We start from the raw sequence: 57,671 nt of genomic DNA on the forward strand, positions 1-57,671 counted from the left end.
CGATATAGACCTTACGGTCGGCCGGGCAGTAGAACGGCCCCATGGCCGCCTCGCCCAGCCCACAGCCGGTATTGCTGCGGCCACGGAACAGCACCAGCGCCGGCGGCGGGTATTTCTGCTGCTGTTCGGCGAAGTACGCCGCCCAGACATCCTCGGTATCGGCCAGCACGGCGCTGACAAATCGCCCCCCCTCGTCCTGCAGCTTGGCTCCCGTGTGCGACCGGGCCGCCGGCGCAGGCTCGGGCGCAGCGCCGCCGCCCATCAAGCCCAACACCGTCATCGGATTGATCCCAAAGGCCCAGGAGGCCAGCAAGGCAATCACGATGCCGCCCAGGCTCAGGCCGCGACCGCCGCCGATGCCGCGCCCCCCGCCGAAACCACCTCCGCCGCCGCCATCACGCCGGTCTTCGACGTTATCACTCTGGCGCTGATCTTCCCATTTCATTGCTGACTCCTGTTGCGGCCCGGGCCTGAAAACACAGTCCGCATGGTAACGACACAAAGGCCCGCGGGGACACAAACAAATACAGCAAAATAGGCCACCACGCAGGAGTGACAAGCCAATGACAGATGCATCAGAGCCCTTGCCCCCGGCGCCGGCCGACATCTTGCTGCAGATGCATGAGCAAAGCCCGCTGATGGTGGCCTTGTTCGATGCCCAGGACGTTTTGGTTCACGCCAACAAGGCCTTCCGCCAAGCCTATGCCGTCGAGCCTGACGGTCAGCTCACATGGGCCGACATGATGCGCGACAACCATGCCCATGGGCGCGGTGCGTCGATACAGACCGATGACATCGAGGCCTGGTTGGCGGCAATCTCGTCGCGGCGCGGCAAGACCCCTTTTCGTGCTTTTGAGGCCGATCTGTGCGATGGACGCTGGATCTGGATGACCGAGACGACTCAGTTGCATGGCCCTATGTTGTGCGTCGCCAGCGACATCACCAGCCTGCGCCAAGGCGATCGCTCGCTGCGCCAAGCGCATACGCAAGCGCTAGCCGCCGCTCACACCGATGCGCTGACCGGCCTGAGCAATCGCCGCCATGGGCTGCAATTGCTGCGCGCCGCCCTATCGCAGAGCGAGCCTTGGCCGCTGTGTATCGCGGTGCTTGATCTGGACCTCTTCAAACAGATCAACGACTGCCTCGGCCATGGCGCGGGTGACTTGGTGATCTGCGACTTTGCCCGCCTCTTGCAGGCCGGCAGCCGCCGCGAAGATGGCTGCGCCCGCTTAGGCGGCGAGGAATTCTTGCTGGTTCTGCCGGCGGCCGGACTGCCGCAAGCGCAGTCGATTGTTGAGCGTTTGCTGGCCCGCGTGCGCCAATCGCGCCCGCTGCCCGAGCATCCCGAGCGCGGCTATTCCTGCTCCGCCGGCTTGGCTCAAGCGAGCTGGGGTGAAACGCCCGAAGCCTTGCTCAAGCGTGCCGACACCGCGCTCTACCAAGCCAAGGCTGCGGGCCGCGACTGCATGGTCACCGCCGAGCCCAGCAGTTAGCCGAGCTCAAACAACACTTAAACCGCGTACCAGAGTGCGGCCACAAAGTGGCAGCCGCTACCGGCCAGCACGAACAAATGCCAGGCAAAATGAGCGTAGCGCACCCGGTGATCCAGCATGAACACCACCGCGCCGAGCGTGTAGGCGACGCCGCCGGCCACCAGCCAGATCAGGCCGGCCGAGGCCATGCGGGCCATCAAGGGCCCGAGCGCAAAAATAACCAGCCAGCCCATCGCGATATACAAGCCGGTTGACCACAGCGGGTGACGCAAGCGGTTGAATAATTTGGCGGTGATGCCGACCAAGGCGCTGGTCCAGACCAGGCCGAACAGCACCCAGCCCCAAGCGCCATGCAGAACGCCCAGCGCAAACGGCGTGTAGCTGCCCGCAATGAACAGGTAGATGGCGGCATGGTCCAGCCGGTTCATCCACAGCTTGCCACGCCCCTCGGGCAGCGCGTGATACAGCGTCGAGACCAGATACAAAATCATCATCGTGACCGAGAACACCGCCGCCGCGACTACATTGCGCGCCGAGCCCTGCTGAGCCGCCGAATAGGTCAGGATGGGCAGCGAGGCCACGGCCAAGAGGAAGCCCAGTCCATGGCTGATGGCATTGGCGATTTCTTCACCGAAGGATTGCGTTCGATCACTCATGCCGGCATTGTGCACAGGGCCTGTGACCAAAAAACCTGTCATATTCTTGGCCTTATGCCATTCAGATCAAGCTTTGCTGATTCATCGCTGCCCGCCAAGCGTCGCGTGATGCGCCGCGACTGCCTGCGCGTGCTGCTGCTTGGCGCGGGATGCTTGGGCTTATGGGCTAGGGCGCTGAGCCAAACGGCGGGCATCAAGGTCTTGATGGAGGAGTTGCCGCCCTATAGCTACACCGACGCCGAGGGCCGGCCCGCCGGCTACGCGCTGGAGCTGGCGCAGGAACTGCTGGCACGCGCAAAAATGCCGGCCAGCTTTGAGTTCAATTCCTGGGCGCGGGTGCTGCTGCGCAGCAGCAGCGAGGCACAGGTACTGGTGCCGGCCATTGTTCGGCTGGCCGAGCGCGAGGCCCAATTCCATTGGCTGGGTCAGATTGCGACCCGCCGCGGCACGCTGTTCAAGCTCAAATCCCGCAGCGACATCAAGCTCGACAGGCTCGACAAGTTCAAGGCCGCAGGCGGCCTGCGCATTGGTGTGGTCAAGAATGATGTCTCGGAACGCGAATTGATCGCGCTGGGCTTGGACACCGGGCAGTCGCTGGACCGCAGCGCCGACCACATCAGTCTGTTGCGGCGCTTTTTCGCCGGCCGCACCGATCTGCTGGCTTTGAACGCCTCGCTCGCGCCGGCGCTGCTGAAACAATTTGGTTTCGACCCCGGCCAGATTGAGCCGGTGCTGCAATTCTCCGAGTCACGCCCTTCGATGGCCCTGAGCTTGGCCACCGATGAAGCCACCCGTCAGCGTCTGCAGCAAAGCTGGGACGCGATGCGACGCGACGGCACGGTGGCCGCCATCGCTGCACGCTACCCGTCAATTACGCTGGAATAGTCTGCGCTCACTTGGCCGCAGCCTGCGGCCAGGGCAAGACCTGACCCTGCGACTGACTGGGCACGCGCAGGCGCAGAATTTTTGCCAGGCTCGGGGCGATATCGACCACCTCGACCTTTTGCGCCACCTCGCCACGCCCGACCCATTGTGGCCCCCAGGCCAGGATGGGCACATGGGTGTCATAGGCATAGGGCGTGCCGTGCGAGCTGCCGCTGGGCCGCGATCCAAACAACCAGCCCGGTTTGACGACGATTTGCAGCGGTGCCGCGACTTCCGGGTGCCAGGCCTTGCGCATGGACTCCAGATAAGGTGTGACGGTGTCACCGCTTTGCAGCTGCGCCAGCGTGAACACATCGGCAATGCCCGTCATGGGCAGCAGCAAGCGTTTGGCTTCGGCATACATCTCTTCAGGCTTGATGCCTTGGGCGGCCATCTGCTTCTCGTTGAACAAGATACCGGCGGCAGAAAAATGCGTGGCCCAAGCCCCGGCTCCGGCGCCGAACTTCTTGACCAAGCCCGCATTCAAGGCCGTCATCACCTGGGTCGGGTTGATGCGTCCGACATCAAGTCCTTGCGACTTGGCCCATTCGGGCGTGTCGGCAAAACCGTGGTCGGCCGTCAGCACCGCCACATAGTTGCCGGCGCCGACTGTTTTGTCCAGGTATTTGAAGAAGTCCTGCAATTGCAGATCCAGCTGCAGCATATGGTCATGCGAGAGCCGCGACTCGGGGCCGAAGGCATGGTTGATGTAGTCATGGCTGGACAGGCTGACCGAGAGGATGTCGGGCTTGGCGTCAAGACCCAACCGCTCCCCCTCGATGGCCGCGCGCGCGAAGGCCAGGGTCAGCTGGTCGCCAAACGGCGAAGGCAAGATATTGGCGTAGAACAAGGGGCCGGGCTTGTCATGCTTGTCGCCCAGTACCGCCGGCAGCTTGTTGCCGTTGCCCCCGTTGAACTGCCAGGGCTGGCCGTCCGGCACCGAACGTGCATAGGCAGCCTCGGGCAGCAGTGGCGCCCAGGCCTTGCCAAAGAAGGCATCGGCCGGCTTGGCCGCATTGAAGTCGACAACCCATTGCGGATGGCTGGCCATGTAGTAGGTGCTGGACGCAAATTCGCCGCTTTCACTCATATACATATAGGCCACGCCCTTGTGGCCGCCGGGCAGAATCGCGCCCCGGTCCTTGCCCGAAATGGCAATCACCTTGGAGGCGCCATCTTGCTCGCGCAGCACATCGCCGACCGTCTCGGCGCGCAGATTGCGCGGGCTGGTGCCGGCCAGCGGGTCGGTCTTGTGGCCGATGTATTGATAAGCGGTGTCGCCGGTGTTGTAGACCGGCTCACCAGTCTTGGCATCGCGCCACTCATTGCTGATGATGGCCGTGCGCTGCGGGTAGGCTCCCGTCAACATCGTCGCGTGGCCGGCCGCCGTGACGGTATGGCCATGGCCGTAATGCGCGTTGGCAAACCAGGCCCCCTGATCCAGAAAGCGCCTGAAACCATCCGGTTGCAACTGATCCCGATAAGCCAGCACCTGGCGCATCGGCAGGCCGTCCACCACCATGAACACCACCAGCTTGGGCGGCGGGCTCAGCGCCGGAGGCGCGGTCGGCGCCGACGAACAGGCCACCAAGGCGGCGCTGCACATGGCAGCAATCAGGACGAGTCTGGGCATGGTGGTCTGCATGGGCTGTGTCTGAGCAAAAGGGGCTACAGCTTAGTCGATCTGGCCGGGCGCCAGGCAGCTGGCGCGCGCGCCATCGCGCATCAGGGCGCTAGGCAAGGGATGATGATGGTGAAGCTGGCACCTTCGCCGGCTACGCTGCTGGCGCTGATGCTGCCGCCCAAGACGCCGCTGACGATGTTGTAGCAGATGTGCAGACCCAGGCCACTGCCGCCCTGCCCCAGTTTGGTGGTGAAGAAGGGCTCGAAAATGCGCCCCAGATGTTCGGCGCTGATGCCGCAGCCGTTGTCCTTGAAGTAAATCGTTACCTGACCCTCTGCTTGCGTCTGCGCGGCCAGCGTCAGCAGCCCGTTGCGGCGCCCCTCAAAGCCATGCACCAGCGCATTGATGACCAGATTGCTCAAGACTTGGCCCAAGGGACCGGGGTAGCTGTCCATTTCGATGCCGCCGGGAACCTCCAGGCGCAGCTCATGCCCGCCTTGATGCAGGCGATTGGCCAGGGTCAAGGCCACTTCATCACACAAGGTGTGCAAGTCGAACCGACGCCTTTGCTCGGAGGTCTGATCTACCGCCAACTGCTTGAAGCCATTAACCAGGCTCGCCGCCGCCCCCAGGCTGCGCACCAGCAGCCCGGCCGAATCGGCATTGCTCTGGCAGAACTGCTCCAGCTCCGAGCGACGCAGGCCTCCCGCCTGCATGCGCCGCAAAAACTCGCCACTGACATCCCGCATGGTGCTGGCCACCAGCAGGCTATTGCCCAGCGGCGTGTTCAATTCATGTGCCACGCCCGCCACCAGCGAACCCAGCGCAGCCAATTTTTCCTGCTCCACCAGCTTGGCCTGGGTCAGTTGCAATTGGCGGTACGCCTCCGCATTGTCAAGCGCCACCGCCGCATAAGCGCCCAGCGTGCGCAAGATATCCAGCTCCGCCGTGCCAAACGCATCCGGCCGATCGCTGAGCAGGCTGATGATGCCAATCACCTCGCCCTTGAGCAACATCGGCACATAGATGCCGGAGCGCGCGGCCTGCGGCTCGCTGCCATCTTGCAGCTGCACCCGCCCAGCCCCGCCGTCAGTGCTGCTGAGCTCGCGGTTATCTTGGCTGAATGACTTGATGCACAGCTCCTTGGCCTCCAGCGCGCAACGCACGGCGGGTTGCTCGCGCGCGTCCAGGCTGCGGCGGTAGGGTTTGAACGCCTGACCGCGCTGCATCACGAAATCGAAGTTCAGCACCCGCTGGCGCCGGTCGAGCAAGCCAACACCAAACACCGAGGCATCGACCAGGTCCTGCACATGCTTGTACAGCGTTTGCTGGATCGCGGCGACGTCCAGCGAGGCGGTGATCTGCCGCCCGATCTCGCTCAGCAGCCCGATGTCGCGCCGCGCCTTCTCGGCCACCTCACGCTGACCCAAGGCCACTTGCTTTTCTTCGGCCAATTGCTGCGTGCGCGTCGCCACCTCTTGCTCCAGGACTTGCTTGGCTTGTTGCAAGGCCCGCGTGCGCAGCGTGTAGGCGCCAAGCAAGGCCAGTACCGCCAGCAGGGCCAGCCCCGCCCTCCACCACCAGGTGCGCCAGAACGGCGGCAAGACCGTCACCTCCAGCAGCGTGGCCGGCTCGCTCCAGACCCCATCGGGGTTGGCCGCTTTGACACGCAGCCGGTAGTGGCCGGCATCCAGATTCGTATAGGTTGCCAGCCCCAAGGCGCCTTGACCAAAGATCCAGTCACCGTCAAAACCCTCCAGCATCCAGGCATAACGATTCAAATTGACGCGGTCGAAATGCAAGGCGGCAAGCTCGAAGCTGACCATGCTTTCGCGCGGACTCAAGGTCATGGACTTGGCCAAGTGCAGCGGCCCCGTGATGCCGAGATCGGCCAGACTGAGGCCCGGCGAGCTGGCCGCCACAGGCATGGCGGCACCGGCCTTGTTCAGCAATGAGCGGTTGAGAATCAGCAAATCGCTCAACACGACCTTGGGCGCGGCCGGGTTGTCCCGCAACTGCGCGGGCCAGAATCGCAACAAGCCGGGCCCGCCAAAAAAGAGGCTGCCGTCGGGGCCGCGCGTCGCCGCCGCAAAATTGAAGCCGCGGTCAAACAGGCCGCGTCCTCCGAAGAAGCGCGCCTCCCGCTGCGCCGGCCGCACCCGCGTCAAGCCTTGCTCGCTGCCCAGCCAGATTTCGCCATTCAAGGCATCTTGAATGGAATCAAAGCCGCCGGCCGGCATACCCGGCGTGTCGCGCCAAGACTTCAGCGCCCAGGTCTTGTCGGCGGCGGCGAGCAACTCGAACAGGCCTTGGTCGGTGGCCAGCCAAATGCGCCCCTGCTGGTCTTGGCGCATCCCGTGGATCGCCGGATTGACCTGGCCGGGGGAGGCGCCAAGCACCGGGACTGTCGCTGAAAAACCATCGGCGCGCTCGTCCCGCACTTGCAGGCCGCCCTTGCTGCCGATCCAGAGCCTACCCTCGCGGTCCCGCAGCAGACTGTCGATGATGGAGTGAACCAGCGCGCCCGGCCGCTTGGCTTCGGCGCGATAGGCTCGCACCGTCAAGTCGGGCTCTATCCTATACAGGCCCGAAGAACTGCTGGCCCAAACAGCGTCCCCATCGGGGAGCAGGGCGCTGATCGAGACGCTAGTGCCGCCACGCTCATCAAATGTGACGCGCTGGCTGCGCCCTAGGCTGGGGTTAAACAAGACCAGGCCGCGATCCCCGCCGACCCAAAGCCGACCCGCGGCCGCCTGCCCCAAGGCCTTGACATGGCTGATGGGCATATCTTTGAGGGCGATTTGGCGGGCCTTGCCGCTGGGCAGGTGCAGGTGATTGAGCCCGCCGCCATAACTGCCTACCCACGCATGCTCGGTGCCGTCCAACAAGGTGGCCATCACGATCGGCGAAGACAGGGTTTGCGTATTGCCGGGAATGCTCAGGTAATTGCTGAAGCCCCGGCTGCTCAGGTCCACAAGGTTGACGCCGGTCTCGGTGGAGCCTACCCACAGGCCGCCCGAGCGGTCCTGCATCAAGGAGGCCATGCTGTCACTCGACAAGCTGCCGCTGACACCGGGCAGATGCCTGAAGGTCTCAAGCGCGGCCGCGCCGGCGCGCCAGCGGTGCAAGACGGCCAACTCGCCGATGCCTATCCACATCGCCTTGTCGCGGTCCAACAGCAGCGCGTGCACCATTTGCCGAGGCAATTGCAGCGACGCCCCGAGGGAGTCGGGGCGCACGCCGTCGGGATCGACCCGCCAGGTCTGCACGCCCCCAAGCATGCCGAGCCAGAGGCGACCCTCTGCATCCAACGCCATCCGGTTCACCGGCAGTTCAGCCGGATTCAAGCGCGCCGAACTCGTGCCCTGGGCGGTACTGAAGCTGCGGCCCTCGGTGTAGCCATCTGCCCCGGCGCCGATGTGGGAGACCTTATCGGCCAGGGCCACCCAGACACCGCCGGCGCCGTCGGAGATCATTGCCGTGATGCGGCCGGGCACTCCGGTTCGGCCCGCCGGCCAAGGCGAAAACAGTTCCCGGTCGGGGTCAAGCAGGTACAGGCCACCCCTGAACGCCACCCACAAGCGCCCCGCATCGGCCGGCGCCAAGGCCAGCACAAGCCGATCGCGGTGGCTCAACTCCACCGGCGGGCGCAGCCGCGCGACCCGCTCGGTCAGCAGGTCAAGCCTGTCCAAACCGCCATTGCTGCCAACCCAAAGCACGGACCGCTGACTATCCTCCAGCAGCACCTGCACCACCCCGTTGCTCAGCGTCGTTGCTTGCAGCGGGTCATGCACAAAGCTTCTGACATGGCGGCCGTCATAGCGTGCCAAGCCGCCGGTTGTGCCCAGCCAGATCAGACCATGCCGGTCCTGCAAGCTGCTCAGCACATAAGGGCTGGGCAGGCCGTCTTCCAGGCCCAGCTGGGTGAAGCGCAGGCTGTTCAGCGCCTGCGCGGCCGCAGGTGGCGCAAACAGGCACAAGAGCCACGCAAGGCCAAGCGCCAGCACCCCGCCGAAACAACTTGCCCACAAGCGAAACCAAACCCGCATCTGCCGCGCCCCTGTTCCCGCCAAAGCTTGCGAGCTTGGCAAGCCGGAAGTATGCACGCTGAGCGTGTGTATGACGGCAATAAGAATGCGTGACAAAACAGCTCAAGTCGCAGGCTTTCGCAGGCGCAAAGGAAAGAGCCGCTCAAAGGCGGTGATACTTGCCCCCCAGCGTCCGAAGACAGGTCAATTTCCCATTCCTGAAACGTTTTCAAGCCCACGCGCCGGCCGCCATAGCAATAAAGAAGATTCATGATCAAGCTGGAAGGCTATCTGCTCGCAGAGCCACTGTTCGAGAACACGCCGATTTCCATCCTCAAGGGCATGCGCCAAGCCGACGGGGCGCCCGTGATCGTCAAGATCCTGGCCATCGAGTTCCCCTCGCCGCTGCAGCTGGCGCGCATCCGGCATGAGTACGAACTCGTCAGCAGCCTGAACCACCCCGGCATCATCAAGGCGCATGGGATTGAAAAATTCCAGCATTCGCTGGCCATCGTGATGGAAGATTTCGGTGGCCAGCCTTTGCGAGCCCTGGCGGCCACGGCTGCCTTCTCCCTTCAAGACAAGCTGCTCATAGGCCGACGCATTGGCGCCATCCTCGGCGAGGTCCATCGCCAGGGCATCGTCCACAAAGACGTCAATCCCAACAACATCCTCATCAACCCGCAGACGGGCGAGATCAAGCTGATCGACTTTGGCAACGCCACCCGCATGGCTCATGACAATGGCCAAACGAACAGCCCCGAGCATCTGGAGGGCACGCTGGCCTATATCGCGCCGGAGCAGACCGGCCGCATGAACCGGCCGGTGGACTACCGCAGCGACTACTACTCGCTGGGCATCACGCTGTATGAGCTGCTGCTGGGTCGGCGGCCCTTCGAAGCCCAGGACGGCATGGAGCTGGTGCATCAGCACATCGCCGTCATGCCGCCCCAGTTGCACCTGCAAGACGCCACCATCCCGGTCGCGCTAGCACGGGTGATAGACAAGCTGATGGCCAAGAATGCGGAGCAGCGCTATCAAAGCAGCGCCGGCCTCTGCGGCGACCTGGACGAATGCATCGCAGCGCTCGCCGCCGGCAGCCCGCTCGAAGGCTTCGAGCCCGGCCGCCACGAACTGCCCGAGCGCTTCAGCTTGGCCGGCCGGCTTTACGGCCGGGACGCCCAGGTCCAAAGCCTGCTGGATGCCTACGCGCGCGCCTGCGCCGGCTCGCCCGGCTTCGTGCTGGTAAGGGGTTACTCCGGCATCGGCAAATCCTCGCTGATCAACGAGATCCACAAACCGATTGCGCATAGCAGCGGCTATTTTGTCTCCGGCAAGTTCGACCAATTTCGACGCAACATCCCCTATGCGGCGCTGATACAGGCCTTCCAGAGCCTGCTGCACCAGATCCTGACGGAGAGCGATGCACGCATCGCGCATTGGCGCAAGCGTCTGCTCGCCGCCATGGACGGCAATGCGCGCGTCGTGATGGACGTCATTCCGGAGCTGGCGCACATCCTCGGCCCCCAGGCCGAAGTGCCTCCGCTCGCACCGCATGAAGCGCAAAACCGCTTCAACTTCTACTTGCTCAGTTTCGTGCGCGCCTTCGCGCAGGCCGAGCATCCGCTGGCGCTGTTCCTGGACGACCTGCAATGGGCCGACCAGGCCTCGCTGAACCTGCTTGAATTGCTGGGCGCCGACGAGGGCTGCCGGCACCTGCTGATCATCGGCGCCTATCGGCAGACGGACCTGGACGGCGCGCACCCATTGCATTTGGCGCTGGCACGAATCAGAAGCGCGGGCTTGGCGCTGCAGGAGATCGCGCTCGAGCAGCTGCCGCCCGAGGTCGTCCAGGAACTGGTTGCCGACACCATGTGCTGCACGTTCGAGCGGGCGCAGCCGCTGGCCGCCTTGGTCTCTCGCAAAACCGGCGGCAACCCCTTCTTCATCAACCAGCTGCTGAAGAATCTGCACGACAACGGCCTGCTGAGCTTTGATTCCGCCGCCCGCTGCTGGAGCTGGAATATCGCTCAGATCGACCGCGTCGGCATCACCGACAACGTCGTCGAGCTGATGTCGGGCATGATCCGCAAGCTGCCCGCCGCCACGCAGCGCCTGCTGCAGATGGCCGCCTGCATAGGCAACCAGTTCACGCTGCAAGAACTGGCCGTGGTCAGCGAGGCCACACCCGCCGCCTTGGCTGAAGCCTTTCGCGCGGCCCAGCAGGCCGAGCTGGTCATCCCCATCGGTGACGAATACAAGCTGCTGGATAGTGGCGTTAGCGCTTCCAGCGACAACAGCGGCATCACTGGCATTGGCGCCCAGACCATGCCCGATTGCCTCGTACGCTTTCGCTTCTTGCATGACCGCGTGCAGCAGGCCGCCTATGACCTGCTGAGCGAGGCCGAGAAAATGCAGGCCCACCACAGGGCAGGCACCCTGCTGCTGCAAAGCACCCCGCAAGACCAAGTCGACGACAGGTTGTTCGACATCGTCAACCACCTCAACCAAGGCCTGCCCCTGGTCAGCGATGGCGCGCTGCGCCTGCAACTCGCCGAACTCAATCTCAGGGCCGCCGGCAAGGCCAAGCAAGCGATCGCCTACCAGCCCGCGCTGCAGTACCTGGCGGTAGCCCAGTCCCTGCACACAGGCTTGCCGCAGCGCAGCCCGCAGCTGCGCTGGCGCATCCTGTTCGAGCGCGCCGAGTGTGAACACCTGAGCGGGCAAAACGAAGCCGCGCTGCACGCCTATCGCCAAGCGCTGGAAGATGCACCGGACGAGGCGGCCCTCTCCTCGGTCTACGAGGCCCTGATTCATTTCCACACCAACACCGGCAATTTCCAGCTGGCCTACCAGACCGGGCGGGAGGCGCTCAAGCGCTTCGGCGTGTCCTTGCCTGCGGGCTTCGCCCCGCCGCTGTTCGCGCTGGACCTGGCCGAGCTGAAATGGCGCATGCGCGGCAAACAAGTCGCCGAGCTGATCGATCTGCCCCTATGCCGGGACGAACAAATGTGCAGCGCGATGCGCCTGATCGGCGCGCTGCTCAAGGCCGCCTATCAGATCCGACCCGAGCTGTGCGTCGCCAATGCCGTCAAGGCGGTCAATCTCAGCCTCAAGCACGGCACGATGGAAGACAACGCCGTCGCCTACCTCGTGTTCGGCGGCATCTTCCTCGGAGGCGTGCTCGGACGCCATCAGGCCGGCTATGAATTCGGCCAGCTCGCCCTGGCGATGAACGCGCGCTTTGACCAAGCAAAGCAGCGCAGCGAGATCAATTTCGTGGCCGGCTACTTCACCCATTTCTGGCTAAAACCTGCCCGCGACACCGAGGCCTATTACCGCACCGCCTTTGACAGCGGCCTGCAGACCGGCGACTTCTTTCACCTGTCCTGCGCGGCCTGCACGCTGCTGGAGAGCCAGTACATCCGCGGCGTCGCGCTGCCCGAACTGCACAAGCTCGGGCGCGACTATCTGGCCTTGATGGAGCGGATCGGCAGCCATGAGCCGGCCGACGCGATCAGGTCTGTCTTGCGCGCTGTCCAGAATCTCGAAGGCATGACCGAGGGGCCGGCCTCGTTTGGCGACCATCACTTCAGCGAGGCCGAGTTGGTCGGCCGGCTGGAGAAGTTCTCCTCCAAGCACTTCGCGCATTTCTATTTCGTCAACAAGATGCAGACGCTGTATCTGTGGCGCCGGCCCGCCGAGGCGCTGGAGATGGCACGTCAATCGGCGCGCTATCTCAAGCATTCGCTCGCCATGTTGCACACGGTCGAGCACCATTTCTACCATGCACTGATCCTCTGCGCGGCCTTTGAGGCCAAGCCGGACGCGGCGCACCTGCGCCGGGCGCGCAAGATCCTGGCCAAGTTTGAACAATGGGCGCGGCTCAACCCCGCCAACTTCGAGCACAAGGCGCTGTTGATCCGGGCCGAGATCCAGCGCCTGAGCAAACCCGGCTATGAGGTTGCCGATCTGTACGCACGCGCGATCCGCTCGGCCGACGAACATGGCTACCTGCAAAACAAGGCGCTGGGCAACGAATTAGCCGGTCGCTTCTTCGCATCAACCAGCCTGGTGATGTCGGCCCGCGGCCACTTGCAAGAAGCCTATTACGGCTATCAGCTCTGGGGTGCCAGCGGCATCGCCGACAGGCTGCTGAACGACTTCCCGCAATTCCTCGGTCGACGCTCAACGCACGGCCTCTCGGAATTGCCCTTGCCGAGCGACGAGGACCTGCCCTACTCCGGCGCCCTGCAGAGCAAGGGGCAGCTGCGCTCGAATGCCAGCTTGTCGAGCGCCGGCTCGCGCCGCAAGGCCAGCCTGGACATCGAAACCATCATCAAAGCCACGCAGGCCATCTCGGGGGAAATCCGGCTGTCGACTCTGTTGCAAAAGCTGATGCTCATCATGCTGGAGAACGCCGGCGCCGAAAAAGGCTGCTTCATCCGGGTCGAACGGGGTGAGCTGACGGTCGAAGCGACGGGCTCGGTGAGCGCCGGGGTGAGCATACTCGGCGGCACGCCGCTGAACGGCGCCGACTTGCCGGTCTCGCTGGTCCAATATGTCGCCCGCCTGGGCGTGTCCGTCGTGCTCCATGATGCGCAAGCCGACGCGCGCTTCTGGGACGATGCTTATGTGGTGCAGGCCCGGCCGCAATCGCTGCTTTGCGTGCCCGTCATCCACCAGGGTGAGTTGATTGGCGTCATCTGCCTGGAGAACAGCCAGACCAGCGGCGCCTTCACCGCCGGGCGGGTCGAACTGCTGGGCATCTTGGCCGCACAGGCCGGCATCTCTATCGAGAACTCGCTGCTCTATGCGAACCTGGAGCAGCGCGTACAAGAGCGCACCCAAGAGCTGTCACTGGCGACCGAGAAACTCAAGGCCGCCAATGAGGCCTTGGAAAAGCTCACCCTGATAGACACGCTCACGCAAGTCTCCAACAAGCGCCATTTCCAGCAGGTTTTTGAGGAGGAATGGAAGCGCGCCTTGCGCAACGCCAGCACGCTCACGCTGATGGTGATCGACATCGACTGCTTCAAGCCCTACAACGACAGCTACGGCCACCTTGAAGGCGACCGCTGCTTGAAGGCGGTGGCGAGCGCGCTCGCAAGCGTCGTCAACCGCGCCAGCGATCTCTTGGCGCGCTTCGGCGGGGAGGAATTCGTCATCCTGCTGGCCGACGCCAGCCCCGAGGAAGCCCAGCTGATTGCGGCGCGCCTGCTCGAGGCCGTGCGCCAGCTGCAAATACCGCACAAGAGCTCGGTGGCGAGCGATATGGTCACTATCAGCCTGGGCCTGGCGCAGGCCGTGCCCCAGCAAGCCGACGGCGCCAACCAGCTCTTCGAAGCGGCCGACCAAGCGCTCTACCGCGCCAAGACCACGGGGCGCGACCGCTATTGCCTGTGAGTGCAGGCTGGTTTTCGACCCTGTAAAACCTGACAGCTCGGGTTTGCCCCAGAGACAGGCGCCAAGGCGCTGCTACACACCGAAATAAGCGTTAGTTTCAAAGCTGGCTCCGCGCCCTTGCGCCGGCCCAATTTCAGGCGCCCGGACCAGCTCGCCGAGTCGTCAAAATGCCCAACCTCGGCACCCATTGGCTAACGCCTTATTCAGTCGCCATAGCGACAGACCGAGCAGCTGCACCGGAGCCCACGAGGCCAGCGGCCTGACAAGGCAGAAGGCCCGCCATGCCTGGCTTGCGGGCCGTTTTTGCGTTTGTCCGCAAATATCAAACCGGTGGCCGAAACGGACATGGCGGCAAGGCCCGGGCCTGCCTAGTATTTGCGCCAACTCAGGTCTTTTCAAGCACCGCTGACCGTTGGCTTGCAGGCGCAAAGCCGGCTGCCCACCAGGCTTCAAAACCTGTCCAAACTACGCCCCGCCGGGAAATAGCAATGCCCCCAACAGGACTTGAACTGGTATCACTCCTTACAGATGGTTACCGCATCTATAGGGGTTTACAACCATACCTGTTGATCAATTGGTATCTACATTTAGGCCGCACAAGTGGTCGATTGTGAATTAATGCCACTTTCAGACCGACCCTGGTCGCAATCGCCAGGGCGGATGAATGAATGGATGAATGGACAAAGCCCTAGGCGCCCGCATGAGGCGCTCGGAGGCCTTGCTTAGTCACGAGACATGGAGTTCTGAACATGATGCATAAAAAAGCCAATGCGTTTTTGTCCTCGCCTCGCCGGGCGACCCTGCTGCTGGCGCTTGCGGCGGCCGCCGGGCCGGCCTTGGCCGTCGACTGCGCCGCGCTGCCGCCCTGGGCGGCCAGCACCGTTTACACCGGCGGCAAGCAGGTGCAAGACGCAGGCCAGGCATACGCCGCCAATTGGTGGACGCAGGCGCAGCCGCCGGCCACCAACTCCGCATCTGGTGGAGTCTGGAAGCCGCTCGGCGCCTGCGATGCGGGGGGCGGCGGCGGGACAAGCGGCAACAAGGCGCCGATTGCCAATTTCAGCAGCACGACCGATCGCCTCAGCGTCGCTTTCGACGCTTCCGCCTCCAGCGATGCCGATGGCCAGGTCAGTAGCTGGCGCTGGGACTTTGGCGACGCCAGCAGCGCCGGCAGCGGCGCCAAGATCAGCCACGCTTACGCCAAGCCCGGTACCTATGCCGTTACTTTGACGATCACCGACAACAAGGGCGCCACCGGCACCAAGGCGCAAAGCGTCAGTCTGGTCGCCGTGGTCAAGGACCCCATCACCGGCAAATACCTCTTGCGCCAGGCCGATGTGCTGGCGACCGAAGCCAGTCTGACCAATACGCCCTTGTTCGCCTCGGTCAAGGCCTCGATTGCCACCCGGCCTAATAGCGTCGTCACGGCCGTGGCACCGGGTGCCCCCTCCAACCCGCCCAATGTCAAACGGGTTGAGCGCATCTTGCCAGCCAGCCAGTGGGAGTATCTGTTCCCGCTGCGCAACCCGAGCTACACCTATACCGGCCTGCTGCAGGCGATCGCCAAGTTCTCCGGCGTTTGCGCCGACTACAGCGATGGCCGCGACGCGGAAGCGATATGCCGCAAGACCCTGGCCACGATGTTCGCGCACTTCACCCAGGAGACCGGCGCACATGATCGCAATAACGCCATCCCTGAGTGGCGCCAAGCGCTCTACTTCGTGCGCGAAGCCGGCTGCAGCGAAGACAGCTATGGCTGCCCTTACAACAATGAATGCCTGCCCACGACTTGGCAGGGCCAAGTCTGGCCCTGCGGCAAAGACGCGCAGGGCCGCTACAAGCAATACTTCGGGCGCGGTGCCAAGCAGCTGTCTTACAGCTTCAACTACGGGCCGTTTTCTGATGCGATGTTCGGCGATGTACGCGTCCTCCTGGACAAACCCGAGCAGGTGGCCGACACCTGGCTGAACCTCGCCTCCGCCGTGTTCTTCTACGCCTACCCGGCTTCGCCCAAGCCCAGCATGCTGCATGTGGTGGACGGTAGCTGGAAGCCCAATGCGGTCGACCAAGCCGCCGGCATCAAGCCCGGTTTCGGCGCCACCACCAACGTCATCAACGGCGGCATCGAATGCGGCCAGGGCGCCGAGAAGCCTCAGTCCGTCAACCGCATCGCCTACTACCGCCAGCATGCCGCCGCCTTGGGTGTGCCCATAGCCCCCACCGAAGAACTGGGCTGCGGCAACCAGAAGCAATTCGTCGTCGGCGGCGCCGGCGCACTCGATATCTACTGGGATCAAGACTGGGCCTATTACGCCGACATGCCCGAGGGCAAGTCCTTTGCCTGCAAATTGGTCGGCTACCAGACCGCCTACTCGGCCCTCAAGAGCGGCGACTACCAAAGCTGCGTGCTGAAGTACTTTGACGTCGTGATCAAGCCTTAGATCTCGGCACACCCCCACCAACCCCCTCCCCCGGCCCGCGCGCCAAGCGCTGGGTCTGGCTTTGTGCACCCTGCTCCTTCTCAGAATCAAGGATTTCAACCATGAGACTCTCCCTCTCAATCAGCCTGGCGCTTGGCGCCATGGCCGCCGGCAACCCCGCGCTGGCCTATAACTGCAGCGGCGTGGCCGAGTGGTCCAGCGCCACCGCCTACCTCAGCGGCGGCATCGTCCAGCAAAACAAACAAGCCTACCAAGCCAAATGGTGGACGCAGAACAATACGCCCGCGACCAACTCAGGCCAATGGGATGTCTGGAAGCCGCTCGGCGCCTGCGACGGCGTCGTCGTCAACCAGCCGCCGGTGGCGGCCTTCAGCAGCAGCGTCAGCGCGCTAACAGCCAGTGTCAACGGCGCAGGCTCCAGCGACCCGGACGGCAGCATCGCCAGCTATGCGTGGAACTTCGGCGACGGCTCTTCTGCCAGCGGCGTCAGCGCCAACCGCACTTACGCGGCGGCTGGCACCTACACGATTAGCTTGACGGTCACCGACAACAAGGGTGCCACCGCCAGCAAGACCGCCCAAGTCACCGTCAGCGCCACCTCCACCAACAAGCCGCCCACCGTCGCACTGACCGCGCCCGGCGCCAGCGCCACCCCGGCCGCCGGAGACGCAGTCACGCTCAGCGCCAATGCGTCCGATAGCGATGGCAGCGTCGCCAAGGTCGCCTTCTTCGTCAACGGCGCCTTGGTCGGCGAAGACAGCACGGCCCCCTATTCTTTAAGCTGGACGGCACGCGCCGGTGTCAACGACATCGTCGCCCGCGCCACCGATGACAAGGGCGCCAGCAGCGACAGCGCCGCCGTGCGCGTCACCGTCAGCGGCCTGCCGCCAGCCGGCGACGAGCGCTGCCGCCCCGAGGGCATGATCACCAGCCCCGGCACCGCACCCGCCTATTGCAAGGTCTATGACAGCCAAGGCCGCGAGATCATGGGCAGCGACAAACCGCGCCGCATCATCGGCTACTTCACCAGCTGGCGCACCGGCAAGAACGGCCAACCGGCCTATCTCGCCAGCCAGATCCCCTGGGCGCAGCTGACCCACATCAACTACGCCTTTGCCCATATCGATGGTGCCAACAAGGTCTCGATCGGCAACGCCGCCGACCCGAACAACCCGGCCACCGGCATCAGCTGGCCCGGCGTGGCCGGCGCCGAGCTGGACCCGGCCCTGCCCTATAAAGGCCATTTCAACCTGCTGAACAAGTACAAAAAGCTCTATCCACAGGTCAAGACCATGGTGTCTATCGGTGGCTGGGCTGAGACCGGCGGCTATTTTGACGACGCCGGCAAACGCGTCGCCAATGGCGGCTTCTACACCATGACGACCAATGCCGACGGCAGCGCCAACGTCGCCGGCATCAACACCTTTGCCGACTCGGCCGTCGCCTTCCTGCGCCAATACGGCTTCAACGGCGTGGACATCGACTACGAATACGCCACCAGCATGAAGGACGCCGGCAACCCGGACGACTTCGCGATCTCCAACGCCCGCCGCGCCACGCTGACCAAGAACTTTGCCGTGCTGATGCAAACGCTGCGCGCCAAGCTCGACGCCGCCGGCCAGGCCGACGCACGCCATTACCTGCTGACGGTGGCCGCGCCTTCTTCCGCCTACCTGCTGCGCGGCATGGAGAACTACCAGGTCACCCAGTACCTGGACTACGTCAACATCATGAGTTATGACCTGCACGGCGCCTGGAACCAGTTCGTCGGGCCGAACGCCGCGCTGTTTGATGACGGCAAGGACGCCGAGCTGGCCGCCTGGAGCTATTACACCAGCGCCCAGTACGCCAATATCGGCTACCTCAATACCGACTGGGCCTACCACTACTTCCGTGGCTCGATGCCGGCCGGCCGCATCAATATCGGCGTGCCTTATTACACCCGTGGCTTCAAGGACGTGGTGGGCGGAACCAACGGTCTCTGGGGCCAAGCCGCGCAAGCCGACCAGACCAAATGCCCGGTCGGTACCGGCGGCGGCACGGTGCAGAAATGCGGCGCAGGCGCGATCGGCATCGACAACCTCTGGCATGACCTAGATGTATCCAGCAAGGAAGTCCCGGCCGGCTCCAACCCGCTCTGGCACACGATGAATCTGGCCGCCGGCCGCCCAGGCAGCTACCTGGCCGCCTACGGCCTGAACCCGGCCACTAACCCGGCCGATCAGCTGACCGGCAGCTACGCCAGTTTCTTCGATGCCAAGCTGGTGGCGCCCTGGTTGTGGAACGCGCAAAAGCGCGTCTTCCTGTCGACCGAGACCGAGCAAAGCCTGGCGCTCAAGGCACAGTACGCGGCCGAGCGTGGCATTGGCGGCGTGATGTTCTGGGAGCTGGCCGGCGACTACGGCTGGGACGCCGCGCGCGGCGAGTACTTCATGGGCAACACGCTGACCACGCTGCTCTACAACAAGTTCAAGACCGCGCCGGCCTATGGCAACCGCTTGACCAGCGCAGCCATGCCGACAGAAAGCCTGGACATCGCCGTCAGCATCGCCGGCTTCGCGCTCGGTGACGCCAATTACCCGATCAACCCCAAGCTGACGCTGACCAACAACAGCACGCAAACCCTGCCCGGCGGCACGGACTTCAGCTTTGATATCCCGACCGCGATTCCGGCCACGCTGACCGACCAGACCGGCTTTGGCCTCAAGGTCATTCAAAGCGGCGCCAACACGGCCGGCAACAACATCGGCGGCCTCACGAACGACTTCCACCGCGCCGCTTTCAAGCTGCCGACCTGGCAAACGCTGGCACCGGGCCAGAGCGTCACCATCGCGCTGAACTACTACCTGCCTATGCCCATGCCGAGCAACTGGATCGTCAGCTTTGGCGGCAAGTCCTACAGCCTCAAGCAAGAAGCGCGGCGTGCCGACTTGGCGCCACTAACAGCGACGGCAACCACCACCTCAGCCAAGCTGGCGCCAACAGCGCTGCGCAAGAACTGAGCCCTCACCTCGTCATTGACCAGCAACACAGGAGAACCCAATGAAATCACCTCAACGCAGCCTGCTCAGCCTCGCAGCTGTCATCGCGGCCGGTTTGGCCAGCCCCGTCGCCTACGCTTTTGACTGCAGCGGTGTGCCGGAGTGGAGCGCCCAAGGCACGTACACCGCCGGCCAAAACGTGCAGCAATCCAAACAGGCCTTCCAGGCCAAATGGTGGACGCAGAACAACACGCCCGCGAGCAATTCCGGCCAATGGGATGTCTGGAAGCCGCTGGGCGCCTGCGATGGCGTGCAGGTCGACACCACGCCGCCCACGGTGCCCGCCGGCCTGAGCGCCAGCGGCGCCACGACCAGCAGCATCACGCTGAGCTGGAGCGCCTCGACCGACGCCGGCAGCGGCGTGGCCGGTTATGACGTGCTGCGCGGCGGCAGCGTGGTCGCTTCGCCCTCCACCACCAGCCTGGTGGACAGCGGCCTTACCGCCGGCACCGCCTACAGCTATGCAGTGCGGGCACGTGACAAGGCCGGCAATGTGTCGGCCGCCAGCAGCGCCTTGCTAACCAGCACCGCCAGCGGCGCCTGCGCCTCGGCGCCGGCCGCACCGAGCGGCCTCACCTCCCCCTCGCAGACCAGCGCCAGCGTCGCCCTGACTTGGACGGCATCCGCCGCTGCGCCCAACTGCACGGTGCAATACCGTGTACAGCAAGCGACCACACAAGTCGCCCAGACCAGCAGCACCAGCGCCACCGTCAACAGCCTCGCGGCCGACACCGCCTACAACTTCAGCGTTGTCGCTTTCAACCAGGCCGGTGCCTCGCCCGCTTCACAGGTGCTCAGCGTGCGCACCGCCAAGGCGGATGTGAGCGGCGCCAAGAACGTGCTGGGCTATTTCGCGCAATGGGGTATTTACGACCGTAACTTCAATGTCAAAGACATTGACGCCGGCGGCGCCGCGGCAAGGCTGACCCATATCAACTATGCCTTCGGCAATGTGCGCAATAACCGCTGCGAAGTGGGGCTGACGGTGCCCGTGAACGAGAGCACCGGCGTCGGCGGCGACGCTTTTGCCGACTACACCAAGTCGATTCAAGCGGCGCAAAGCGTCGACGGCGTGGCCGACCTGTGGGACCAAAAGCTGCGCGGCAGCTGGGGTCAGCTCAAGAAGCTCAAGGCCAAATACCCCAAGCTCAAGGTCTTGATCTCGCTGGGCGGCTGGACCTATTCGCGCGGCTTCTCCAGCGCGGCAAGGCCGGAGAACCGGGTCGCTTTCGTCAAGTCCTGCGTTGACGCCTATATCAAGGGTGACTTGCCGGTCACCGATTACGCCGGCGGCCCCGGTGCGGCGGCCGGTGTATTCGACGGTATCGACATCGACTGGGAATACCCGGTCGCCTGCGGCCTGAGCTGCGGCGCGCCCGAGGACAAGGCCAATTTCACCGCCTTGCTGGCCGAGTTCCGCAAGCAACTCGACGCCGCCAAGCCCGGCCTACTCTTGACGATTGCCGCACCCGCCGGCATCGACAAGATCCGCGTGATGGACCCCGCAGCGTTCCATCCCTCGCTGGATTTCATCAATGTGATGACCTATGACTTCCACGGTGCGTTCGAGCCCACGACCGGCTTCCACTCGGCGCTCTATGCCTCGCCAGCCGACCCCTCTACCGGCGATGTGCGCCTCTACAACAGCAATGACGCGATCCAGGCCTTCCTGGACCGCGGCGTGCCGGCCAAAAAGCTCAATCTCGGCATCGGTTTCTACGGTCGCGGCTGGACCAATGTGCCCAATGTCGGCAACGGCCTCTACCAGCCGGGCGTGGGCGCGCCGGGCAAGTACGAGAAAGGCATCGAGGACTACCGCATCCTCAAGACCCTGGGCTACCCGAGCTTTGTCGATGCGGCCTCGCGCGCGCAGTGGATTTACAACGGCACCACCTTCTGGAGCTTTGACACCCCGGTGCAAATCACCGAGAAGATGAACTACCTGAAGAGCAAGAACCTGGGCGGCGCCTTCTTCTGGGAGTTCAGCGGTGACGACGCCAACTCGACGCTGCTGAAGGCGATCAGCGACGGGCTGAAGTAAGCGCCTGGCCCGCAGCAGGGTGTGGCAGCAGATTTGCAGGCTGCCTACCTTGCTTGGCGGCCGCGATCGAACCTTGGCCGAGGGCCACTTCGGCGGCGCGCGTCAGATCAGACGCGCAGATGCGTGGGCATTCGCATTTGGCAATGCCGCTGACCAAGCTGGCATAGAGCGGCTGCGGCGCCAACTCATAGGCGCCGCTCAAGACCCGCTGCAGCCGCTCCTGAATCACATGCACATTGGCGCGTTCGACGTTTTGCAAGACCACGCCAAAACGTCGCTCGCCAATGCGGGCCACCACATCGGTGCCACGCACCCGGCTGCGCAGGCGCGCGCCCAGGACATCCAGCAAGCTCGCGGCCTGCGTCTGCTGCTGCACCGGCTGGCCCAGCGGCTCGCGCACCTCCACATCGATCAAAAGCACTGCCGGCCGGGTGCCGAAGCGCCGCGCATGGTTCAGTTCACGCCCGACCAGCTTGGCAAAGCCTTGGAGGCTGGGTAGTTGAATCATGGCGGGCAGGCCCGCCAGCTCTATAGCCTGACGCTCGTTGAACAACAAGGAAATATCGGCTGTCGCTTTGTTTTGCACGGGAATTTGGAGGTGTTGGCGCCAAAAATAACGGGCGGGGTGAGGATCACAAACGCTCGGCGACAGCCCATACATATGGCCTCCCTGTCATCAACAAGTGTTCATGTCCTCTCTCAATAAAACGGGATCCATCCGCCAAACCCGACATCGCTTTGAAAATATTTTGCAGCGCTCGGCGCAAGCTGAATCAGCCAGCCGCAAGGGACCCTCTGCAAAACCCCGGTGGGCCGCGGCGGTATCTTTGCGGGATGCTGGCCAAGGCGAGGCCCGCCGCCCAGACTCGTGTCTGGGTAAGGGTCGCAACGCCGGCCAGCGCCCGCAAAGACCCGCCCCAAAGGGTTTGCGAGAGAACAGGCCCTCTCGGTCCTTGCGGTGCTCGGCAGTCGGGCACAAAGCCCGACCTTCGCACCGCGCCTTCGAGCCGGCCTGTTCTCTCGCAAACGCGACCCACTGGGGATTTGCAGAGGGTCCCTAGAATGCGGGCTGCCGTATGGCTTGAAACCCGCCAATTCCCCAGAGCCAGATGAGCGACATCACCGTTTTGCTACGCGCCGCCGGCCTTGGCGACGCCGCCGCTGCTGAAGCCGTGGTGGCCCTGCTTTATGCCGACTTGCAAAAGATGGCGCACAGCCGCATGCGTCAGTCCGGCCACCTGACCCTGCTGGACGCGACCGGCCTGGTGCACGAATCGTATTTGCGCCTCTACAGCAAGCTGCACAAAGCCGACGGCGAGCAGCAGCAACAAGATTTTCCCGACCGCAAGCATTTCCTCGCCTATGCCTCGCGGGTGATGCACAGCATCGTCATCGACATGGTGCGGGCCCGCCAAGCCGCGCGCCATGGCGGCGAGTTCGAGCATGTGACACTGAACACAGCGGTGGCCGAGCTGCCGCCGCAGGGCGACGACGAGATTCTGCGTGTGCACGAGGCGCTGGCCGAGCTGGCGGAGATGGACCCGCGCCTGGCGCAGGTGGTGGAAATGCGTTACTTCGGCGGGCTGCTCGAGGCCGAGATCGCCCAGACCCTGGGCGTGACCGAGCGCACGGTGCAACGCGACTGGCAAAAGGCGCGGCTGTTTTTGTCCATGGCGCTTCGATCATAAAGAACCGGCATGAACGAAACGACGCGCCGCAGTATTGATAAGTCCCGCTGGCCGCTCTTGAGCCCGCTGCTGGACGAGTTGCTGGACCTGCCCCCCGAACAGCGCCCGGCCCGTTTGCAAACGCTGGAGGCCCAAGACCAAGAGCTGGCCGCCGACCTGCGCGAGCTGCTGTGGCGCCAGGACGCGATGGACGCGGCCAACTATCTGGCCACGCCCGCGCTGCAAACGATGGAGACGCAGCAACAACAAGCCAAGGCCAGCAACAGCGCCGGCCAGCAGCTCGGCGCCTACACGCTGGAGCGCGAGATCGGCCAGGGCGGCATGGGCACGGTCTGGCTGGCGCGCCGCACCGATGGGCGCTTTGACGGCCTGGCCGCGATCAAATTCCTCAAGGCCGGCTTGCTCGGCCGCGGCGATGCAGGCCGCTTTGCCCGCGAGGGCCAAATCCTCGCCCGCTTGGCGCATCCGCATATCGCTCGCCTGCTGGACGCAGGTATTACCGAAAGCGGTGAGCAGCCCTATCTGGTGCTGGAATATGTAGACGGCCTGCCGCTGGACCAATATTGCGACAGCCAGGCACTGACGGCCCGCGCGCGCGTGGCCTTGTTCCAGGACGTACTCGCGGCGGTAGCGCACGCGCACACGCGGCTGATCCTGCACAGGGACCTGAAGCCGTCCAACATCCTGGTGACGGCAGCCGGCGAAGTCAAATTGCTGGACTTCGGCATTGCCAAACTGCTGCATGAAGAAGGCGCCACTGAAGCCGCCGCGACCGAGCTGACCCGCCAGGCCGGCCGCGCCTACACCCCACGTTACGCCGCGCCCGAGCAGGTGCAGGGCTTTGATGTCAGCACCGCCACCGATGTCTACGCGCTGGGCGTGCTGCTGTACCTCTTGCTGTGCGGTCAGCACCCGACGACGCCGGGCGAGGAAGAACACACCACGCCGCTGGAGCGCATGCGCACGCTGGTCGAGGTAGCGCCCAGAAAACTGTCGGATCAGGTGCCTGATAAGGCCCAGGCCCGCGAGCTGCGCGGCGACTTGGACACCATCGTTGCCAAAGCGCTGAAAAAGCTGCCCGCCGAGCGCTACACCAATGCTGCCGAGCTGGCCGAGGACCTGCGCCGCTGGCTCAGCGATGAGCCAATTGCCTCCAGGCCGGACAGCCGCGCCTATGTCCTGAGCAAATTCATACGCCGGCACCGGGTGGCGGTCGCGGCAGGCACGGCGGGCGTGCTGGCCCTGGCCGCGCTGACGACGCTCAGCGTCGCCCAGGCCTGGCGCGCCGAGCGGGCCGAAAAACTGGCGCTGCAGCGCAGCGCCGAAGCCGATGATCTGCTCGGTTATATGCTCGGCGAGTTTGCCGACAAATTGCGGCCGCTCGGCCGCATGGAGCTGCTCAATGATGTCGGCGCGAAAGCGCTGGCGCATTTGAAGCTCGCGAACGCGGTCGAGGCCACCGAGGCGGCCGGCCTCACCATGACCCCGAACAGCATCTTGCAACGCGCCAAGGCGCTGACGGTGCTGGGCGAGGTCAGCGTCAACAAGCGTGAGCTGGACGCCGCCGTCGAGCCGCTGCTGGCTGCCCGCAAGCTGCTGGCCGGCGCCAGCCCCGAGCCCGGCTTGGCCAATGACTGGCGCAAAGCGCAGGGCACCGCCGCCTTTTGGCTCGGACATGTGTATTTCACCAAGCGGCAATTGGCGCCGGCCAAGCTGGCCTGGGAAGACTATCGCCTGGGCAGCGAGGCTTGGCTGCGGGACGCGCCTGGCCAGTTTGAGCCCTTGCGCGAGCTGGCTTATGCGCTGACCAATTTGGGCGTTCTGGCACTTGAGCGCGGTGACATCAGCAGCGCGGTTGAGCAGCTTCAGGCTTCGCAAGCGCTGAAGCAAAAGGCTGTAGTCCTTATGCCGCAAGACCAGTCTTTGCGAGCGGACTATGCCGAGGGCTTCAGTTGGTTGGGTTCGGCCTTGGTGACGCAGGGAGAGTTCCTGGCCGGCAAGCGCAGCTTTGAAGACGGCCTCGAACAGATCGCCAAAGCTCGAGCGTTGGCGCCGCATGACCTCGACTGGATCGAGCGCGAGGCCACGATGCGTTTTCATCTGGGTCGTGTTTTGCTTAGTCTGAAGGAAAGCAGGCTGGCTGTGGTGACATTGCAGCAAGCGCAAGTTCAATTTCAGGACCTGTTGCAAACAGACCCTGCACGACGCACATGGCGGCAAGCCTTGATCCGCACAAGGCTTGCGCTGGCCGAAGCCTCTCCCACGAACGTTGACGCTTCTCTGGCCAAGGCATCTGTCGAACAATTGGTGGCGATGGATCAGGGCACCGGCGCTTCGAGCAGTTTGCGGCGCCTGCCGCTGCGCACCCAGGCCAGCCTTGCCTTGGCCAAGGACTTACAAGCAAAACATGAGAACGATGCAGCTCGGGAACTACTGACGAGCCTGCTGCCAAGCCTGGCCCAGGCGCTGAGCAAGCAGCCCGAATATCTGCGCCTGCACATCGCCAATGCCCAACTGCGGCTAGGTCTGGCCGAACTGGCCCGGCAGCGCCGGGACGAAGCAGCGGCACATGCGCAATGCGTCACGCTAATTGACGAACTACAAGGACAGCGCCGGCTTTTGCAGCTTCATTACGAGATCACCGAGGTCTGGGTTCAAGCACATTCCTGCCTGGGTCGCAAGGAGGCCGTGCAGGCGGAGCAGGATTGGTTGCGCAGCAAGCTCGGCACCTGAAAAACCTGTCTTCTACCTATTGATTGAACAAAACACAGACCTCCACCGAGGAAGGGATAACGCACACCATGGCCAGCACCACTTACTACGTCAAAGCCTCACTCGACGCGGCGCAAAAATTCGCCGTCTGCCAATATTTCAAGAACGAGGAAGGCACCGACCCGGTGCCCGAGGGCGAGGCCTTGACCATTTCCAAGACTGCGCCCAGTTGCACCGTCAACCTGATCCAGTCGCCCGAGCTACTGCTGATCGGCGTGGTCTACAAGACCTTGGGCAATGAACCGGTTTTGACCGCCGGCAATTTTCAGCCCGCCAGCAATGACAACAGCGTCGAGATCCGGATGCCGACCGACAAGATCGTCACCAAGGGCGTGGTGCTGATGTTCTCCAATAGCGGCGGCTCGGTGGAATGCCTTTATCCCAGCGATGATCCCCAAGTCAAGAACGACGCCGAATAAGCCAGCTCAGGCGCTTTGCTCCGTCCGTTAGCGCACGGAGGCAATGTCATCAAGACCGCCTCTTCCCCCCCGGCACCACCAGAACCTCGCCGCTGAGCACCCGCTCAATGCTCTCGGACCAGGCGCGGGCGATCTTGAGGCAGCCGCTGTGGTTGAGGTGGATCTCGTTATGCCAGTCACCGCTGCTGCCGCTGCTGCCGGCCGTCGCCGGGGCCAAGGGCACGGCGGTCGAGTCGAACACATGTAGGCCGGGGAATTGCTCCTTGTCCGCCGCCATGCTTTTCAGCAGCAGCGCCAGGTGGAAGACCATCAAGCGGCTGACCGCCGCCCAGTCGGCGCTCGGCAAAGCGCAGGCCTTCAAGGCCGGGTACAGCCAGGGGCCGGACGCGCCTAACTCCGAGTTGGCATTGGCTTCAGCGCCAGCAGGACGGGGCATGGGCACCGCATAGCAATGCATGAAGACCGGCTTGCCGGCCGAGGGCCCCTGGTCACGCAGCGTCAGCAGATGGCGCACATTGGTGCGCAGGTACTCGCTGTAGGTGGCCCAGCCGGGCTCGGAGAAGTAACGCGCTACGCCGGCTGACGGCGGGCCCCACTCGGTCTGGCGGCGCAGCAGACGCAGATGCAGCGGCACGTCGGCGCCGTCGGGCGTGTGGGCCGGGGTTTGCGCGGCAGATATCAGGTCATTGCCGCCGACCGAGAGCAGCACGCCGTCCCAGACAGGGGCGTCCGGGCTGCTGAGCAGGCGCACAAAGTCGGGCGCCGATTCCAGGTCCACCATATGGCTGAGCGCCTCGCCGGAGCCGGCGCAGTTGACCGCGCAGGTGGGCTGCTTGAAGTACATCTCCTGCAGCAGATTGGCATGCGCATCGAGTTTGGCGGTGGCGGTGGAGAACCAGGAGTCGCCTTGTGCCAGCAAACGCCAGCGGTAAGCAGCCAGGTCGGGCGCCGAGGCGGAGGACGTGTTGAGGTCCTTCGGGGTAAAGCAGGCCAAATGATCCAAGAGAAGGCACTCCAGTGTTCAGCGTTGCGAAAAGAATTACAAGTTTTCGAACTGGTGCGCGCGCACCGCGCGGCGCAGGCGTAGCTTAGGCGATTCAATGGACATTTTTGGCAAATTTGCCATGCTATAAACCCTTGGTTTGCTCGCCAGCTTGGGCCGAGAATCGCCACCCCCTCCCGATCGGCCTATGCCCGCACTTGCCCTGATGTTCAACGCCCTGGTCTGGGGGCTGTCCTGGTGGCCGTTCCGGCAGTTTCAGGCTGCCGGCCTGCATCCGCTGTGGACCACGGTAACGCTTTACCTCATCTCATTGGGGGTGATCAGCCTGACTCACGGCCGCGCCTGGCGCGAGTTTGCCCGTTCGCCGGCGCTCTGGGTGGTGATGCTGGCGGCCGGCATGAGCAATACCGCCTTTAACTGGGGCGTGGCGCTGGGCGATGTGGTGCGCGTGGTGCTGCTGTTCTACCTGATGCCGCCGTGGGCGGTGTTGCTGGCGCGGCTGATCCTGGGTGAGCGGCTGAGCGCCTTGGCCGGCCTGCGCATGCTGCTGGCGCTGGGCGGCGCGGCGATTGTGCTGATGCCGGCCGGCGGCGGCCTGCCTTGGCCGTCCAGCCTGGCCGATTACCTGGGGCTGGCGGGCGGCTTTGGCTTCGCGCTCAACAACGTGATGCTGCGGCGCGAGGCCGGCCGCAGCGCCCAGGCGCGGGCGCTGGCCATGTTCAGCGGCGGCGTGCTGGTCGCCGGCACGGCGGCCAGCATGATGGCGGGCGTCGGCTTCATCACTTGGCCGAGTCTGGCCGGCCCAGGCTGGCTGCTGCCACTGGCCGGCATGGCGCTGCTGTTTTTTCTCTCCAATATCTCGTTGCAATATGGCGCCGCCCGTCTGCCCGCCAACATCACGGCCATCGTGATGCTGGTCGAGGTGCCGGTGGCGGCTGCGTCGGCGCTGTGGTGGGGCGGCGGACATCTGGACCTGAAGACCGCGCTCGGTGGTCTGTGCATCGTGGCCGCCGCGATGTTGGCGGCGCTGGAGCGGCGGCCCAAAGCGGCCGAGGGGCGCTAATATCCACGCCTGAACTTTTGGAGGGCCGCCATGTCTAACAGCAGCATCAAGGACCAAAGTATTTACGACTTCCATGCCGTGTCCATAGACGGCAAGCCGGCCGATTTGGCCAGCCAGCGCGGACGGGTCTTGTTGATCGTCAACACCGCCAGCGCCTGCGGCTTCACGCCGCAGTTCAAAGGTCTGGAAAAGCTCTGGGAAGACTATGCCGCGCGGGGCCTGGTGGTGGTGGGTTTCCCGAGCAATGAGTTCGGCGGGCAGGACCCGGGCGCGAATGAAGAGATCGCCTCGTTCTGCGAACTCAACTATGGCGTGTCCTTCCCGATGATGGCCAAGGTCAAGGTCAACGGCGCCGACGCGCACCCGCTGTGGCAATGGCTGCAGGCAGAGAAGCCCGGCATCCTCGGCTTGAAGGCCATCAAGTGGAACTTCACCAAATTCCTGGTCAGCCGACATGGCAAGGTACTCAAGCGTTATGCGCCGAATGACACGCCGGAGTCGATGCGCGCCGATATTGAGGCCGCGCTGCTGGAGGATTAAGAGCTTCTCGGCTTGACCCACAGGCTGCGATAGCCGCAGCGCAACTCGCCGCGCGCGACCGCCTGGGCCAGCAACTGGTTGACGGTCTGGCGCGATAGATTGGCCAGCGCCGCCAACTCGGCCTGGCTGGCTTTGACACTCACGCCGCCTTCGGCATCGAGCATCCCAAGGCCACGCTCGCGCGTCAGCTGCGCCAAAGCCAATTGAAAACGCTCGGCCGCCGTGCGGTGGCGCGAGGCCTCGAGCAAGCGCAAAGTGCCGTCATAGCGCTGCGCAAACTCGGCCAAGAGCGCACGCGCAAATCCCGGCACGCGGTCCATCAACAACTCGTAAGCAGCTGGGCCGAACACCAGCAGCGCTGTGGGCTGGCGAGCCACCGCCTCGTAGCTGCTGGGCTGGCCGGACGCAAAAGCAGCCAAGCCGAACAGGCGCGGCGGCTGCACATGCTCCAACACCGAGACCTCGCCGCCCAGGCCGCAAAAGCGCGCCTCGATTTCGCCACTCAAGACCGCGTAAAAGGCCGGCGCCGCCTGACCCTGCAAAAACAAGCTGCGACCGCGCGCCAGCCTAGCCGTGCCGACCAGCTTGGCCAGGGCCGCCAACTCCGGCGCAGGCAGGGCCACATGGGGGAAATTGCTGTGCAGCAGTTCGCTCAAGGATTCCAGCAACATGGGCGGTCACTTTTCTGCGAGTTTGTCGGGTACCCGACATTTTGTCGCAGACCTTGGCGCCACACTTGAGCCATGGACAAGCACACTCAAACCCGCTGGGCCGAGCAGTTCCGACGTTTTGCCGCCCTCGAGTGCCCGCAAGACCCGCTCTATGTGGCGATCTGCCAAGCGGTGGCCGAGCAGCCCGAGTTGCTGGCGCTGATGGTTCACGCGCCGGCCACGCAGGCCAAACCCAACCTGCTGTTGGCGGCGCTGCATGAGCGGGTGTTGGCGGGCATCAAGCATCCGTTTGCCGGCTATTACCCCAGCGTAGACGGCACGCGCTTGCCCGACGAACAACTGCCGGCCTTGCTGCAGGACTTTGCCCGCAGCCAAGCCGCCGAGTTAAGGATTCATATGCAGACACGCGGCACGCAGACCAATGAGATCGGCCGCTGCGCCATCCTCTGGCCGGCGCTGCAGCAGATCGCGGCAATGAGCGGCAAGCCAGACCTGGCGCTGTTCGATCTCGGCAGCAGCGCGGGCTTGAATCTAGGGGTGGACGCTTATCACTACCGCTACCTCACCCATGACGCCAGCTTCTGTCTGGGCGCTGACCCGCAGCCGCAGCGGCCATCGATGGATTGCCGCTTGCTTGGCGAGTTAGTACTGCCGGCAGCAGGCCGCTGGCGCTTGAGCCACCGACTCGGCGCCGACCCGGCTCCGATCGATATTCATGATGCAGCGGCCACGCGCTGGCTGGCCGCCTGCCTGTGGCCGCATGACCGCGTGCGCGCGCAGCGCCTGCAACAAGCGCTGACGCAGGCGCGCCAAAGCCAGCACGCGCTGCAGCAAGCGGATGACTGCCTGGCGCTGCTGGAAGCATGGCTGAGAGAGCTGCCGGCGCAGGTGCAACCGGTGCTGTTCAATAGCTGGGTGCTGGCTTACTTCGAGCCCGCCGCCTTGGCCGAGTTTCGCCAACGCGTGGCGAGCCTGCAGCGCCAATATGGCTTGATCTGGCTCAGCGCCGAAGCGCCCGCGCTGCGTCCCAGCGGAATCGCAATGCCAGATCTGGCCCGCAACGCTACAGCCTCAACCTTGTGGACCTTGCAATGGGCCGACGGCAACGCGACCAGGCAAGTGGCCTTGGCCTGGTCACATCCGCATGGTGCCTGGCTGCAATGGCTGGGTTCACCAGCTGTTGCAGTCAACTAAGCGATTACTTGCTGAGCAAGGCAATGACTTGATCGCCGCCATTGCCATCCTTGGGCCGAGTGAAATTCACTTCGAAGGCATAGAGTTGATTGCCGCCGCTTTTGTCAGCGCAGGCCAGATTACGCACGATGCGGCGGATTGGCTCACGGTATTCGCTTGGGCCGCCATGCGCGGCCACGGCATTGATCTGATTGCCTTGCACACGGAATTCGACCTTGACCAAGCCGGTGGCTTGGTAGCGATCAAATGCCGAAGTCAATTCGCTCTTCATTTCCTGCGAGATGGTCGGGCAAGCGGCTTGCACATCAAAACGGGCAATATCGGCCGACTTTTGGCCGGCGATTTCAACGCGTTGCATCTCAACCGGGGCGTTTGCTGCGGCCATGGCGGTGCCAAAAGTCATGGTGATGGCCAGTGCGAAAGCGGCTTTGATAGATGACGTGTATTTCATGAGTTACTCCTTGTGTTCATCGGGGCTAGACGCGACCGCTTGCGCTTTGTTGAAGGCGCCTGGCAGCTGCTGATCTGGGTTCAGAATAGGTGCATGGCGCGACCCTTCCCAGCGACAAATGACGAGCGTCTGTTTTAGCGGGGTGGAAAGCCGGAATCGGCGATGAACTGCGGCAGCCGCAGGATGCCATACGCCCCCTGGAGACCTGCCTTATTGCAGGCGCCAGCCCAGGCGCGGCCCTTCCAGCCCATTGGGCCCGAGCGCCGACACCACCAGGCCACTCAGGCCGGTGGACGCGACCGTCAGATGCTCGCCGGCCAGGCGCAGCTCCCAGCGCTCGCCGTAAAGCAGCCAGACCGCATGGCGCTGTGCGCCGCCGAGCTGGATTTGCAGCTGCTGCTCGCCGGCCACCGTCAGGCCCGGCTCGGCCACCGCAAGGGCTGCCATGCCCTGCGCCCTCAGCCAGGGTGATGCCGGCACCAAGGCGGTCTCTGCATAGGGCCCGGCCATCAAGGCATCGGACAGGCCGCGACGGTTTTGTAGCAAGGCCACCATGCTGAAGTGCGCATGGCCGCTGCCGGGGCGCTGCTGGCGCAGCAGGGCAATCTGCTGCAGGACTTCCTGCACCGGCCAACTGTCAGCCTTGTCGGTGACTTTGCTGGTGAACAGGCCAGGCCAGATGTGGCGCCCTTGCGGGTTAAGCCCATGCCAGGCCTCCAAGAGCACGCCAAAGGCTTGCGGCTTTTGAGCGATCGGCCAATACAGCTGCGGCGCCAGATAGTCCAACCAGCCCTCGCTGAGCCAGCGCTCCACATCGGCGTAGAGCTTGTCGTATTGGCTGAAGCCGGCGATGCCCGCCGGGCGCAGTGCCGGCTTGGGCAGGCCAAAGGGGCTGATGCCAAAGCGCACCCAGGGCTTGGTCTGGCGCAGCAGCTGATAGATGTCTTGCACCAAGCGGTCGACATGGCTGCGGCGCCAATCGGCGCGCTCCAAGCTGCCGCCGGCTTGAACATAGCGCGCCCAGGCCAGCTCGTCGGGGAAGTCAAGCTCCTGCTTGCCATTGGCCTCGACCACAGGATAGGGGTAGAAGTAATCGTCGATATGGACGGCGTCAATGTCATAGCGCCGCAGCACATCAGCGATGACGGCCAGCGTATGCGCGGCGGCAGCCGGCTCGCTGGGATCTATCCATTGCTGATCGCCATAGCTCTTCACCAAGCCCGGCTGGCGGCGACTCAGGTGCAGCGGCGCGGTAGCCGACTTGGCGCCGCTTTGGCGGGCACGGAAGGGGTTGAACCAGGCATGCAGCTCCATGCCGCGGCTGTGCGCCTCGCTGACCCAGAACTCGAGCGGATCATAAAAAGGCTCGGGCGCCTGGCCCTGCGTGCCGCTCAGGTATTCGCTCCAAGGCTCCAGCTCGGAGGCATAAATCGCATCCGCGCTGCTGCGCACCTGCAAGATGATGGCATTGAGTTTCAGCGCGGCGGCCTTGTCCAGGATCGCGAGGACTTCGGCCTGCTGCTCGGCACTGCTCAGGCCTTTGCGGCTGGGCCAGTCAATGTTTGCAACGGTGGCCACCCAGGCGGCGCGGAACTCTCGTGGCGCGGGCGGCGCCAATGCCGGCAAGGCCGCCTCCGCCACAAGCTTGGGACCTGACCCGACCCCGGCGCCCAGTCTGGGCAAGGGTGCGCAGGCACTCAGCCCCGCACCGGCCAGCAGCAGTGAGCGGCGCTGCAAACTCATGCGCCCTGCTCCGCCTTTTTGCCGAAGTCGGCCGGAATCTTGACCAGGGCGGCCAAACCGAAGGAGGGCAAGGTCGCCACCAGCACCCAGACGAAGAACAAGACGTAACCCATTTGCTGCTGCAGCCAGCCGCTCCACATGCCCGGGATCATCATGCCCAGCGCCATGAAGCCGGTACAGATCGCGTAATGCGCGGTCTTGTGGGGGCCGTCGGCGACCAAGATCATGAACATCAGGTAGGCGGTAAAGCCCAGGCCATAACCAAATTGTTCGACGGCCAGGGCCGCGCTGATGACAAGCAAATCGTGCGGCATGCTCAGAGCCATCAGCAAGAACATGACGTTCGGCACATGCATGGACAAAATCAAGGGCCAGAGAGCGCGCTTCAGCCCGATGCGCGAGATCACCCAGCCGCCCAAGAGCCCACCCAAGGTCAGCGCGATCAGGCCAACCGTGCCATAAGCAATACCAACCTGTTTGGTCGATAGGCCCAAGCCGCCGGCCGTCACCGGATCAAGCAAAAAGGGTGTGGCCAGCTTGAGCAACTGCGCCTCGGGGAAACGGTAAAGCAGCAAGAACCCAATGATGACCACGATGCCGGGCTTGCGGAAGAACTCGGCGAAGACGGCGATGAAGTCGCGCCAGAAGTCATTGCCACTGCGTCTGGCCTGGCCGCTCACATCGCTGGCCGGGCGCGGCAGCATCAGATGGTGATAGCTGCCCAGCAACACGAAAATCAGCGCCAGCAAAAAGAACACCGTGCTCCAGGCCTGCGTCATGCTGCCTGTGCGCTCCTGCAACTCACCAGCCAGATACACCAAGCCCCCCTGACCGCCAATATTGGCCAGGCGATAGAAGGTTGAGCGCACGCCGACAAAAGCGGCCTGGCTGCGCTGGTTCAGCGCCAACATATAGAAGCCATCTGCCGCGATGTCATGCGAGGCCGAGGCAAAGGCCATCAGCCAGAACATCGCCAGCGTCAACTGCACATTGCGCGTGCTCGGGATGCTCAGCGCCACCAGCGCCAGCGCCGCACCAATGACGAACTGCAGGGCCACGATCCAGCCGCGCTTGAGGCCCAAGAGTTCAATCAAGGGCGACCACAGCGGCTTGATCACCCAGGGCAGGTAGAGCCAGCTCGTGTACAGCGCGATCTCGGTGTTGGACAGGCCGAGATTCTTGTACATGATGACCGACAGCGTCATCACCACCACATAGGGCAGGCCTTGGCCAAAATAGAGCGTGGGGATCCAGGACCAGAGCCGGCGCTCGGAGTTCAATGTGCGGTTCTCAGGCATGAGCCGCACTTTAGCCTGTGCCGGCATCGATGCCGCCCTGCCCGCCGGCGGCTCTTGCGCCTTTATCTACTTGCGCGTTGCCGGCTTCATAGCCGCGCGTCGTAAGTCGCCGTATGTTTGACCCGGCGCTCGGCCACGATGCTGCTGTGGCGATTCAGGGTCGAAGCGACCGTGCCGGTCTGGCTCAGCGTCCACTGAAACGTCAAATCGCAAGTCTGCACCAGGGCGTTGTTAGGACTGTTGGGGTTGAAATTGACGCTGGCACGATTCAAGGCCACATCCAAGTCCAAGGTGCTGATGCGGTAGAAATTGCCTTCAGGCGCGCTGCTGAGCGGCTCGTTTTTGCTGTCGAAGCTGCTGCCATCGGCGCGCTTGCAGGCCATGCTGACGCTGAGCCCCATTTGGTTTGTATAGGGCTGGCTCAGTTGCACCAGGAATCTACCGCTTGAGCGGCCAATCATCGGCGTGCCGGTCGGGACCACCACGCTGAAGGTCTTGGGCATGGTGACGGTGCTGCCGTGCAATTCGCTGCCGCGCACAAAGTTGGCAGTCACTATCGGCTGCTCGCTGGCGTCGGCCAGGAACACGCTGTAGTTCGTCCGTTTGCCGTCTTGGTCCTCAAGATCACGGCGCTGATTGCCAACACTGGCCGACATATGGTCGTTGCCACTGGGATGCACCACAGTGATCAGGTTGGCGCTGTAGCCGAGTCGGCCTTCGACCTTGACTTGGCCGTTCTCCTGCGTGACCGTGAACTTCGGGCTGATCTCATCCACTTTCAGCGTCGCGGAATCTTTGCAGTTGGTCACGGCGCAGGTCAGGTCATCGACGATGGCATCGACGATGCTGCCGCCGCACGCACTCAGCAGCAAAGTGCTGAGCAAGGCCGTCACCGTGACCGCGCCGTAAAGCCTGGTCGATACCGAGCTGTCTGCGCCTTGTGAGCGCGCTGCTATACGAACATTCATGCTATGTCTCCCTTGACGAGTAGGTCGCGGCGGCGAGACATGAGTGCCTCCTTGTTTGCCGCAGCCGGATTTGGCCAGAAGCTCGCCGAGACTTCAAACCCCAAAAAGGAGGTATCGGATAAGGCCACCTCGTGGTGCGGAAATCGCCACTTTTTCTCGATTTTTTCGACCAAACTCGCCCGCCTAAGGGTCGGCCCGTGACGAATTTCACGGTTTTTGCGGCATCATGGCGCGCCGCCGGACTGACGCAAAACCGAGTCCGGCGATTTTCAGCATCTTTAGAGGGAAAAATATGAAAGCTTACGGCGCAGAGTTTCTGGGTACGTTCTGGTTGGTGTTTGGTGGTTGCGGTAGCGCCGTTTTGGCGGCCGCATTTCCGGAGTTGGGCATTGGCTTCGTCGGCGTCTCGCTCGCCTTCGGTCTGACCGTGCTGACCATGGCTTATGCAGTCGGCCATATCTCGGGCGGGCATTTCAACCCGGCCGTGTCGATCGGCTTGTTTGTGGGCGGGCGCTTCCCGGCCGGCAAACTGCTGCCTTACATCGTCTCGCAAGTGCTGGGCGGCCTGGCGGCCGGCGGCGTGCTTTATCTGATCGCCAGCGGCAAGGCCGGCTTTGATCTGGCCGGCGGCTTCGCCTCCAATGGCTTCGGCGAGCACTCGCCCGGCAAGTTCAATATGCAGGCCGCGTTGCTGGCCGAAGTGGTGTTGACCGCCTTCTTCCTGATCATCATCCTGGGCGCCACCGACAAGCGCGCACCGGCCGGCTTCGCCCCTATCGCCATCGGCCTGGGTCTGACGCTGATTCACCTGATCAGCATCCCCGTGACCAACACCTCGGTCAACCCGGCCCGCAGCACGGCCGTCGCCTTGTATGTGGGCGGCTGGGCTGTTGAGCAGCTGTGGTTGTTCTGGGTCGCACCGATCGCCGGCGCGGTGCTGGGCGCGATCGCTTACAAGTTTGTCGGCAGCGACAACAAGCGCTAAGCCCACATTGTTCCGCATCAAAGCCGGCCTTGTGCCGGCTTTTTGCTTGGCAAGTCGACGGGATGGTCGGGCGGCAGCTCGGGGCCCTCAGCCGAAGTTCGAGACCAAGGTTCAAATCATTCTGCTTTGGCGGCAGATTCGATCCGCAGAAAGCCGCCTTCCACGGCGCCTTTTGTCGCGTGGGTGAGAGAGTTCAAAGACGGCATAGTCGCCGTTGCGGGCGTGGCGGCCAGGCCCACCCAAGCATTGCGTCCGCCATGCTTGGCCAAATAGAGCGCCTGATCGGCCAGGCCGACCACCTCTTGCCAAGTCAGCCGATCGGCTTGGCTGGCGATGAACGGCAGCGCCGCGAATCCGACCGAACAACTCAAGGCCAGCGGGGCGGCGCCATCGATCTCAAAGGGTCGCTGAGCCACGCTGACCCGAATGCGCTCCGCGATCACATGCGCTGAGCAGGCGCTGACGGAGCGGGCAACGATCAAGAACTCCTCGCCGCCCCAGCGCACCACGTAGTCGGAGTCGCGGCAGGCTTGTTGCAAGCGCTCCCGCATTTGCACCAGCACTGCGTCACCGGCCGGGTGCCCCCAGTTGTCATTGACTCGTTTGAAATGGTCAATGTCGACCAGCAAGAACAGCAAATCCACATCCGCCGGGCCGCTCGTGTGCGGCACTTCACCGGCTTCTTGCCGGCGCTGCCAGTTGACGTAATGGCGCAGGGTCAGGCTGACCTCGGCACTGATATTGAGCTCCAAGAAGCGGCGGTTGCGCAGCCCCGTCAAGGGGTCGGTTTGGCTGATATTGGTGAGCGACTGGTAGGCAGACTCCAATTCCAGATTCTTCTGATGCACCTCAGCTTGCGCCTGATTCAGGCGCAAGAGCGTGGCCTCGAGCTGGCGGTAGTTGCGCGCATTCGCAATCGCGATGGCCGCGTAGGCGGCGAGACTGCGGAAGATCAAGCGCTCGCGGTCAGCATAGGCGTGCGCCTGTGTGGACTGAATCGACATCACGCCGAGCAGTTGCTCGCCGGTCAGCAGCGGAATGAACATCGCGCTGAGCGTCGGCTGGGTGGCCGGCAGCAAAACGCCGGGCCGCTCCGTCGGATCGACATCAATAAAAATATCCTGACGCAGCAAGGCGCAGCGTACGGTGTGGGCGCTCGGGTGGGACAAGGCCACGTCGTAGGGGGCCAGCCGCAACCCGTCTTCCGAGCCATAGCTCAGGCTCAGCCGCTCGCCATCGGGCGTCAGCAAAAACACCGCGAAGTAGTGCGCGCTAAGCAGGCCATGCACATGACGATCCAAGGTTGTGTAGACCGCGCTTTCCTGCAACTGGCAGGTGATCTCCTGGCCGACCAGGCTCAGGCGCTCCAAGGTTGTGCTGGTTTCGTTCAGCATGGCGGCGCGCTCGGCATGAAACTTGGCCTCCGAGGCCACTGCATGTTTGGTCGCGTCTTGGCGGTGCACGCTCTCGCTGGCGGCCCGTGCCTCCCGGCCGAAGGCATAGGCTTGATGGCTATCGCCCAGTCGCGCGCATTCGGCCGCGATGGCGTCGTAGAGGCTGGGCGGCACGCTTTGCCGCAGTTCAGGTGGAAACGCCGATAACGCCAAATGCAGGTAATGCAAGGCCGGGCTGGCGGCCTGCATGCCCGCCGGTGCGGGCAAAGGATGGCGTCCGTGCAAGATCGCCAGGGTGCTCAGCGCATTCGACAACTGCAGTGGCAATTTGGCTGTTTCGGCCAGGGCCAGCGCGCTTTGGGCGGCGGCATGCGCTGCATCAGCGCGCCCCAGCTTGGACAGCGCCAGCGCCGCCACCTCCATCGCGCTCAGGCGCAGCTCGGTGGGGCGAGGCGGCTGATCGGCCTGCTCGAAACGACCCGCAGTTTGCAGCGCGGCTTCGGCAAGGCCTAGGTCGAGCTGCAGCTCCGCCAGGTAAAGCAGACCAAAGGCATAGGCGCGCGAATTGCTCAGCGGTGCGAGCAGGTTCAGCCCTTCGTCCAAAGCTTGCTGCGCTGCGTCTAGCGCCCCCAGCTTGCGCTGGGCATGGCCGAACTGCAGCAAGGCCAGGCCCAGCACCAAGGGCCAGCCATGCGGGCGCGCCAAGTCGAGTGCGCGCTGCATCCAGTCGAGCGCTTGGCAGTGGTCGTCAAGCTTGGAGAATGCCACTCCCATCGTTGTCATCGCCATCGCCACTTGGCGGACCATGCCGGCGCGCGCCAGGCTGCTGACGGTGTGGCTGCAGAGCTGGAAGACCGTCGCGTAGTCGGACTGCTGCAAGGCCTGAAAAGTCAGGAACTCATTGCACATCAGGTGCAGCGCGGGGTGGGCGGGCTGACTGAGCAGCCGCCGTACATGGGGCAACCATTGATTGACGGCCGCTACCAAATCCTGGCGCAGCGCGGCGAGGGCACCGCCTAGCTGGGCAAACTCGAGCCGAAATTCGTCCCCGCAGCCGGCCGCCAAAGCGGCTGCGGAGTCGAAACCGGCGCGCCGCTGGATCAGGTCGCCGCGGTCGCCAGCGATCATGGCGAGCAGCACATAAGCATCGGCCATCACCAGCACCAGCACATCGGCCTGCTCTTTGGCCTGCTGCTGTGCTTGTTGGATCACCGTTAGGGCTTGCGCCTCGGCGGCGTCGAGATCGGCAAATAACCAGTGGACTTCGGCCCGCAGCAGTTGCAAGCGCAGCACGGCAGACGAGGGCTCACTTGGCAACTCCGCAAGCAGCTGTTCGGCCATTCGCAGCGCGCGCTGCGTATTGCGCTCACGCAAATGCCAAGCTAGTGCAATCCGCTCAGGCAAGAGGGCCTTGGCTCCCGCCTGAATGACCTTGGCCTCCAGCTTGTTGAACACTTCATCGGTCAGGAAAAGTTCCATTGGCGTGACGGATAAGGGATAGGACATTCAACCGCGCCACAGCATGTATGGCGACCCTAGAACGGGTACCCCATCCGGAATTCCCATTGGCAAGACCAGCTTATCACTTGGCTGAGGCGCTTGGCCTCAGACTTGGCTCAGATATGCGCCTGTGCCTTGCGGACCTCAGGGCCATCGGTGATCAATGCGATCAGATTCATTTCAAGCCGTCATTGCCCTCAGTCAGTGCCCTCAAAATGTCCCGGCCTTCACCAGGCCGACAGTTTGAACAAGCGCCGCATAGCTGACTCTCGGTTCGCCAACCGTTTTGGTCAACGGCGGCTTACTGCCAGAAGTCTCAACCAGGTGGAGGATTCCTTGCCAAGGGGATTTTTTGGATGGACCAACGGTACCAAGCGGGCATACTTGCTGTGCGGCGGTTGAATTTCCTATCCATAAGACCGCCTGAGGAGATTCCCACAATGCGATCCGCATGGACTGCCCTGCTGCTTTGCTTGCCTGGTTTGTGCATCGCGGCTTGCTCGCGCACGATTGTGGTGCCGGTGACCACCGTCGGGTTGAGTGTGACCATCGATGCCGGCAAGGTGGGCGGCGCTTACCCAAGCTTGCTGCGTGAGTTGGGACTTGCAAATGGCTGCCACTTTGACTTCCAGCCTGTGCCCCGCGCGCGCCTGGAGTTGATGTTCGAGACAGGCCAGGCCGACCTGATCGTGCCCGCCACCCGTTCTGACCGGCGCGACTTGCAGGGGGAGTTCGTCCCGCTGATTCAAAGCCGCGCCGCCGCGATTTCGCGTGCAAGCGAGCGGCTTGCTGTGCGTTCCCTGGACGACATTCTTCAGCGCAAGGAGTTGCGCGTCGCAGTGGTGCGCGGCTTTGACTTTGGCGCCGAATACCGCCGTTTTGTCGAGGCGATCAGGGCACAGGGCCGACTGCAGCAGGAGGCCGACCTCGCCAGCCTGGTGCGCGTACTTCAGGAAGGGCATGCCGATCTGACCGTGCTCAACACCACCAACCTGTATGGCCTGCAAGCCAGCGGCGCAAAGCCACTGCCCGCGCAGTGGCGCGTCGAGCCCTTGAATGAGATGCCTTGGGGCGAAGCCGGCTTCTATATCTCGAACAAGTCACTCGCCCCCGCCGACCGCCAACACCTGCGCCAAATGCTTCAAGAAGCCGCACGCAGCGGCGCGGTGTGGAAGGCGCTGAGCCAGGTCTACCCGGCGGCCACCCTGGAAGCGGGAATGAAGCCGCTGTGAAGACTCGGTCCGACCTGCGCGCCGTCGCTTGGGCGTTTGAGTGGCTTGGCCCAGCTACTCGGGCCCCATCGACGTGCCGGTGGCCAACAGTGGCTTGATCGTCAGCTTGAGCCAAGATCAATAGTGTTCTTGGAATCAGTCCGTGAACCTCCGGCCAACCGCTCCCCAAAGAGCAACCAGGACTCAGGTTTGCTTGACTGTCGAGCCACTGCGCTCGAGAATTCCTGCCACGATGTTGTCATCCAATGAAGGTTCTTTGCTTCTCGCAAAAGCGAGAATTTTCATCGCTGCAATTGCCGCATCGGTCTGCTTCAATGTGTGCGCGCAAGAAAAGACCATTCGCTTGGCAATGATGGAGGAGGTGCGGACCATTACAGATAAGCCCCTGGCGACATTGCGTAAGGTTTACGCAAATTTAGGCTATGAACTCGTCGTGGTTCCAATGCCATTCGCCCGCTCGATGATGGCTGCAAACAATGGCGATTTTGATGGCGAAGTTGCCCGGCTTCCATATATTGAAGAATCTGCGAAGAACCTCCTTCGGGTTCCTGTCGCCGTAAATGTGACCGAATATGTTCCCTATATTTTGCAGGGGACATCCACCGATCTTTCAAGCTGGGACAAGATTAACGCATCGGGCTTATCGATTGGGGCACGTCGCGGCGCCCAGTTAACCGAGAGTTCTGTTCGCCAAGACCGATTGAGGTTGGTTAACTCCTACGATTCGCTCTTGGCGATGCTGTTGCTTCATCGAATTGATGTAGCCATCGCGCCCAAAGGGCAGTTGGAGGAATACTACTTAAATGTCCACGAAAGCAATAAGCCCGACATATCAAAAATTCAGGTGCTGCCAGTGTTTGCCTCGATGCCCGTCTACCATTATCTGCATAAGAAAAATGCCGCCTTAGTGCCCATGGTTGAAAGGGAAATTAAACGCATTAATTCAGGACAGAGTGAGCTAGTCGAAGGCTCGAAAGTCCAGAAGACTCAGTCGTCAAAAACTCAATAATCCCTCGGCAGCCACCATAGGCGAACAAACTTCGGAACTGTGCGAACCCTCAACCCTGGCAAATCCACGAAGGAGCACATTAGGCGCTGGAGTTCAGGCACTTAACAGGCTGCTGAAACACCAATCCGGAGCACCTTGAGGGTGAATCTTTTGAGGGTCAGGTCTTGAGTCTGCAGGCCGAATCGCTCCCTGCGACTCCATTTTTTTTCTAGCAAGTGAATTTCCGGTACGGGCACGGAACTGCCGCCGGGATTGAAGCAGGTGAGGCGCTCCGCGCCCTTACCGATCGGCAAGATGTTCATATGCTCGTCTACGAGCTTGGGCAAACTCTTATTGGAACTTGCATGCTTGCGATCATTCCCAATCTTGCATGCGGCGCCAAACCCTTTGGAGCCATTGAACATGTATTCACCCTTGCTGCTCATCGCGGCCATGGGTATGGGCGCCTTGTTCTCGAACACGCGCTCGACCTCGCTTGGTCCGCACATTGCTGCAAGGTGCATCTCTTATCCGGCACGCAGCGAACCGAAGCCCACCGGCTCTACGAGTCCGTGGGCTTCGTGGGCAATGTTGAAAGAGGATTCGTGGTCAAACCAAAGGGCACTGCCTAACTCAAAACTCAAGCGGCACAGCGCCGCATAGGCACATACCTCAAGCCTACGCCCTGGCATCAAAAGGAGCACTATGCGCACGCACACCAGCCCAAACACACCGCACCGCGATCGCGCCGGCGACTCGAACTTCCGCGGGCGCCAATGCCTTGTTGCCGCAGTCCTGGCGGCATCCGCGCCAGTCTGTTTCGCGCAAGATGACGTGCGCAGCGGGCCGCTTTACGACGGGCTGGCACGCATGGACAGTGCGCTCTTCGAGGCCGCGTTCATTAGCTGCGACGCAGCCAAGTTCAAAGCAATCTTCACCGAAGACGCGGAGTTCTATCACGACCGTACTGGTGCCAGCTTTGGCAACGAGGTTCGCACCCTGAAATCCTGCCCTCGTGACAATGGTGTGACCCGAACTCTGGTGCCCGGTAGTCTGGAGGTCTACCCGATGCAAGGCTACGGCGCCCTACAGATCGGACGACACATATTCGCAAAGGCGGGTGAGCCCGGATCTGAAGTCGCGCAGTTCGTGCATCTATGGAAACGCGAGGGAGACACCTGGAAGCTGGCCAGAGTGCTGAGTTTTGATCACCGCCCTTCAGCTCAACAGAAGTAGTTGCTCAAAATATCAACTGCGTGGACGCCAATCTTGCAGCTGAAATGTCCGCCCTGCGTTGCCCATTACCGGCATCAGCCCTGCATCGAATTTCAGCCCCCCCCCGGGGACAGCACAAGCTCACAACGCTCAGCCTTCGCGCACAGCTCGTCTGGCCCGAAAAGCTCACGGAACGATTGGAGAAATGGCCGCTCCCCCGAGTTGGCGCCCTGACCGGGTAAACCGCCTTTGTGTTTCAGGCTCGCACCCGATAATCCGCCCACAATGATTGCCAGGGGCGCCGATCAGCGCCGATCAAGAATGAGACTCCCCAATCTGCTGGGCAGCAAGAACGGCCGTCTATCGGCCTTTTTCTTTTTGTATATGACCGAGGGCATACCGCTCGGTTTCGCCGCTACGGCGGTGGCCACCCAGCTGCGACGCATGGGCGTGGGGCCGGCCGAGATTGGCGCTTTTGTGGCGGCGTTTTACCTGCCATGGGCTTTCAAATGGGCGTTCGGCCCGCTGATCGACGTGTTCCGCTCCAAGCGCTTCGGCCACCGCCGCGCCTGGATCATCGGCACACAGCTGATGATGGCGGCTACCTTGGCCGTGCTGATCTTCCTCAAGCTGCCCGAGCAGCTACCGCTGTTCACCTTGATTTTGCTGGTGCACAACACCTTCGCGGCGATGCAGGACGTGGCGATCGACTCGCTGGCCTGCAATGTGCTGCAAGAAGACGAGCGCGGCTTGGCCAATGGCCTGATGTTTGGCGGCGCGGCCATTGGCCAGGCGGTCGGTGGCAGCGGGGTGCTGTTCCTGATGTCTTATATCGGCTTTCAGTCCAGCTTCATCTTCGTCGCCCTGTGCATTCTGGCCGTGACGGGCCTGGTGGTGCTGCCGATGAAAGAAGCCTTGGTGCTGGCCACGGCTGAGACGGCCGCCAAGGCCGGCTCGGGCCTGCGCCACGCCGCCGGCGAGATGCGTGACTTCGCGATGGCCGCCTTCCGCTCCTTCCTGGGCACCAAGGGCGCATTTGCCGGCGTGTTCTACGCCTTGCTGCCAGCGGGTGCCATGTCTTTGAGCCTGGCGCTGCAATCGAATCTGTCGGTCGAGTTGGGCCTGGACGATGACCAGGTTGCCTGGCTGCAACTGTTCTCCACCGTCGCCAGCGCCGTCGCCATGGTGATAGGCGGCGTGCTGTCCGACCACCTGGGCCGCCGGCGCGTGCTGACCGTGTGCACCCTGCTGACGAGTTTGCCGGTGCTGTATCTGATGTGGGTGCTGCAAAAGCATGGCTATGTGATGCCGCGCGAAACGGGCAGTGCCAGCGCGCTGGCGGCGGTGCCGCCAGCCTTGGTGTCCGCGCTCTGGGCCTCCACCATCGCCTTCAATATCTTCATGGGCCTGGGCTATGGCGTGCGCACGGCCTTGTTCATGGACGTGACCAACCCACGCGTGGCCGCCACCCAGTTCACCGCCTATATGGCGCTGAGCAATCTGGCGATCGCCTATACCGCCACCTGGCAAGGCCTGGCCATTGAGGCCTGGGGTTATCCGATCACCCTGGCAGCGGATGCGGTTTTGGGTCTGGGCAGCCTGGCCTTGATGCCGCTGATGAAAAAGGCCAAGTCCGAAGCCGAGCAGCGGGGCGACGCCCATGCCGCCAAGCGCGCCGGCCGCTGCGCTTTTGGCCTGAGCCTGCTGTGCCTGAGCTGGCTGCCGTTCTGGCTCTTCCGAGCCGAGACCGGCTCGGCCGAGGCAATCTTCAACACCTTCTTCACGTTGGTGTTCGTGGTGGCGGCGTTGTTCATGCTGGCCGGGCGCGAAGTGCTGGGCGCAGAAGCGAGCAATTCCTTGCGCCGCGCCTGCGTCTGGCTGGCGCCGCTGCTGCTGGCCCTGTATTTGCGCCGCTATCTGGACGACTTGGCCACCGCCGCCCCTCCGCTGCTACTCAGCCTGGCCCAAGGCCTGATCTATGCCGTGCCCTTGGTCGCGGCGGCGCTGCTGATGCTGCTGGCGCGGCGAAACTGGGGCAGCTTGCTGGAGACAAGATCATGAAGAAATGGAGCCTGCGGATAGTCGCTGGCTTCTTGCTCGTCTTGCTAGGCGTCGCCGCCGCGCTGGCCTGGCATGTGCACAGCAAGCAGCCGCAGCGCTCGGGCGAGCTGACCATCAGCGGCCTGCACGCCGCCGTCACCGTTCGTTATGACGAATTCGGCGTGCCGCATATCGAGGCGCAGAATGAAGTCGATCTGTACCGGGCACTCGGCTTCGTGCATGCCCAGGACCGCTTGTTCCAGATGGAAATGCTGCGCCGCCTCTCGCGCGGCGAGCTGGCCGCCATCCTTGGACCCAAACTGGTCGAAACCGATCGGCTGTTCCGCACATTAGGCATACGCGCGCATGCCGACGCCTATGCGGCGCGCGAATTCGCGCAGATCGACACGCCGGCCAAGCGCGCGCTGCTCGCCTACCTGGACGGCGTCAATCAGTTCCAAGACACTCGCCCGGCGCCGCTGGAGTTCGACATCCTCGACATCAAGAAGCGCCCCTTCACGCCGGCCGACACCGTCAGCATAGGCGGTTACCTCGCCTACAGCTTTGCGGCAGCCTTTCGCACCGAGCCGGCGCTGACGCTGATCCGCGACCAGCTCGGCGCCGGCCATCTGAAGATCTTCGATCAGCCCTGGCAGCCCGATGGCGTCTTGCGCCAACAGCTGCGCCCCGGCGACTGGCAAGACCTGGGCCGCTTGGCCCAACTCAGTCAAGACGCCTTGGCCGCCGCCGGCCAGCCGCTGTTCGAAGGCAGCAATGCATGGGCGGTAGCAGGCGCACGTACCGTCAGCGGTAGGCCATTGCTGGCAGGCGACCCGCATATCCAGTTCGCCACACCGGCGGTCTGGTATGAGGCGCACCTCAAATGCCCCGGCTTTGAGCTTTACGGCCACCACCAGGCGCTCAACCCTTTGGCGTTGCTGGGGCATAACGATAAATTCGCCTGGAGCCTGACCATGTTCCAGAACGATGATGTGGACCTGGTGGCCGAGAAGCTCAACCCGGCCAATCCGAACGAGGTCTGGCACAAGGATCGCTGGGAGGCGCTGCAGTCGCGCGAGGAGCTGATCGCGGTCAAGGGCGCCGAGCCGGTCAAGCTGACACTGCGCCGCTCCAGCCACGGCCCCATCATCAATGACGCGCTGGCCGGCGCCGTGGGCGAAACACCGATCGCGCTCTGGTGGGCTTTTCTGGAGACCGAAAACCCGGTGCTGGAAGCCTTCTACGCCTTGAACCGCGCCGACAGCCTGGACAAGGCGCGCGCCGCCTCAGCGCAAATCCATGCGCCCGGCCTGAACATCGTCTGGGCCAACGCCGGCGGCGACATCGCCTGGTGGGCGGCCGCCAAGCTGCCCATCCGCCCGGCCGGCGTCAACCCCAGCTTCATCCTGGACGGCGCCAGCAGCGAGGCCGACAAGCTCGGCTTTTTACCCTTTGCGCAAAACCCGCAGGAAGAAAACCCGGCGCGCGGTTATGTGGTCTCGGCCAATCATCAGCCGGCCGGCGCCCTGCAAGTACCGGGTTACTACAACCTCTGGGACCGCGCCGAGCGGCTTGACTCGCTGCTGCGTGACCCGTCGATCAAATGGGCGCCAGCCAATAGCAAGGCCTTGCAGCTCGATGTGCAGACCGGATACAGCCAGCGCGTGTTGAGGCCGCTTTTGCCGCTCTTGCGGCAAGTGCCGGAACAGGGCTTGGTCGAGGAGATGGCCGCCTGGGACGGCGCCTACAAGACCGAGCTGCGCGCGCCGGTGCTGTATCAGCAATTCCTGTTCGAGCTGGCAAGGCTGGCTTTGCAAGACGAGCTGGGCGAAAAAGTCTTCAATAATCTGCGCCTGACCCGCGCGCTCGACCATGCACTGCCGCGCCTGATGGCCGACCCCACTTCGCCCTGGTGGGACAAGCGCGACACACCGGCGGTGGAGACGCAGGCCGAGATCGTCGCCGAGGCCTGGGGCCTGAGCCTGAGCTACCTGCGCCAGACCTTGGGGGCTGATGCCAAGAGCTGGACCTGGGGCCGCGCCCACACCGTCACCCATGGCCACCCGCTGGGCCTGCAAAAGCCGCTGGACCGGGTCTTCAATGTCGGCCCCTTCGCGGCGGCCGGCAGCCATGAGACGCCCAACAATATGGCCGCCCGCATCGGCCCAGCGCCCTGGGCCGTGGTCTACGGCCCGTCGACGCGGCGCATCATTGATCTGGCCAAACCGGCCGAGTCGCTGGGTATCAACCCGGTCGGACAAAGCGGCGTCCGGGGCGACCGGCACTACGCCGATCAAGCGCAGATGCACGCGCTTGGCCGGTACCGCGCACAGCATTTGGCCGAGGCGGATGTGGCTGCGCACACGCGCAGCACGCTGAGCTTGCAGCCGGCGCGCTGAGTTGCCATTCACCGAGGGTTTGAAGGGACGCTAAGCTTTTTGAGAGCGCGGCGGCCGAAAGCTGCGCTTCAGCACCGCCGCACCTGCGCCGCTGCCGCTGTCGGGCGCGACGGCGTCGTCGGTCACCAGCACGCTCGCGGGCGCGCAGCGCAGCGAGGCAAAGGTGGCCGCCAACTCGCACTTCAATTGCTGCAGCTGCGCGATATGCGCGTCGATCTGCGCCATCTTGGTCTGCAACTGCTGCTCGATCTCGGGCCGACCGAATTTGCCCTGCGCCAACAGCGGCAGGATGGCGCGGATCTCCTGCAGCGAAAAGCCCAGCGCCTGCGCACCGCGTATGAAACGCAGCTGCTCCACCTGGGCCGGCGCATAGCTACGGTAGCCGTTCTCCAACCGCGCCGGCGCCGCCAGCAGGCCTTGCTTCTCGTAATAGCGCACGGTGTCGGCGGAGATGTCGCAGGCTTTGGCGAGTTGGCTGATGTTCATCTTGGCTGCGAAAAATGAGGGCGAGGGCTTGACCTTGGAGCATAGACCCATCTTTAAGCTTGGCGCTCATCTCCTTCAATAGCTCTCAGGCAGCCACCCCATGCGCATATTTCTCCTCCTCTTCTTGGCCTCGCTGATGTCCACCCTGCTGCTCGGCCCGGCCGGCGCAGTGCAGGGCCAGACAGCTCAGACCGCCCAGCTCCCTGAGATCGGCTTCGCCATCATCAAGACCTCGCGGGTCGCCGTGATGGAGGGGCTCTTGGTGCCGGGCGGCAGCTTTAGCAAACAGATCGACTCCAACTTCTCGGCTTTTTTGATCAAGCACCGGGACGAATACTTCTTGTTCGACACCGGCATGGGGCGGCAGATCGATGGCCAATACCGCGCGGACATGCCGCTGTGGTGGCGGCCGTTTTTCAAATACGAGGCCCCGGTGCTGCCGGCCCGGGAGCAACTGGACCGCGCCGGCATCCCGCCGCTGAGCCGGGTCATTCTCAGCCACAGCCATTGGGATCATGCGGGTGGCGTTTTGGACTTCCCCGAGGCAAAGATAGGCTTGGCGGCGGCCGAGATGGACTTGATCCGCCACCCGACACGCGGGCCTGGCGGCAGCTGGGCCTCGCAAATCGGCAGCGAATCCATCCGATGGGACTTGCTTGAATTCAAGCCGCAGCCTTATCGCGGCTATGCCCAAAGCCTGGACCTGTTTGGCGACGGCAGCGTCGTGCTGGTACCCATGCCCGGCCATACGCCGGGTTCAACGGGGATGTTCTTGACAGTGGACAGCGGGCAGGTCTATTTCTTCATCGGCGATGTGGCCTGGACGGTCGACGCGATCAAGGCCGGGGCGCCGAAGTTCTGGGCCGCCGGCGCACTGGTGGATGGGCACGCCGAGCAGACGCAAAGCGGCGTCGAGCAGCTGCGCGCCATGATGGGCAAAGACCCGGCGCTGGTGTTGCTGCCGGCGCATGACAGCGCCACGCAAGACCGGCTGGGCTATTTTCCGCATTGGGTGAAGTAGGCGAGCTACTGTGATTCAATCACATGCCCATCCAGTTTCTATTGCGGAGCCCGTCACCATGAGAACCCCCTACTTCTCACGATTGCAAGCGCTGCTGCTGGGCATGGCACTGTGTGGCGTGAGCGCCCTGGCCGAGCCGCTGCCGACACCCGCCGCCTTGCAAGAATTGCTGAAGGCGCCGCCGCAAGCCGTCAAGGTGATCGAGCCGCACCTGAGCATTCAAGGCGAGCCATCGGTGCAGCGCGCCTACCTGGGCTACCCGGCCGCGCAAGTATTGCGTCAATTGCTCGGTGTCGACTGGAACAAAGCGCCGGCCAGCGAGATCGAGTTCCGCGCGCTCGATGGCTTTGTGGCCCGCATCCCGGCCGAGCGCTTCGCCAAGTACCGCGCCTATCTGGTGTTCGGCTTGGCCGACGCCAAAGCGCCCTTCAGCGTGGACAACAAAGCGCAGGGCGAAAAAGACGTGCCGCTGGGCCCCTACTACCTGGTTTGGGACAATATCGCCGCACCCGAGTTACTGGCCGAGGGCGGCGCGCAGTGGCCTTATCAAGTCGCGCAAATCAGCCTTCGCCAAGCCAGCCCGGTGGTCTTCCTACCTGCGGGCATGAGCAGCGAGCAATGGGGAGAGCAAGCGGCGCTGGTGCAAAAATTCTGCCTCAGCTGCCATCAGATCAACGGTTTCGGCGGCGACAAGATGCCGCTCAATTTGGCCGTTCGTGCCAAGCTGCTGGATGAGCGCACCTGGCGCGTTTGGCTGCTGACCCCGCAGGCGTTCAAGCCGGGAACGAGCATGCCCGCGCTGCCCGACTCGATGGCGCCGGCCGAGCGCGAGGCGATTGCCGCCAAGCTGCACGCTTACTTGAAGGCACTGCCGGTGCTGCCCTGAGCACAGGGAGGATTTTGGCCTATTCGGCGCTGAGCAGCTTCAGGCCCAAGATGCCGACGACGATCAAGCTGATGCAGCCGATACGGGCCAGCGTCACGGGTTCCTTGAAAAGGAGCATGCCCAAGGCTGCCGCGCCGACCGCGCCTATGCCCGTCCAAACGGCATAGGCCGTGCCCACCGGCAGAGCCTTCAGTGCTAAGCCCAGCAACGAAAAGCTTGCCCAGGCGGCGCCAAAGGTGATGGCGGTGTAGAGATGACGGGTGAAGCCCTCCGAGGCTTTCATGCTGATGACCCAGACGATTTCAAGCAGGCCGGCGATGACGAGCAGTGCCCAGGCAGTGGGAGCTGAAATGGATGCAAACATGGGGATTAAGAGTGCCAGTCAGTGCTTTGCGGCAGAGGCGGAATGCCTATGCACTGCAGGCACTTTAGAGCGACTCGGCGCTCGTCAGTGCCCGCTTGCGACGAATGGCAAGCGAGCGTGACGACTGGCCTCGCATACGATGGCAAGCGCCTCTCCATTTGCCACCGTGCCCATGAATCGCATCAACATCAGCACCGACCAGGCGTTACTCGATCTGCCGCTGATTCATCGCTTCTTGAGCGAGCAATCCACTTGGGCGCTCGGCATCCCCTTCAGCACCGTGCAGCGCGCGATTGAGGCTTCGCTGTGTTTTGGCGCTTACCTGGACGGTGCGCAAATTGGCTTTGCCCGCGTCATCACCGACGGGGCAACTTTTGCCTATCTGGTCGATGTGTTTGTGCTGCCCGAGCATCGGGGCTGCGGCCATAGCAAACGCTTGATGGCGGCCGTGATGCAGCATCCCGAGCTGCAGGGCCTGCGCCGCTTTTTGCTGGCCACCAGCACCGCGCCGCAGCTCTACGCGCAATTCGGCTTCACGCCGGCAGGCAAGCCGCAGGCGTTTATGGAGCGCCTGGAGCCGGACATTTACAAACGCCTGCCTCAGACCCAGGGCTGAGGTAGCGCCTCGGTCGCCAACATGCGCTGCAGCGCCGGACGCGCCAGCATGCGCTGCAGATAGGCGCTGATAAGCGGGAAGTCACGCGCAGGCCGGCTGGCGAAACCACGCGTCCAGCGGCACAACATGAAGGCCATCGCGTCGGCCGCGCTGTAGTCCGCTCCCAGCAGCCAAGGCCCGCCATGTGAAGCCAGTTGCGCCTCGACCTGTGCCAGCAGTTCCACGACCCGCGCCTCGGCCGCCGCCTGCACTTCGGCCGCACCCTCGGTGTTGCCGGCCTTGACCCAGCGATCGGGGTAGAAGTAAGCAATCAGCGCCGGCTGCAGCGTGTTGGTCAGCCAGATCAACCATTTGTAGGCCTGCGCGCGCTCCGCTGTGCCCAAGGCAGGCAAGAGTCCAGCGGCCGGGTGCGTGTCAGCCAGATGCAAGAGGATGGCGGCTGTTTCGTACAGCACCATGTCGCCGTCCACCAGCACCGGGATCAGCCCGTTGGGATTGAGCTTGAGGTACTCGGCCGACTTGTGCCCATTGTTGGCGCGGTCAACCTGCTTGAGCTCGAAGGGCTGGCCGATTTCTTCCAGCACGATGTGCGGGGCCATGCTGGCGTTGCTGGGGAAGTAGTGGAGTTGGATCATGAGGGCAAGCTTCTCTGCTATTGACGGTTGAGATGAGGTTCAGATCAGATCAGAAGCCACGCGAGAGCATGACCCTGAACTCCCAGATATTGACGCCATTCTGACCCAGGCTGAGATAGCCGCCGCCTGCGTCCAACATGGTGTGTTGATCGGGTGCCACGCGCATGCCGGCGCGCAAGCTGCCGCGCCAGCTCTGCTTGTGACTACTGATGCTGGCGGCGATTTCACTCGCCCCGCTGCCAAACTGCTCTTGTGTGTCGCCGCCCGGCAGGTAAACATATTGCAGACCCAACTCGGCGTAGGGCATCACGCGGGTGCCGGCGCTGGTGATCGAGCTGTGATTGAGTTCGAGGGCGGCCTCCAGGGTGTGGTTGCGGCTGCTGTTCTCGCCCACCGGCAAGCTGACCGCGGTCCCCAGCACAAGCCCGTTCAAGCTATAGGCCAGACCGGTTCGCTCCGCGTACGACCAAGACAGGCGTGGCCGCAGCAGCACGCGCTCAAACTCGTACTGCCCGCGCGCGCTCACCATGGCCTGCTTGCGCCGGCCGCTTTGCTCGCCCTCCAGCCCCAAGAGCTGTGTGCGCCCACGGTCCTGTCCAAAGGACAGCGCCGCATCCATAGACCATTGCTCCGTCAGCCTCAAGCCCAAATAGGGCCCGATACCCCAGCCGGTGGCCGTGTTGACCCAGTCACGCTCGAACCCTTCGGCTCTGCTGCTGTCCATATTCAGCATCAAGCCCGCGACCCAACCGCCGCCGATGCGGCGATCAAGGCCGATGCTGAGCGCCTGAAGGCTGGAGGTGATGGGCGCCAAGCCCCGCAGGTCTTCGGTGTCGCTGACATAGCCGTCGACCCATATATTCCATGGGCTGCCTTCCAGCAAATCGCGGCCTCGAGTCTCGCCCAGGTTTGCCGGCGCGAGCAGCGCTTCGGGAGGGTCGAAGCAATCCACCGCCACGCTGCCCAGCGTCGCATCCAGACTCTGGCGCTGGCCATGGCAGGGAGGCAAGGCAGCGCGGGGCTGCGAGCCTTTACCGGGCATTTCTGGCATAACGCCGATCACCGGCGGGGCGGGTGGCAGCACGCCGATGGGAGGTTTCACGCCCATCGGCAGCTCGGGCATAACGCCAGTTACAGGCGGCGCGGGCGGCAGCACGCCGATCGGGGGCTTCACGCCCATCGGCAGCTCCGGCATCACGCCGGTCACCGGCGGGGCGGGCGGCAGCACGCCGATGGGAGGTTTCACGCCCATCGGCAGCTCGGGCATCACGCCAGTTACCGGCGGCGCGGGCGGCAGCACGCCGATCGGCGGCTTCACGCCCATCGGCAGCTCCGGCGTCACGCCGGTCACCGGCGGCGCGGGTGGCAGCACACCGATTGGCGGCTTCACACCCATCGGCAACTCCGGCATCACGCCGGTCACCGGCGGGGCGGGCGGCAACACACCGTTCGGCGGCTTCACACCCATTGGCAATTCCGGCATCACGCCTGTCACCGGCGGCGCAGGCGGCAGCACGCCGATCGGCGGCTTCACGCCCATCGGCAGCTCCGGCGTCACGCCGGTCACCGGCGGCGCGGGCGGCAGCACGCCGATCGGCGGCTTCACGCCCATCGGCAGCTCCGGCATCACGCCGGTCACCGGCGGGGCGGGCGGCAACACACCGATCGGCGGCTTCACACCCATTGGCAATTCCGGCATCACGCCTGTCACCGGCGGGGCAGGCGGCAGCACGCCGATCGGGGGCTTCACGCCCATCGGCAGCTCCGGCATCACGCCCGTCACCGGCGGCGCGGGCGGCAGCACACCGATCGGCGGCTTCACGCCCATCGGCAATTCCGGCATCACGCCAGTCACCGGCGGAGCTGGCGGCAACACACCGATCGGCGGCTTCACGCCCATTGGCAATTCCGGCATCACGCCTGTCACCGGCGGGGCGGGCGGCAGCACGCCGATCGGCGGCTTCACGCCCATTGGCAACTCAGGCATTACGCCGATCGGCGGAGGCTTCAAGGGGGGCAAGACCAGCGAAGGCAAGACAATCCCGTCTTTTTGATTTTGCGTGTCCAGCAGGCATTCCTTGTTGCCGGAGTTGGTGTAAAGCTTGTGGGTGCCGCCATTGCCGTTGGACACCACCAGCGACAGCGAGAGTCGCAAGCCAGGCCGATTCTTGCTCCAGGCATCCACCGCCTGATTGCCCTGCGCCGCCCGCAACTCGAACGAGGGGCCGGCGCTGGTCTTGGACAGCCAGACCGATCGACTGCCCTCGCTGTTGACGCCAACATAGCGCAGACGGCCATCACTGGAGCATTTGTCTCCGGCCCATGCCGTGCCAAGCACGCTCATTGCGGCGGCCGCGCTGATCAAGCGCAGGGACCAGCTCAGTTGAGGATGCTTGCCTAAGAGGCAGCGATTGGCGGCAGGTGCGTGCATACGAAAAGTACTCTTCATCGAGACTCACTTTATCGGACAGCAAGCGTCGAAGCTGAGCGAGCACGGGCTGGCACCTGGCCGCAAGGCAAAATCAAGCCGCCTCATTCCAGCGTCCACACCCATGAAGCCTTTCGACCTGCCCTGCCCGCCTGATCTGCTATGCACGGAGTTGCAGCTTGAGGACATACCGGCCCTGCAGGTTTTCTTCGACGCCAATCCCGAGTACTTTCTTGCAGTTGGGGGCGAGCCTGCAGCCCCAAACTTGGCGAATGAGGAATTCCATGAACTTCCGCCGCCCGAACTCAGCTACAAGCGAACCTACTACCTCGCCTTTGTGCCGACCACAGCGGCCGAGCCTTGGCGCGCGATTGCCCAGCTCACCAGCGATCTGATGGCCGAGGGTGTCTGCCATATCGGCCTGTTCATTGTCGCCACGTCGCGTCATGGGCAAGGCGACGCGCAAGCCTTGTTCGAATGCATCGAGCGCTGGGCGGCCAGCCAGGGGGCGCGCTGGTTGCGCCTGGGTGTGGTCGTTGGCAACGTCAGGGCTGAGCGCTTTTGGGCCTCCCAGGGTTTTGTCGAACTGCGTCAGCGCCACGGCGTGCCCAGCGGGTCACGGCTGAACAGCATCCGCGTGATGCTGAAGCCCTTGGCCGGCGCCACGCAGGCCGAGTATCTGGCCTTGGTCGCCCGCGACCGGCCCGATGCTCAACTCTGAAAGCTGACGGCTAATCGCTCAAACCAGCGGCAGCCTGGGCGCGCATACGGGCATGAATATAAGCACCTTGCGGAATGTGCAACAGGTCAGCGATCCGCCACATCACATGGCGCTCATGCTCGCTGAGGTGGCCGTCGGCATAGGCTACATCCCACATGAATTCGATCATGCGCAGCTTTTGCGGCATCTCGAAATTCTCATTGATGCGGGAAGTGAAAGCGAACCAGTCGCTGGCGGTCTTGGCCTGGATTTCCGCCAACTCGCTCAGTCGCGCGGCTTCGTCCTCGCTCAATCCGAATTTGGCGCGCAGCCCGGCCAGCACCGCCGCGCGCTCGGCAGCATGGAAGCTGGCAGCGGCCCGCATCACTTCCACCAACATGACTGCGGTCGCGAGCTGCAAGGCATGTTCTTCGTCAGCGGCACCGGGCGGCGGCGGCAACAGGCCGTCCAGCAGGTTTTTGAGTGTCTTCATCAACATGGGCGCCATCATGACATGGGCGCGTATGCTGGCTCCGTCGCAAGGGCGCTCCACCGGAAAAGCGCGCGCCCTCGGCTCACTGCGGATGCAAGCATTCCTCCAGCGTCAAGCCGGTCATCTGCCGAATGCCGCGCGCGAGGTAGAACAGCACGCCCATGGTCAGCAACATCGAGGGGATGGCGATCATCGGCCAGCTGAGCAAGTTCATACGGCCAAGTTCGGTGTTGAACTGCTCGCTACCGGCCGGGCTGTGCACGATCCAGACCGCCAGCACATAGTTCATCACGCTGGAGAACGCGAAGCTGCCGGCCAGCATCAGCGTGCCCAGTTTGAGCCGCCGCTCAAAGGCCGCCGTGGCGCCACGCTCGGCCAGCGCTGCTTCAATATGCGGCACATTCATGATCGCTGGGTTGAACACCATCAAACGCACCAAGGGTTTTTTTCCGAGCATCGACAGCAAGATCGCAATGGCGATGACCCCCGGCACGGCGGCCTCTTTGATGGCCAACCAGCGTGTATCCAATGCCAGCAGCGCAATCCCGCCTGTCAGCAAGGTGCTGGCCACACCTAAGGCGGCCATCCAACTGAAACGTCGCTCGCGCAGACCGCTGTAAGCGGCCCAAGCGAGCGGAAACGCCAAAGCCAGCAGCAGCGCGCCGACATTGCCCAGTCGCTCTGGGTTGCTCGTCCACATCAGCACCAAAGAAGGCAACAGCACGGCAATCAAAAGCTCGGCCATGGTGTTGCCGGGGCGGGCGGCTGGGGTGGGCGCAGAAGCAGGCTTGGCCGACATAGATGGGAGCTGAGTAGAGAAAAATAGGAAAGGAGAAGGTGAAAATCACCAAAACTTGACTCTAAATCATCAAGTCCTATGAGCGCTACCGCACAAACACTGGGGTGGACACACAGCGCACTGAAGAAAAAAAGACCGGCCCCAAGGCCGGTCCATCTCAACTAGGCACTACCTGCAGCCATCTTCTATTGCGCTTGCTGGCTTCGCATCCCCCTGTCTCAAGGGGGTTTCAAGGCAAACGTGATTTGAATCACAGCTTTGTCAAAGCCAGCAACGAGAAGTGCCTGCCGAAAAGCGAAGCGGCCTTGCGAATTGGATTCTTGCCTAGGGGCAACGCATGCAGCCTATCGGGCACCTGCGTCCCCAAGCGGCTACCGCGCTGCGCCAAGGCAGCCATGGCCGCCATGGCGAATTTCATATTTTCTTCAGAACAGATCTTGCCCAGCGCTCGCACAGTCAAGGCTTGGACGAACAGCCTTGTGTTTGCGATTGGGGCCACTGCCAGGAGCCCGCAAGGCAGGCACTTTTGAAACGTTGAAATAGCCCTTCAACGCGTTCAAGCGAGCTCAAGGCCGGGCGCTCAATCGAGCCATTGACCTGTCGACGCATGAAAGGAAAGCCACCATGAATACTGACTCCGAATTCGGTGACCAAGCCCGCTGGCACCTGACGATCGCGATGGCCCTGGCCGGCGCTGCGGCGCTCTTGCTCATTGCCAGCAACAGCGCGGACGAACCAAACCAGAACACGCAGCTATTGCTCGATCCTCCGTCGGCCGGTGCGATCGCAACCGCCTCGGCCATGGACAGCCCGGTGCCCTCGGCCAGCGAGGTGTTCGCCGTCACAGCATCGGCGCAGACCCCGGATGAGCTGCCCGAGGGCTTTTGACGCGGGGCTCTTGGTTTTACATGAATCGGCCCAAGTTGAAGTTTGAGCGCTCAAGCTCTGTTAGTCTGAGGCTGAGCTTAGGCAAGCCGGGCCGGGTGCAAGGAGGGCACAAGCGGCAGCTGTTGGGCAGCCTGTATTTCGCTCGTTCACTTGAAAGGGAAAGCATTCATGCAAGTTCTGCTCCAAACCGATTCGAATATTGAAGCCAGCCAGCAAATGGCTGACCACCTCAAGAGCGTCGCCAAGGACGCCCTCGACCGCTTCGGCGAGCGCATCACGCGCGTCGAGGCCCATCTCGCCGATGTGAACGGACACTCGAAAACGGCCGACAACGACATCCACTGCACGCTCGAAGCCCGCCTGACCGGCCTGGAGCCAGTGATCGTCAAAGAAAGTGCAGGCAGCGCCCATCAAGCCATCGACGGGGCCATGCGTAAACTCAAACGCGCCGTCGCCGGTGCGCTTGAAAAACACGAGCCGCGCAGCCACCGCACACCGGGCGAGGCGCTCGCCGCAGCGGACGAAGATTTACCCGCCTAAGCAAACAACACCAGCCCGCTTCGAGCGGGCTTTTTTTCGAAAGCCATTGCATTGATGCTCGAAGACGTCCCCAGCCCGATCGATCTGCGCCAACCCGCCGACGCTCAGCAATGGGCGGCCACAGCCTTGAGCAAACGCCCCGACCGGCCCGAGTTTTTTGCCTACTTCGAGCGCTTGATTGGCTCCAAGCCATGCCGCGCGCTGGAACTGGGCTCGGGCCCCGGCTTTCTGGCCCGACACCTGCTCAGCGCACTGCCCAAGCTTGACTATGTCGCGCTGGACTTTTCAGCCGCCATGCATGACTTGGCGCGCAAACGCCTGGGGGCTCTCACCGCGCGCGTGCGGTTCGTCGAACGCAGCTTCAAGGAGGGCGACTGGTCGCAAGACCTGAGTCAGTTCGACTTTGTGCTGACCCATCAGGCGGTGCATGAACTGCGCCACAAGCGTTATGCCGCCGCGCTTCACAGGCAGGTGCGGGCCTTGCTCGCGCCTGACGGCGCCTATCTGGTCTGCGATCACTTTGCCGGCGTGGGCGGCATGAGCAATGACCAGCTCTATATGACGATCGACGAGCAAGCCGCGGCGCTGGCAGAGGCGG

45 protein-coding genes (2 of these 45 running past the window's edge) are annotated in these 57,671 nt (G+C 63.5%); 26 read left to right on the forward strand and 19 right to left on the reverse strand.

Annotated features, from left to right (window positions below):
* Nucleotides 1-445: the beginning of a neutral zinc metallopeptidase gene (locus LNV08_RS04285; RefSeq protein WP_263532430.1), read on the reverse strand. 446 nt of this gene lie to the left of the window's left edge; only the first 445 of its 891 coding nucleotides appear in the window; it begins with the start codon at nt 443-445; its stop codon lies off the left edge, out of view.
* A 118-nt stretch (nt 446-563) separates the two neighbouring features.
* Here LNV08_RS04285 and LNV08_RS04290 point away from each other — a divergent pair, with 118 nt between their 5' ends.
* Nucleotides 564-1,493 (forward strand): sensor domain-containing diguanylate cyclase, encoded by a 930-nt coding sequence (locus LNV08_RS04290; protein ID WP_263532431.1) that lies wholly within the window; start codon nt 564-566, stop codon nt 1,491-1,493.
* A 17-nt stretch (nt 1,494-1,510) separates the two neighbouring features.
* Here the strand turns inward: LNV08_RS04290 and trhA are convergent, their stop codons facing one another.
* The gene (gene trhA, locus LNV08_RS04295) at nt 1,511-2,149 is read right to left on the reverse strand and encodes a PAQR family membrane homeostasis protein TrhA (RefSeq protein WP_263532432.1); all 639 of its coding nucleotides are present in this window, start codon (nt 2,147-2,149) and stop codon (nt 1,511-1,513) included.
* 54 nt (nt 2,150-2,203) lie between these two features.
* On the opposite strand from trhA, the gene LNV08_RS04300 reads away from it, so the two are divergent.
* A complete protein-coding gene (locus LNV08_RS04300; RefSeq protein ID WP_263532433.1) occupies nt 2,204-3,034 on the forward strand; it encodes a substrate-binding periplasmic protein in 831 nt (276 codons plus the stop codon).
* Between the two features lie 7 nt (nt 3,035-3,041).
* On the opposite strand, the gene LNV08_RS04305 is transcribed toward LNV08_RS04300, so the two are convergent.
* Together LNV08_RS04305 and LNV08_RS04310 are read right to left on the reverse strand one after the other, a co-directional pair.
* Nucleotides 3,042-4,706: an alkaline phosphatase family protein gene (locus tag LNV08_RS04305; protein WP_263532434.1), complete on the reverse strand. Its 1,665-nt coding sequence runs from the start codon at nt 4,704-4,706 to the stop codon at nt 3,042-3,044.
* A 92-nt stretch (nt 4,707-4,798) separates the two neighbouring features.
* A complete protein-coding gene (locus LNV08_RS04310; protein WP_263532435.1) occupies nt 4,799-8,728 on the reverse strand; it encodes a two-component regulator propeller domain-containing protein in 3,930 nt (1,309 codons plus the stop codon).
* 267 nt (nt 8,729-8,995) lie between these two features.
* Here LNV08_RS04310 and LNV08_RS04315 point away from each other — a divergent pair, with 267 nt between their 5' ends.
* The 4 genes from LNV08_RS04315 to LNV08_RS04330 all read left to right on the forward strand — a co-directional run bounded on the left by LNV08_RS04315 (nt 8,996) and on the right by LNV08_RS04330 (nt 21,654).
* Nucleotides 8,996-14,131 (forward strand): diguanylate cyclase domain-containing protein, encoded by a 5,136-nt coding sequence (locus LNV08_RS04315; protein ID WP_263532436.1) that lies wholly within the window; start codon nt 8,996-8,998, stop codon nt 14,129-14,131.
* A 749-nt stretch (nt 14,132-14,880) separates the two neighbouring features.
* Nucleotides 14,881-16,572, forward strand: a complete 1,692-nt coding sequence (locus LNV08_RS04320; RefSeq protein ID WP_263532437.1) for a glycoside hydrolase family 19 protein — start codon at nt 14,881-14,883, stop codon at nt 16,570-16,572.
* A 101-nt stretch (nt 16,573-16,673) separates the two neighbouring features.
* Complete coding sequence (locus LNV08_RS04325) at nt 16,674-19,574, forward strand: chitinase C-terminal domain-containing protein (RefSeq protein WP_263532438.1); 2,901 nt, start codon at nt 16,674-16,676, stop codon at nt 19,572-19,574.
* A gap of 40 nt (nt 19,575-19,614) precedes the next feature.
* A complete protein-coding gene (locus LNV08_RS04330; protein ID WP_263532439.1) occupies nt 19,615-21,654 on the forward strand; it encodes a glycosyl hydrolase family 18 protein in 2,040 nt (679 codons plus the stop codon).
* Here the strand turns inward: LNV08_RS04330 and LNV08_RS04335 are convergent.
* A complete protein-coding gene (locus LNV08_RS04335; RefSeq protein ID WP_263532440.1) occupies nt 21,635-22,240 on the reverse strand; it encodes a diguanylate cyclase domain-containing protein in 606 nt (201 codons plus the stop codon). The genes LNV08_RS04330 and LNV08_RS04335 overlap by 20 nt on opposite strands.
* A gap of 523 nt (nt 22,241-22,763) precedes the next feature.
* On the opposite strand from LNV08_RS04335, the gene LNV08_RS04340 reads away from it, so the two are divergent.
* The 3 genes from LNV08_RS04340 to LNV08_RS04350 all read left to right on the forward strand — a co-directional run bounded on the left by LNV08_RS04340 (nt 22,764) and on the right by LNV08_RS04350 (nt 26,533).
* Entirely contained in the window at nt 22,764-23,342 is a 579-nt protein-coding gene (locus tag LNV08_RS04340; protein ID WP_263532441.1) for an ECF-type sigma factor, read from the forward strand.
* Nucleotides 23,343-23,351: 9 nt separating this feature from the next.
* Complete coding sequence (locus tag LNV08_RS04345; RefSeq protein ID WP_263532442.1) at nt 23,352-26,075, forward strand: serine/threonine-protein kinase; 2,724 nt, start codon at nt 23,352-23,354, stop codon at nt 26,073-26,075.
* A 68-nt stretch (nt 26,076-26,143) separates the two neighbouring features.
* The gene (locus tag LNV08_RS04350; protein WP_263532443.1) at nt 26,144-26,533 is read left to right on the forward strand and encodes a hypothetical protein; all 390 of its coding nucleotides are present in this window, start codon (nt 26,144-26,146) and stop codon (nt 26,531-26,533) included.
* A gap of 49 nt (nt 26,534-26,582) precedes the next feature.
* Here LNV08_RS04350 and LNV08_RS04355 read toward each other — a convergent pair whose 3' ends face one another.
* The gene (locus LNV08_RS04355; RefSeq protein ID WP_263532444.1) at nt 26,583-27,536 is read right to left on the reverse strand and encodes a hypothetical protein; all 954 of its coding nucleotides are present in this window, start codon (nt 27,534-27,536) and stop codon (nt 26,583-26,585) included.
* Nucleotides 27,537-27,723: 187 nt separating this feature from the next.
* Between LNV08_RS04355 and LNV08_RS04360 the strand changes: the two genes are divergently transcribed.
* Together LNV08_RS04360 and LNV08_RS04365 are read left to right on the forward strand one after the other, a co-directional pair.
* Nucleotides 27,724-28,599 carry a DMT family transporter gene (locus LNV08_RS04360; RefSeq protein WP_263532445.1) on the forward strand — a complete coding sequence of 292 codons (876 nt, stop codon included), beginning with the start codon at nt 27,724-27,726 and terminating at the stop codon, nt 28,597-28,599.
* A gap of 30 nt (nt 28,600-28,629) precedes the next feature.
* Nucleotides 28,630-29,139 (forward strand): glutathione peroxidase, encoded by a 510-nt coding sequence (locus tag LNV08_RS04365; RefSeq protein ID WP_263532446.1) that lies wholly within the window; start codon nt 28,630-28,632, stop codon nt 29,137-29,139.
* Here the strand turns inward: LNV08_RS04365 and LNV08_RS04370 are convergent.
* Nucleotides 29,136-29,810: a Crp/Fnr family transcriptional regulator gene (locus tag LNV08_RS04370; protein ID WP_263532447.1), complete on the reverse strand. Its 675-nt coding sequence runs from the start codon at nt 29,808-29,810 to the stop codon at nt 29,136-29,138. The two genes, LNV08_RS04365 and LNV08_RS04370, sit on opposite strands and share 4 nt — an antisense overlap.
* Nucleotides 29,811-29,882: 72 nt before the next feature.
* Here LNV08_RS04370 and LNV08_RS04375 point away from each other — a divergent pair, with 72 nt between their 5' ends.
* Entirely contained in the window at nt 29,883-31,004 is a 1,122-nt protein-coding gene (locus LNV08_RS04375; RefSeq protein ID WP_263532448.1) for a DUF2332 domain-containing protein, read from the forward strand.
* Between the two features lie 4 nt (nt 31,005-31,008).
* Here LNV08_RS04375 and LNV08_RS04380 read toward each other — a convergent pair whose 3' ends face one another.
* From LNV08_RS04380 to LNV08_RS04395, 4 genes are all read right to left on the reverse strand, one after another.
* Nucleotides 31,009-31,455, reverse strand: a complete 447-nt coding sequence (locus tag LNV08_RS04380) for a hypothetical protein (RefSeq protein ID WP_263532449.1) — start codon at nt 31,453-31,455, stop codon at nt 31,009-31,011.
* A gap of 210 nt (nt 31,456-31,665) precedes the next feature.
* Nucleotides 31,666-33,198 carry a glycoside hydrolase family 10 protein gene (locus LNV08_RS04385; RefSeq protein WP_263532450.1) on the reverse strand — a complete coding sequence of 511 codons (1,533 nt, stop codon included), beginning with the start codon at nt 33,196-33,198 and terminating at the stop codon, nt 31,666-31,668.
* The gene (locus tag LNV08_RS04390) at nt 33,195-34,496 is read right to left on the reverse strand and encodes an MFS transporter (RefSeq protein ID WP_263532451.1); all 1,302 of its coding nucleotides are present in this window, start codon (nt 34,494-34,496) and stop codon (nt 33,195-33,197) included. The genes LNV08_RS04385 and LNV08_RS04390 overlap by 4 nt, the downstream gene beginning before the upstream one ends.
* Nucleotides 34,497-34,582: 86 nt before the next feature.
* Nucleotides 34,583-35,464 (reverse strand): hypothetical protein, encoded by an 882-nt coding sequence (locus LNV08_RS04395; RefSeq protein WP_263532452.1) that lies wholly within the window; start codon nt 35,462-35,464, stop codon nt 34,583-34,585.
* A 292-nt stretch (nt 35,465-35,756) separates the two neighbouring features.
* Between LNV08_RS04395 and aqpZ the strand changes: the two genes are divergently transcribed.
* Nucleotides 35,757-36,449, forward strand: coding sequence for an aquaporin Z (gene aqpZ, locus LNV08_RS04400; protein ID WP_263532453.1), 693 nt, complete (start codon nt 35,757-35,759; stop codon nt 36,447-36,449).
* Between the two features lie 116 nt (nt 36,450-36,565).
* Here the strand turns inward: aqpZ and LNV08_RS04405 are convergent, their stop codons facing one another.
* Nucleotides 36,566-39,349: a sensor domain-containing diguanylate cyclase gene (locus tag LNV08_RS04405; RefSeq protein WP_263532454.1), complete on the reverse strand. Its 2,784-nt coding sequence runs from the start codon at nt 39,347-39,349 to the stop codon at nt 36,566-36,568.
* A gap of 434 nt (nt 39,350-39,783) precedes the next feature.
* Here LNV08_RS04405 and LNV08_RS04410 point away from each other — a divergent pair, with 434 nt between their 5' ends.
* Complete coding sequence (locus LNV08_RS04410; RefSeq protein ID WP_263532455.1) at nt 39,784-40,575, forward strand: substrate-binding periplasmic protein; 792 nt, start codon at nt 39,784-39,786, stop codon at nt 40,573-40,575.
* A 232-nt stretch (nt 40,576-40,807) separates the two neighbouring features.
* Complete coding sequence (locus tag LNV08_RS04415) at nt 40,808-41,584, forward strand: substrate-binding periplasmic protein (protein WP_263532456.1); 777 nt, start codon at nt 40,808-40,810, stop codon at nt 41,582-41,584.
* A 101-nt stretch (nt 41,585-41,685) separates the two neighbouring features.
* On the opposite strand, the gene LNV08_RS04420 is transcribed toward LNV08_RS04415, so the two are convergent.
* Entirely contained in the window at nt 41,686-41,886 is a 201-nt protein-coding gene (locus LNV08_RS04420; RefSeq protein ID WP_263532457.1) for a hypothetical protein, read from the reverse strand.
* On the opposite strand from LNV08_RS04420, the gene LNV08_RS04425 reads away from it, so the two are divergent.
* The 4 genes from LNV08_RS04425 (at nt 41,887) to LNV08_RS04440 (ending at nt 47,217) form a co-directional block, all read left to right on the forward strand.
* On the forward strand, nt 41,887-42,195 hold the full coding sequence (locus LNV08_RS04425) for a GNAT family N-acetyltransferase (protein ID WP_263532458.1): 309 nt from the start codon (nt 41,887-41,889) through the stop codon (nt 42,193-42,195).
* 73 nt (nt 42,196-42,268) lie between these two features.
* Entirely contained in the window at nt 42,269-42,799 is a 531-nt protein-coding gene (locus LNV08_RS04430) for a nuclear transport factor 2 family protein (protein WP_263532459.1), read from the forward strand.
* Nucleotides 42,800-43,099: 300 nt separating this feature from the next.
* On the forward strand, nt 43,100-44,839 hold the full coding sequence (locus LNV08_RS04435) for an MFS transporter (protein WP_263532460.1): 1,740 nt from the start codon (nt 43,100-43,102) through the stop codon (nt 44,837-44,839).
* Nucleotides 44,836-47,217, forward strand: coding sequence for a penicillin acylase family protein (locus LNV08_RS04440; protein ID WP_263532461.1), 2,382 nt, complete (start codon nt 44,836-44,838; stop codon nt 47,215-47,217). Before LNV08_RS04435 ends, LNV08_RS04440 begins: the two co-directional genes overlap by 4 nt.
* Before the next feature lie 30 nt (nt 47,218-47,247).
* Here the strand turns inward: LNV08_RS04440 and LNV08_RS04445 are convergent, their stop codons facing one another.
* On the reverse strand, nt 47,248-47,703 hold the full coding sequence (locus LNV08_RS04445; protein WP_263532462.1) for a heavy metal-responsive transcriptional regulator: 456 nt from the start codon (nt 47,701-47,703) through the stop codon (nt 47,248-47,250).
* A gap of 100 nt (nt 47,704-47,803) precedes the next feature.
* Between LNV08_RS04445 and LNV08_RS04450 the strand changes: the two genes are divergently transcribed.
* Together LNV08_RS04450 and LNV08_RS04455 are read left to right on the forward strand one after the other, a co-directional pair.
* Nucleotides 47,804-48,724, forward strand: coding sequence for an MBL fold metallo-hydrolase (locus LNV08_RS04450; RefSeq protein WP_263532463.1), 921 nt, complete (start codon nt 47,804-47,806; stop codon nt 48,722-48,724).
* Nucleotides 48,725-48,782: 58 nt separating this feature from the next.
* Nucleotides 48,783-49,610, forward strand: coding sequence for a cytochrome c (locus tag LNV08_RS04455; protein ID WP_263532464.1), 828 nt, complete (start codon nt 48,783-48,785; stop codon nt 49,608-49,610).
* Between the two features lie 19 nt (nt 49,611-49,629).
* On the opposite strand, the gene LNV08_RS04460 is transcribed toward LNV08_RS04455, so the two are convergent.
* Nucleotides 49,630-49,974, reverse strand: a complete 345-nt coding sequence (locus LNV08_RS04460; RefSeq protein WP_263532465.1) for a DMT family transporter — start codon at nt 49,972-49,974, stop codon at nt 49,630-49,632.
* 172 nt (nt 49,975-50,146) lie between these two features.
* Here LNV08_RS04460 and LNV08_RS04465 point away from each other — a divergent pair, with 172 nt between their 5' ends.
* Entirely contained in the window at nt 50,147-50,590 is a 444-nt protein-coding gene (locus LNV08_RS04465; protein ID WP_263532466.1) for a GNAT family N-acetyltransferase, read from the forward strand.
* On the opposite strand, the gene LNV08_RS04470 is transcribed toward LNV08_RS04465, so the two are convergent.
* Both LNV08_RS04470 and LNV08_RS04475 read right to left on the reverse strand, forming a co-directional pair.
* Complete coding sequence (locus LNV08_RS04470) at nt 50,575-51,225, reverse strand: glutathione S-transferase family protein (protein WP_263532467.1); 651 nt, start codon at nt 51,223-51,225, stop codon at nt 50,575-50,577. The two genes, LNV08_RS04465 and LNV08_RS04470, sit on opposite strands and share 16 nt — an antisense overlap.
* Before the next feature lie 49 nt (nt 51,226-51,274).
* Nucleotides 51,275-53,656, reverse strand: coding sequence for an autotransporter outer membrane beta-barrel domain-containing protein (locus tag LNV08_RS04475; RefSeq protein WP_263532468.1), 2,382 nt, complete (start codon nt 53,654-53,656; stop codon nt 51,275-51,277).
* A gap of 121 nt (nt 53,657-53,777) precedes the next feature.
* Between LNV08_RS04475 and LNV08_RS04480 the strand changes: the two genes are divergently transcribed.
* Complete coding sequence (locus LNV08_RS04480; protein WP_263532469.1) at nt 53,778-54,374, forward strand: GNAT family N-acetyltransferase; 597 nt, start codon at nt 53,778-53,780, stop codon at nt 54,372-54,374.
* A 10-nt stretch (nt 54,375-54,384) separates the two neighbouring features.
* Here LNV08_RS04480 and LNV08_RS04485 read toward each other — a convergent pair whose 3' ends face one another.
* Nucleotides 54,385-54,846, reverse strand: a complete 462-nt coding sequence (locus LNV08_RS04485) for a TerB family tellurite resistance protein (protein WP_263532470.1) — start codon at nt 54,844-54,846, stop codon at nt 54,385-54,387.
* Nucleotides 54,847-54,928: 82 nt separating this feature from the next.
* The gene (locus LNV08_RS04490) at nt 54,929-55,645 is read right to left on the reverse strand and encodes a VC0807 family protein (RefSeq protein WP_263532471.1); all 717 of its coding nucleotides are present in this window, start codon (nt 55,643-55,645) and stop codon (nt 54,929-54,931) included.
* A 624-nt stretch (nt 55,646-56,269) separates the two neighbouring features.
* Between LNV08_RS04490 and LNV08_RS04495 the strand changes: the two genes are divergently transcribed.
* From LNV08_RS04495 to LNV08_RS04505, 3 genes are all read left to right on the forward strand, one after another.
* Entirely contained in the window at nt 56,270-56,533 is a 264-nt protein-coding gene (locus LNV08_RS04495) for a hypothetical protein (RefSeq protein ID WP_263532472.1), read from the forward strand.
* 168 nt (nt 56,534-56,701) lie between these two features.
* Complete coding sequence (locus tag LNV08_RS04500) at nt 56,702-57,073, forward strand: HPF/RaiA family ribosome-associated protein (RefSeq protein WP_263532473.1); 372 nt, start codon at nt 56,702-56,704, stop codon at nt 57,071-57,073.
* A 54-nt stretch (nt 57,074-57,127) separates the two neighbouring features.
* Nucleotides 57,128-57,671, forward strand: the 5' portion of a protein-coding gene (locus LNV08_RS04505; RefSeq protein ID WP_263532474.1) for a class I SAM-dependent methyltransferase. Its footprint extends 62 nt past the window's final position; the window shows 544 of its 606 coding nt (coding positions 1-544); its start codon is at nt 57,128-57,130; its stop codon lies beyond the right edge, outside the window.

This window comes from Paucibacter sp. TC2R-5 (assembly GCF_025717605.1).
GTDB classification, from domain to species: domain Bacteria; phylum Pseudomonadota; class Gammaproteobacteria; order Burkholderiales; family Burkholderiaceae_C; genus Paucibacter_A; species Paucibacter_A albus.

Coding starts and splice junctions, on each gene's coding strand:
- LNV08_RS04290 (WP_263532431.1), top strand. CDS start 564: ATGACAGATGCATCAGAGCCCTTGCCCCCGGCGCCGGCCGACATCTTG.
- trhA (WP_263532432.1), bottom strand. CDS start 2,149: ATGAGTGATCGAACGCAATCCTTCGGTGAAGAAATCGCCAATGCCATC.
- LNV08_RS04300 (WP_263532433.1), top strand. CDS start 2,204: ATGCCATTCAGATCAAGCTTTGCTGATTCATCGCTGCCCGCCAAGCGT.
- LNV08_RS04305 (WP_263532434.1), bottom strand. CDS start 4,706: ATGCCCAGACTCGTCCTGATTGCTGCCATGTGCAGCGCCGCCTTGGTG.
- LNV08_RS04315 (WP_263532436.1), top strand. CDS start 8,996: ATGATCAAGCTGGAAGGCTATCTGCTCGCAGAGCCACTGTTCGAGAAC.
- LNV08_RS04320 (WP_263532437.1), top strand. CDS start 14,881: ATGATGCATAAAAAAGCCAATGCGTTTTTGTCCTCGCCTCGCCGGGCG.
- LNV08_RS04325 (WP_263532438.1), top strand. CDS start 16,674: ATGAGACTCTCCCTCTCAATCAGCCTGGCGCTTGGCGCCATGGCCGCC.
- LNV08_RS04330 (WP_263532439.1), top strand. CDS start 19,615: ATGAAATCACCTCAACGCAGCCTGCTCAGCCTCGCAGCTGTCATCGCG.
- LNV08_RS04340 (WP_263532441.1), top strand. CDS start 22,764: ATGAGCGACATCACCGTTTTGCTACGCGCCGCCGGCCTTGGCGACGCC.
- LNV08_RS04345 (WP_263532442.1), top strand. CDS start 23,352: ATGAACGAAACGACGCGCCGCAGTATTGATAAGTCCCGCTGGCCGCTC.
- LNV08_RS04350 (WP_263532443.1), top strand. CDS start 26,144: ATGGCCAGCACCACTTACTACGTCAAAGCCTCACTCGACGCGGCGCAA.
- LNV08_RS04360 (WP_263532445.1), top strand. CDS start 27,724: ATGCCCGCACTTGCCCTGATGTTCAACGCCCTGGTCTGGGGGCTGTCC.
- LNV08_RS04365 (WP_263532446.1), top strand. CDS start 28,630: ATGTCTAACAGCAGCATCAAGGACCAAAGTATTTACGACTTCCATGCC.
- LNV08_RS04370 (WP_263532447.1), bottom strand. CDS start 29,810: ATGTTGCTGGAATCCTTGAGCGAACTGCTGCACAGCAATTTCCCCCAT.
- LNV08_RS04375 (WP_263532448.1), top strand. CDS start 29,883: ATGGACAAGCACACTCAAACCCGCTGGGCCGAGCAGTTCCGACGTTTT.
- LNV08_RS04380 (WP_263532449.1), bottom strand. CDS start 31,455: ATGAAATACACGTCATCTATCAAAGCCGCTTTCGCACTGGCCATCACC.
- LNV08_RS04385 (WP_263532450.1), bottom strand. CDS start 33,198: ATGAGTTTGCAGCGCCGCTCACTGCTGCTGGCCGGTGCGGGGCTGAGT.
- LNV08_RS04390 (WP_263532451.1), bottom strand. CDS start 34,496: ATGCCTGAGAACCGCACATTGAACTCCGAGCGCCGGCTCTGGTCCTGG.
- LNV08_RS04395 (WP_263532452.1), bottom strand. CDS start 35,464: ATGAATGTTCGTATAGCAGCGCGCTCACAAGGCGCAGACAGCTCGGTA.
- aqpZ (WP_263532453.1), top strand. CDS start 35,757: ATGAAAGCTTACGGCGCAGAGTTTCTGGGTACGTTCTGGTTGGTGTTT.
- LNV08_RS04405 (WP_263532454.1), bottom strand. CDS start 39,349: ATGTCCTATCCCTTATCCGTCACGCCAATGGAACTTTTCCTGACCGAT.
- LNV08_RS04410 (WP_263532455.1), top strand. CDS start 39,784: ATGCGATCCGCATGGACTGCCCTGCTGCTTTGCTTGCCTGGTTTGTGC.
- LNV08_RS04415 (WP_263532456.1), top strand. CDS start 40,808: ATGTTGTCATCCAATGAAGGTTCTTTGCTTCTCGCAAAAGCGAGAATT.
- LNV08_RS04420 (WP_263532457.1), bottom strand. CDS start 41,886: ATGAACATCTTGCCGATCGGTAAGGGCGCGGAGCGCCTCACCTGCTTC.
- LNV08_RS04425 (WP_263532458.1), top strand. CDS start 41,887: ATGCTCGTCTACGAGCTTGGGCAAACTCTTATTGGAACTTGCATGCTT.
- LNV08_RS04430 (WP_263532459.1), top strand. CDS start 42,269: ATGCGCACGCACACCAGCCCAAACACACCGCACCGCGATCGCGCCGGC.
- LNV08_RS04435 (WP_263532460.1), top strand. CDS start 43,100: ATGAGACTCCCCAATCTGCTGGGCAGCAAGAACGGCCGTCTATCGGCC.
- LNV08_RS04440 (WP_263532461.1), top strand. CDS start 44,836: ATGAAGAAATGGAGCCTGCGGATAGTCGCTGGCTTCTTGCTCGTCTTG.
- LNV08_RS04445 (WP_263532462.1), bottom strand. CDS start 47,703: ATGAACATCAGCCAACTCGCCAAAGCCTGCGACATCTCCGCCGACACC.
- LNV08_RS04450 (WP_263532463.1), top strand. CDS start 47,804: ATGCGCATATTTCTCCTCCTCTTCTTGGCCTCGCTGATGTCCACCCTG.
- LNV08_RS04455 (WP_263532464.1), top strand. CDS start 48,783: ATGAGAACCCCCTACTTCTCACGATTGCAAGCGCTGCTGCTGGGCATG.
- LNV08_RS04460 (WP_263532465.1), bottom strand. CDS start 49,974: ATGTTTGCATCCATTTCAGCTCCCACTGCCTGGGCACTGCTCGTCATC.
- LNV08_RS04465 (WP_263532466.1), top strand. CDS start 50,147: ATGAATCGCATCAACATCAGCACCGACCAGGCGTTACTCGATCTGCCG.
- LNV08_RS04470 (WP_263532467.1), bottom strand. CDS start 51,225: ATGATCCAACTCCACTACTTCCCCAGCAACGCCAGCATGGCCCCGCAC.
- LNV08_RS04475 (WP_263532468.1), bottom strand. CDS start 53,656: ATGCACGCACCTGCCGCCAATCGCTGCCTCTTAGGCAAGCATCCTCAA.
- LNV08_RS04480 (WP_263532469.1), top strand. CDS start 53,778: ATGAAGCCTTTCGACCTGCCCTGCCCGCCTGATCTGCTATGCACGGAG.
- LNV08_RS04485 (WP_263532470.1), bottom strand. CDS start 54,846: ATGAAGACACTCAAAAACCTGCTGGACGGCCTGTTGCCGCCGCCGCCC.
- LNV08_RS04490 (WP_263532471.1), bottom strand. CDS start 55,645: ATGTCGGCCAAGCCTGCTTCTGCGCCCACCCCAGCCGCCCGCCCCGGC.
- LNV08_RS04495 (WP_263532472.1), top strand. CDS start 56,270: ATGAATACTGACTCCGAATTCGGTGACCAAGCCCGCTGGCACCTGACG.
- LNV08_RS04500 (WP_263532473.1), top strand. CDS start 56,702: ATGCAAGTTCTGCTCCAAACCGATTCGAATATTGAAGCCAGCCAGCAA.